The 57,671-nt window shown below is 58.9% G+C and carries 53 protein-coding genes (2 of these 53 only partly in view); 19 read left to right on the top strand and 34 right to left on the bottom strand.

Annotation, left to right across the window (positions count from 1 at the left end):
* From BW43_RS01000 to pdeM, 12 genes are all read left to right on the top strand, one after another.
* A protein-coding gene (locus tag BW43_RS01000) for an LEA type 2 family protein (protein WP_032891606.1) crosses the window boundary here: on the top strand, positions 1-155 show its final stretch. The gene continues 328 nt to the left of window position 1, outside the view; the window shows 155 of its 483 coding nt (coding positions 329-483); its start codon lies beyond the left edge, outside the window; it ends in the stop codon at positions 153-155.
* Complete coding sequence (locus BW43_RS28670) at positions 152-370, top strand: SEC-C metal-binding domain-containing protein (RefSeq protein ID WP_032891608.1); 219 nt, start codon at positions 152-154, stop codon at positions 368-370. Before BW43_RS01000 ends, BW43_RS28670 begins: the two co-directional genes overlap by 4 nt.
* Positions 371-550: 180 nt before the next feature.
* Entirely contained in the window at positions 551-2,992 is a 2,442-nt protein-coding gene (locus BW43_RS00990) for a penicillin acylase family protein (protein WP_032891610.1), read from the top strand.
* A gap of 201 nt (positions 2,993-3,193) precedes the next feature.
* Positions 3,194-4,198, top strand: a complete 1,005-nt coding sequence (locus BW43_RS00985) for a ligase-associated DNA damage response exonuclease (protein WP_032891612.1) — start codon at positions 3,194-3,196, stop codon at positions 4,196-4,198.
* Positions 4,195-5,829 (top strand): ATP-dependent DNA ligase, encoded by a 1,635-nt coding sequence (locus BW43_RS00980; protein WP_032891614.1) that lies wholly within the window; start codon positions 4,195-4,197, stop codon positions 5,827-5,829. Before BW43_RS00985 ends, BW43_RS00980 begins: the two co-directional genes overlap by 4 nt.
* Positions 5,830-6,058: 229 nt before the next feature.
* Positions 6,059-6,838 (top strand): transporter substrate-binding domain-containing protein, encoded by a 780-nt coding sequence (locus BW43_RS00975; protein WP_032891615.1) that lies wholly within the window; start codon positions 6,059-6,061, stop codon positions 6,836-6,838.
* Positions 6,839-6,895: 57 nt separating this feature from the next.
* Positions 6,896-7,624, top strand: a complete 729-nt coding sequence (locus tag BW43_RS00970) for an ABC transporter permease (protein WP_032891617.1) — start codon at positions 6,896-6,898, stop codon at positions 7,622-7,624.
* Positions 7,621-8,331, top strand: coding sequence for an ABC transporter permease (locus tag BW43_RS00965; protein WP_032891620.1), 711 nt, complete (start codon positions 7,621-7,623; stop codon positions 8,329-8,331). Before BW43_RS00970 ends, BW43_RS00965 begins: the two co-directional genes overlap by 4 nt.
* 9 nt (positions 8,332-8,340) lie before the next feature.
* Positions 8,341-9,459, top strand: coding sequence for a succinylglutamate desuccinylase/aspartoacylase family protein (locus BW43_RS00960; RefSeq protein ID WP_032891623.1), 1,119 nt, complete (start codon positions 8,341-8,343; stop codon positions 9,457-9,459).
* 13 nt (positions 9,460-9,472) lie between these two features.
* Positions 9,473-10,237 carry an ABC transporter ATP-binding protein gene (locus BW43_RS00955; protein ID WP_032891624.1) on the top strand — a complete coding sequence of 255 codons (765 nt, stop codon included), beginning with the start codon at positions 9,473-9,475 and terminating at the stop codon, positions 10,235-10,237.
* A 58-nt stretch (positions 10,238-10,295) separates the two neighbouring features.
* Positions 10,296-12,770: a ligase-associated DNA damage response DEXH box helicase gene (locus BW43_RS00950; protein WP_032891625.1), complete on the top strand. Its 2,475-nt coding sequence runs from the start codon at positions 10,296-10,298 to the stop codon at positions 12,768-12,770.
* Positions 12,767-13,420 carry a ligase-associated DNA damage response endonuclease PdeM gene (gene pdeM, locus BW43_RS00945; RefSeq protein ID WP_032891627.1) on the top strand — a complete coding sequence of 218 codons (654 nt, stop codon included), beginning with the start codon at positions 12,767-12,769 and terminating at the stop codon, positions 13,418-13,420. Before BW43_RS00950 ends, pdeM begins: the two co-directional genes overlap by 4 nt.
* Positions 13,421-13,443: 23 nt before the next feature.
* On the opposite strand, the gene BW43_RS00940 is transcribed toward pdeM, so the two are convergent.
* A complete protein-coding gene (locus BW43_RS00940) occupies positions 13,444-13,641 on the bottom strand; it encodes a hypothetical protein (protein ID WP_010212420.1) in 198 nt (65 codons plus the stop codon).
* 107 nt (positions 13,642-13,748) lie between these two features.
* Entirely contained in the window at positions 13,749-14,315 is a 567-nt protein-coding gene (gene dcd, locus BW43_RS00935; RefSeq protein WP_003172320.1) for a dCTP deaminase, read from the bottom strand.
* Between the two features lie 388 nt (positions 14,316-14,703).
* Here dcd and BW43_RS00930 point away from each other — a divergent pair, with 388 nt between their 5' ends.
* Positions 14,704-14,913: a cold-shock protein gene (locus BW43_RS00930; protein WP_002554837.1), complete on the top strand. Its 210-nt coding sequence runs from the start codon at positions 14,704-14,706 to the stop codon at positions 14,911-14,913.
* Positions 14,914-15,124: 211 nt separating this feature from the next.
* Here the strand turns inward: BW43_RS00930 and rpoS are convergent, their stop codons facing one another.
* The 8 genes from rpoS to BW43_RS00890 all read right to left on the bottom strand — a co-directional run bounded on the left by rpoS (position 15,125) and on the right by BW43_RS00890 (position 22,242).
* Positions 15,125-16,129: an RNA polymerase sigma factor RpoS gene (gene rpoS, locus BW43_RS00925; RefSeq protein WP_032891629.1), complete on the bottom strand. Its 1,005-nt coding sequence runs from the start codon at positions 16,127-16,129 to the stop codon at positions 15,125-15,127.
* Between the two features lie 105 nt (positions 16,130-16,234).
* Positions 16,235-17,071: a peptidoglycan DD-metalloendopeptidase family protein gene (locus BW43_RS00920; RefSeq protein ID WP_032891630.1), complete on the bottom strand. Its 837-nt coding sequence runs from the start codon at positions 17,069-17,071 to the stop codon at positions 16,235-16,237.
* A gap of 207 nt (positions 17,072-17,278) precedes the next feature.
* Positions 17,279-17,914 (bottom strand): protein-L-isoaspartate(D-aspartate) O-methyltransferase, encoded by a 636-nt coding sequence (locus tag BW43_RS00915; protein WP_169899534.1) that lies wholly within the window; start codon positions 17,912-17,914, stop codon positions 17,279-17,281.
* 41 nt (positions 17,915-17,955) lie between these two features.
* Positions 17,956-18,705 (bottom strand): 5'/3'-nucleotidase SurE, encoded by a 750-nt coding sequence (gene surE, locus BW43_RS00910; protein ID WP_032891631.1) that lies wholly within the window; start codon positions 18,703-18,705, stop codon positions 17,956-17,958.
* Positions 18,693-19,751, bottom strand: coding sequence for a tRNA pseudouridine(13) synthase TruD (truD, locus tag BW43_RS00905; protein WP_032891632.1), 1,059 nt, complete (start codon positions 19,749-19,751; stop codon positions 18,693-18,695). The genes surE and truD overlap by 13 nt, the downstream gene beginning before the upstream one ends.
* A complete protein-coding gene (gene ispF / locus BW43_RS00900) occupies positions 19,748-20,221 on the bottom strand; it encodes a 2-C-methyl-D-erythritol 2,4-cyclodiphosphate synthase (protein ID WP_032891633.1) in 474 nt (157 codons plus the stop codon). Before ispF ends, truD begins: the two co-directional genes overlap by 4 nt.
* A 54-nt stretch (positions 20,222-20,275) precedes the next feature.
* Complete coding sequence (gene fghA / locus BW43_RS00895) at positions 20,276-21,121, bottom strand: S-formylglutathione hydrolase (protein ID WP_032891634.1); 846 nt, start codon at positions 21,119-21,121, stop codon at positions 20,276-20,278.
* Positions 21,122-21,129: 8 nt separating this feature from the next.
* The gene (locus BW43_RS00890; RefSeq protein WP_032891635.1) at positions 21,130-22,242 is read right to left on the bottom strand and encodes an S-(hydroxymethyl)glutathione dehydrogenase/class III alcohol dehydrogenase; all 1,113 of its coding nucleotides are present in this window, start codon (positions 22,240-22,242) and stop codon (positions 21,130-21,132) included.
* 110 nt (positions 22,243-22,352) lie between these two features.
* Between BW43_RS00890 and BW43_RS00885 the strand changes: the two genes are divergently transcribed.
* Complete coding sequence (locus tag BW43_RS00885) at positions 22,353-23,279, top strand: LysR substrate-binding domain-containing protein (protein ID WP_032891636.1); 927 nt, start codon at positions 22,353-22,355, stop codon at positions 23,277-23,279.
* Positions 23,280-23,417: 138 nt separating this feature from the next.
* Complete coding sequence (locus tag BW43_RS00880; protein ID WP_032891637.1) at positions 23,418-23,873, top strand: hypothetical protein; 456 nt, start codon at positions 23,418-23,420, stop codon at positions 23,871-23,873.
* A gap of 138 nt (positions 23,874-24,011) precedes the next feature.
* On the opposite strand, the gene ispD is transcribed toward BW43_RS00880, so the two are convergent.
* From ispD to rpsB, 23 genes are all read right to left on the bottom strand, one after another.
* Complete coding sequence (gene ispD / locus BW43_RS00875) at positions 24,012-24,719, bottom strand: 2-C-methyl-D-erythritol 4-phosphate cytidylyltransferase (protein WP_032891639.1); 708 nt, start codon at positions 24,717-24,719, stop codon at positions 24,012-24,014.
* Positions 24,716-24,994, bottom strand: a complete 279-nt coding sequence (ftsB, locus tag BW43_RS00870; RefSeq protein ID WP_003231201.1) for a cell division protein FtsB — start codon at positions 24,992-24,994, stop codon at positions 24,716-24,718. Before ftsB ends, ispD begins: the two co-directional genes overlap by 4 nt.
* 171 nt (positions 24,995-25,165) lie before the next feature.
* On the bottom strand, positions 25,166-26,455 hold the full coding sequence (eno, locus tag BW43_RS00865) for a phosphopyruvate hydratase (RefSeq protein WP_032891640.1): 1,290 nt from the start codon (positions 26,453-26,455) through the stop codon (positions 25,166-25,168).
* Between the two features lie 157 nt (positions 26,456-26,612).
* Positions 26,613-27,458, bottom strand: coding sequence for a 3-deoxy-8-phosphooctulonate synthase (gene kdsA / locus BW43_RS00860; protein WP_010563535.1), 846 nt, complete (start codon positions 27,456-27,458; stop codon positions 26,613-26,615).
* A gap of 5 nt (positions 27,459-27,463) precedes the next feature.
* Positions 27,464-29,095 carry a CTP synthase gene (locus BW43_RS00855; RefSeq protein ID WP_032891641.1) on the bottom strand — a complete coding sequence of 544 codons (1,632 nt, stop codon included), beginning with the start codon at positions 29,093-29,095 and terminating at the stop codon, positions 27,464-27,466.
* Between the two features lie 273 nt (positions 29,096-29,368).
* The gene (gene tilS, locus BW43_RS00850; protein WP_032891642.1) at positions 29,369-30,679 is read right to left on the bottom strand and encodes a tRNA lysidine(34) synthetase TilS; all 1,311 of its coding nucleotides are present in this window, start codon (positions 30,677-30,679) and stop codon (positions 29,369-29,371) included.
* Between the two features lie 161 nt (positions 30,680-30,840).
* Positions 30,841-31,788, bottom strand: coding sequence for an acetyl-CoA carboxylase carboxyltransferase subunit alpha (locus BW43_RS00845; RefSeq protein WP_003172288.1), 948 nt, complete (start codon positions 31,786-31,788; stop codon positions 30,841-30,843).
* Positions 31,789-31,916: 128 nt separating this feature from the next.
* The gene (dnaE, locus tag BW43_RS00840) at positions 31,917-35,438 is read right to left on the bottom strand and encodes a DNA polymerase III subunit alpha (RefSeq protein WP_032891643.1); all 3,522 of its coding nucleotides are present in this window, start codon (positions 35,436-35,438) and stop codon (positions 31,917-31,919) included.
* A 75-nt stretch (positions 35,439-35,513) separates the two neighbouring features.
* Positions 35,514-36,146 (bottom strand): ribonuclease HII, encoded by a 633-nt coding sequence (gene rnhB / locus BW43_RS00835; RefSeq protein WP_032891644.1) that lies wholly within the window; start codon positions 36,144-36,146, stop codon positions 35,514-35,516.
* Positions 36,143-37,282: a lipid-A-disaccharide synthase gene (gene lpxB, locus BW43_RS00830; protein WP_032891645.1), complete on the bottom strand. Its 1,140-nt coding sequence runs from the start codon at positions 37,280-37,282 to the stop codon at positions 36,143-36,145. Before lpxB ends, rnhB begins: the two co-directional genes overlap by 4 nt.
* A 2-nt stretch (positions 37,283-37,284) precedes the next feature.
* Positions 37,285-38,061 carry an acyl-ACP--UDP-N-acetylglucosamine O-acyltransferase gene (lpxA, locus tag BW43_RS00825; protein ID WP_032891646.1) on the bottom strand — a complete coding sequence of 259 codons (777 nt, stop codon included), beginning with the start codon at positions 38,059-38,061 and terminating at the stop codon, positions 37,285-37,287.
* Positions 38,058-38,498 (bottom strand): 3-hydroxyacyl-ACP dehydratase FabZ, encoded by a 441-nt coding sequence (fabZ, locus tag BW43_RS00820; RefSeq protein ID WP_003172281.1) that lies wholly within the window; start codon positions 38,496-38,498, stop codon positions 38,058-38,060. The genes lpxA and fabZ overlap by 4 nt, the downstream gene beginning before the upstream one ends.
* 110 nt (positions 38,499-38,608) lie before the next feature.
* The gene (gene lpxD, locus BW43_RS00815; RefSeq protein WP_032891647.1) at positions 38,609-39,664 is read right to left on the bottom strand and encodes a UDP-3-O-(3-hydroxymyristoyl)glucosamine N-acyltransferase; all 1,056 of its coding nucleotides are present in this window, start codon (positions 39,662-39,664) and stop codon (positions 38,609-38,611) included.
* A 3-nt stretch (positions 39,665-39,667) separates the two neighbouring features.
* Positions 39,668-40,171: an OmpH family outer membrane protein gene (locus BW43_RS00810; protein WP_003172279.1), complete on the bottom strand. Its 504-nt coding sequence runs from the start codon at positions 40,169-40,171 to the stop codon at positions 39,668-39,670.
* Positions 40,172-40,216: 45 nt separating this feature from the next.
* Positions 40,217-42,604, bottom strand: coding sequence for an outer membrane protein assembly factor BamA (gene bamA, locus BW43_RS00805; RefSeq protein ID WP_032891648.1), 2,388 nt, complete (start codon positions 42,602-42,604; stop codon positions 40,217-40,219).
* A 74-nt stretch (positions 42,605-42,678) separates the two neighbouring features.
* Positions 42,679-44,031, bottom strand: coding sequence for a sigma E protease regulator RseP (gene rseP, locus BW43_RS00800; protein ID WP_032891649.1), 1,353 nt, complete (start codon positions 44,029-44,031; stop codon positions 42,679-42,681).
* Between the two features lie 53 nt (positions 44,032-44,084).
* Positions 44,085-45,275: a 1-deoxy-D-xylulose-5-phosphate reductoisomerase gene (gene ispC, locus BW43_RS00795; protein ID WP_032891650.1), complete on the bottom strand. Its 1,191-nt coding sequence runs from the start codon at positions 45,273-45,275 to the stop codon at positions 44,085-44,087.
* On the bottom strand, positions 45,272-46,081 hold the full coding sequence (locus tag BW43_RS00790; protein WP_032891652.1) for a phosphatidate cytidylyltransferase: 810 nt from the start codon (positions 46,079-46,081) through the stop codon (positions 45,272-45,274). Before BW43_RS00790 ends, ispC begins: the two co-directional genes overlap by 4 nt.
* Positions 46,082-46,837 carry a polyprenyl diphosphate synthase gene (uppS, locus tag BW43_RS00785; RefSeq protein ID WP_032891653.1) on the bottom strand — a complete coding sequence of 252 codons (756 nt, stop codon included), beginning with the start codon at positions 46,835-46,837 and terminating at the stop codon, positions 46,082-46,084. It abuts the gene before it with no gap.
* 16 nt (positions 46,838-46,853) lie between these two features.
* On the bottom strand, positions 46,854-47,411 hold the full coding sequence (gene frr / locus BW43_RS00780) for a ribosome recycling factor (RefSeq protein WP_016974404.1): 558 nt from the start codon (positions 47,409-47,411) through the stop codon (positions 46,854-46,856).
* A complete protein-coding gene (pyrH, locus tag BW43_RS00775) occupies positions 47,408-48,151 on the bottom strand; it encodes a UMP kinase (RefSeq protein WP_003189161.1) in 744 nt (247 codons plus the stop codon). The genes frr and pyrH overlap by 4 nt, the downstream gene beginning before the upstream one ends.
* A gap of 211 nt (positions 48,152-48,362) precedes the next feature.
* The gene (gene tsf, locus BW43_RS00770) at positions 48,363-49,226 is read right to left on the bottom strand and encodes a translation elongation factor Ts (protein ID WP_032891654.1); all 864 of its coding nucleotides are present in this window, start codon (positions 49,224-49,226) and stop codon (positions 48,363-48,365) included.
* Between the two features lie 192 nt (positions 49,227-49,418).
* Positions 49,419-50,156: a 30S ribosomal protein S2 gene (gene rpsB, locus BW43_RS00765; protein WP_003189158.1), complete on the bottom strand. Its 738-nt coding sequence runs from the start codon at positions 50,154-50,156 to the stop codon at positions 49,419-49,421.
* Between the two features lie 387 nt (positions 50,157-50,543).
* Between rpsB and map the strand changes: the two genes are divergently transcribed.
* From map to dapC, 3 genes are all read left to right on the top strand, one after another.
* Positions 50,544-51,326 (top strand): type I methionyl aminopeptidase, encoded by a 783-nt coding sequence (map, locus tag BW43_RS00760; protein ID WP_032891656.1) that lies wholly within the window; start codon positions 50,544-50,546, stop codon positions 51,324-51,326.
* 64 nt (positions 51,327-51,390) lie between these two features.
* Positions 51,391-54,093: a [protein-PII] uridylyltransferase gene (locus tag BW43_RS00755; protein ID WP_032891658.1), complete on the top strand. Its 2,703-nt coding sequence runs from the start codon at positions 51,391-51,393 to the stop codon at positions 54,091-54,093.
* Positions 54,094-54,247: 154 nt separating this feature from the next.
* On the top strand, positions 54,248-55,447 hold the full coding sequence (gene dapC, locus BW43_RS00750) for a succinyldiaminopimelate transaminase (RefSeq protein WP_032891660.1): 1,200 nt from the start codon (positions 54,248-54,250) through the stop codon (positions 55,445-55,447).
* Positions 55,448-55,456: 9 nt separating this feature from the next.
* Here the strand turns inward: dapC and BW43_RS00745 are convergent, their stop codons facing one another.
* Positions 55,457-57,100, bottom strand: coding sequence for a Na+/H+ antiporter (locus BW43_RS00745; RefSeq protein WP_032891662.1), 1,644 nt, complete (start codon positions 57,098-57,100; stop codon positions 55,457-55,459).
* Positions 57,101-57,325: 225 nt separating this feature from the next.
* On the opposite strand from BW43_RS00745, the gene BW43_RS0127875 reads away from it, so the two are divergent.
* Positions 57,326-57,671 carry the 5' portion of an ArsC family reductase gene (locus BW43_RS0127875; RefSeq protein ID WP_032891665.1) on the top strand. It continues 17 nt past the right edge of the window, so only the first 346 of its 363 coding nucleotides appear in the window; the start codon lies at positions 57,326-57,328; its stop codon lies off the right edge, out of view.

Genomic DNA, 57,671 nt, shown 5'->3' on the forward strand with positions numbered 1-57,671 from the left:
GCAGTGTCGTGCAGTTGTTGAAAAAACCCGACCAACCCGTGCCCTATCGCTTGGAAGGCGAGCTCAAAACCGGATTATTCATCGGTTATGACGTGCAGGTGGCCCACAATGGCGTGATAATCCCCGGCGATTTTATTCCGGAGCGACATCAATGACTCAGCAACCCCATGTCCATGGTCCTGACTGCAACCACGATCACGATCACGATCACCATGATCACGACCACGGCCACGATCACGGCCATGTCCACGGCCCGAACTGCGGCCACGCTCATCAAGAGCCAGTGCGCAACGCGTTGAAGGACGTTGGCCGCAACGATCCTTGCCCATGCGGCAGCGAGAAAAAATTCAAGAAGTGCCACGGGGCGTAAGCTCGATACTGTAATAGGCGCCCGGCGACGGTTCGGGCATATGAATGGGCACGGAAGGCCAATCCGCCCAAGTCCTCTTGGGCCGTTCATGAAAATAAGGCTGAGCTCCTGCTTGCGTCGGTTCGCCGCGCTCACTAACGTAGCGCCTTTACTGACGCTACCCCCCGCAGGAGCTTTGCCATGGCCTCGCCAGCCCTCTCACATTTTCTCCCCCGGTTCGGCGTTGCCGCGGCAGTGGCCAGTGCATTAAGCCTGGCCGGTTGCCAGCTCCAGAGCACCCAGGACACCTTGCCGCCCGTTGCGGGCGTACAGCCGATCAAAGGCCTGGCACAAAACGTGTCCGTGCGCCGCAATGCCCAAGGCATGCCGCTGATCGAAAGCAACACATTCCACGACGCACTGTTCAGCCTTGGGTATGTGCACGCCAGTGACCGCATCACCCAGATGGTCACCCTGCGCCTGCTGGCCCAAGGCCGTCTGGCAGAAATGTCCGGCCCAGAGGTGTTGGATGTCGACCGCTTCATGCGTGCGGTCAACCTGAAAAAAAGCGCCGGCGAGCTGTACAACGCCTCATCGCCGCGCCTCAAGCGCTTCTTCGAAGTGTATGCCCGTGGCGTCAACGCCTACCTGTTCCGCTACCGCGACAAGCTGCCGCCGGACCTGGCCCAGACCGGCTACAAGCCCGAATACTGGAAGCCGGAAGATTCGGCGCTGTTGTTCTGCCTGCTGAATTTCAGCGAGTCGGCCAACCTGCAAGAAGAGCTCGCCTCTTTGGTGCTCGCGCAAAAAGTCGGCGTCGACAAACTCGCCTGGCTTACCCCAAGCGCACCGGACGAGCCAATCCCACTGGCCGAAGCCGAGAAGCTCAAGGGTGTGAACTTCAGCCAGATCACCGGCCTGGCGGGGCTGGACACCGTCAGCCAGCAACTGGGCAGCCTCAATGCCCTGGCCGTGACCACGTCGAGCAACTGGGCCATCGGCCCGCAGCGCAGCCGCAGTGGCAAGAGCCTGCTGGCCAACGACCTCGCCGCCCAACCGCAAGCACCGTCGCCATGGAGCTACGTGCAGATTCGCGCCCCGAAATACCAGGCCGTCGGCGCCTCGATTGCCGGCTTGCCAACGCTGCTCTCCGGGTTCAACGGCAAAGTCGCGTGGAGCATGAGCACGGTCAAGGGCGATACCCAGGACCTGTTCCTGGAAAAGGTCAAACGCCAAGGCAACGCGCTGTACTACGAGAACAACGGCAAATGGCTGCCGGCCGGCGTGCGTAATGAAACCTTCTTTGTCAAAGGCCAGCGCTCGACTCGCGAAGTTGTCTACGAAACCCGTCACGGCGCCCTGCTCAACAGCAGCCAGGCGCTCACCAGCGGTCTGGGCCTGGCGTTGCAAACAGCCGACTTTAAAGACGACAAGAGCCTGGATGCGTTCTTCGACCTGTCCCGCGCGCAAAACGTCGCCAAAGCCTCGGATGCGACCCGCGAGATTCGCGCCATTGCCTTAAACATGGTGTTCGCCGACGCCACCAATATCGGCTGGCAGGTCACCGGCCGTTTCCCCAACCGCCGCGAAGGCGAAGGTCTGCTGCCGTCGCCAGGCTGGGATACGCGTTTTGACTGGGACGGCTACGCCGACGCGATGCTGCATCCTTATGACCAGGACCCGGGCCAAGGCTGGATCGGCACCGCCAACCAGCGCACCGCGCCGCGTGGCTATGGCATGCAGTTGTCCAACTCCTGGGACGCCCCGGAGCGCAGCGAGCGCCTGGCGCAATTGGCCAATGCCGGCAAGCACGACAGTCGTAGCGTGATCGCCATGCAATACGACCAGACCACCACGTTCGCCGCCAAGCTCAAGACCATGTTCCAGGCTCCGGGCATGGCCCAGCCGCTGAAACAGGCGATTGATGGGTTGCCTGCAGCCGAACAGGCCAAAGCGCGTGAAGCGCTGAATCGCCTGATGGCCTTCGACGGTCGCCTCGTCGCGACATCCGCCGACGCGGCTCTCTATGAGTTATTCCTGCAGGAAAGCACCAAGCAGATCTTCCTCGACGAACTCGGCCCGGAAAACAGCGCCAGTTGGAAAGCGTTTGTCAGCAACGCCAACCTCTCCTACGCCGCCCAGGCCGACCACTTGCTGAGCCGCGAAGACAGCCCGTTCTGGGACGACGTGCGCACACCGCAGAAAGAAGACAAACCGGCGATCCTGGCCCGCAGCCTCGCGGCCGCGATCACCGCGGGCGACATCCAGCTGGGCGCCGATCACAAGGCCTGGCAGTGGGGCAAGCTGCACAGCACCACCTGGAAGAACACTGCTGGCCAAGTCATTCGCGGCCCGTTGGCGTCCGGCGGTGACCACAACACCTTGAACCCGGCGCCGTATAGCTGGGGCCAGGATTTCAACACCACCCAAGTCCCGGCGCTGCGCATGATCGTCGACTTCGGCCAGGTGGAACCGATGATGGGCCAGGGCGGCATCGGCCAATCCGGCAATCCCGCCAGCCCGAGCTACGCCAATGGCATCGACCCGTCGCTCAAGGCGCAATACCTGAGCTTCCCGATGCAGCCGCAGAACTTTGAGAAGGTCTATGGGAAAGCTCGGTTGACCCTGACTCCAGGCAAATAAACCGGCTTTCTCCTGAAGAACCCGGGTCAAAATGTGGGAGGGTGCTTGCTCCCGATAGCAGTGGGTCAGCCAATACAAATTTGACTGATCCACCGCCATCGGGAGCAAGCACCCTCCCACATTTGGCTCTCTGCATTTAGATAGAACTTCTCCAGGTTCATTCTCCTCCTACTGATAAGCCCATCGCCCACGGCACACCCCATGGACCTTGTCATCGCCCGCCCTGAAGGTCTCTACTGCCCCGCCGGTGATTTCTACATCGACCCTTGGCGCCCGGTAGAACGCTCCGTCATCACCCACGCCCACGGCGACCACGCCCGCACCGGCAACCAGCATTACCTGGCCGCCGCGCCCGGCGAAGGCATCCTGCGCTCGCGCCTGGGGCAGGACATCAACCTGCAAACCCTGGCCTACGGCGAGAAACTGCAGCATCACGGCGTGACGTTGAGTTTCCATCCGGCCGGGCATGTGCTCGGCTCAGCCCAGGTGCGCCTGGAATACCAAGGTGAAGTCTGGGTGGCGTCTGGCGATTACAAAGTCGAGCCTGATGGCACCTGCGCGCCCTTCGAACCGGTGCGTTGCCACACCTTTATCACCGAATCCACCTTTGGCCTGCCGATCTACCGGTGGCAGCCCCAGGCGCAGATTTTTGCCGGGATCAACGACTGGTGGCAGGCCAATATCGCCGCCGGCAAGGCCAGCGTGTTGTACTGCTACTCCTTCGGCAAAGCCCAGCGCATCCTGCATGGCATCGACGCCAGCATCGGCCCGATCCTCAGCCACGGCGCAGTCGAACCGCTGAACCGGGTGTACCGCGAGGCCGGCGTCTACATTCCCGAGACGCTCTACGCCGGTGACTTCACCAAGACCGACCCGCTGCTGCGCCAAGCCCTGATCATTGCCCCGCCCTCCGCCGGCGGCAGCAGTTGGATCAAGCGTTTCGGCGACTACAGCGACGCATTCGCCAGCGGCTGGATGCGCCTGCGCGGCACACGGCGGCGGCGCGGTGTGGACCGAGGTTTTGTGCTCTCGGACCACGCCGACTGGCCCGGTTTGTTGTGGGCCATCGAACAAACCGGCGCGGAACGGGTGATGGTGACCCACGGCTCAGTCGGCGTATTGGTGCGCCACTTGCGGGAAAAAGGCTTGGATGCCCAGGGTTTCACCACCGAGTACGGTGACGACGAAGAAGAGGTCAGCGCATGAAGGCCTTCGCCGAGCTGTACGCCAACCTCGACGCCACCACCTCCAGCAACGCCAAGCTCGCGGCCCTGCAAGCCTACTTCCTGAAGGCGCCGCCTGAGGATGCGGCATGGGCAGTGTATTTCCTGTCCGGCGGACGCCCGCGACAACTGGTGCCGACGCGCCTGCTGCGGGACATGGCCACCGAAGCGTCCGGCATCGAGCCTTGGCTGTTCGAAGAGAGCTATCAGTCGGTGGGAGACCTGGCCGAAACGATTTCCCTGCTGCTGCCGGAATCAACCTACACCTCAGAAGACGGCCTCGCCGTGTGGCTGGAAGAAAAACTCCTGCCCTTGCGCGGCCTCTCACCTCAGGACCTGGCAGAGCGCCTGCCAGCGTTATGGGCACAGCTGGATCAACCGAGCCTGATGGTGTGCATCAAATTGATCACCGGCAGCTTTCGTGTGGGCGTCTCCAAATTGCTGGTCACCCGCGCCCTTGCCGCCATGGCCGGGCTGGACAGCAAACGCGTGGCCCAGCGGCTGGTGGGCTACACCGATCTGTCCAACCGCCCTACACCCCAGGGCTACCTCAAACTGATCGCCGCAGAATCGTCCGACGAACATGCGCAACGCGGCGGTCAGCCGTATCCGTTTTTTCTTGCTCACGGGTTGTCGCAGCCGGTAGAGCAATTCGATGCATTGCTTGGCTCCCCAGCCGACTGGCAGGTGGAGTGGAAGTGGGACGGCATTCGAGCGCAACTGGTCAAGCGCGAGGGGCGCCTGTGGGTCTGGTCCAGGGGTGAAGAATTGGTGACTGACCGTTTTCCCGAACTTCACAGCCTGGTAAGTGGCCTGCCCGATGGCACGGTGATCGACGGCGAAATCGTGGTGTGGAAAGAATCAGTGCAACCCTTCGCTCTGTTGCAGCAGCGTATCGGTCGCAAGACCCTGAGCAAAAAAGTCCTTGAGGATGCGCCGGTGGCGGTGCTGGCCTACGACCTGCTGGAACATGCGGGCGACGACTGGCGCAACCACACCCAGGCCGAGCGCCGCGCACAGTTGGAACAGGTGATTGCTGTGTGCAACCAACCGGTATTGCAGCCCTCACCGCTGCTGACGGGTGCAACTTGGCAGGACCTTGCGCAGCAACGCGAAGCCTCCCGCAGCCTCGGCGTCGAGGGCATGATGCTCAAGAATCGCCAAGGCCTGTATGGCGTCGGCCGCACCAAGGACATGGGCCTGTGGTGGAAGTGGAAAGTCGACCCGTTCAGCGTCGACGCCGTGTTGATCTACGCCCAGCGCGGCCATGGCCGGCGCGCCAGCCTCTACAGCGACTACACCTTTGCCGTGTGGGACGGCCCGCCCGGCAGCGAGCGCAGCCTGGTGCCGTTTGCCAAGGCCTATTCCGGACTGACCGACGAGGAGATGCGCAAGGTCGACGCGATTGTGCGCAAGACTACGGTGGAGAAGTTCGGCCCGGTCAGCAGCGTCACGCCAAGTATGGTGTTCGAGCTGGGGTTTGAGGGGATCGCCCTGTCCAAGCGGCATAAAAGCGGGATTGCGGTGCGCTTTCCGCGGATGTTGCGGTGGCGCCAGGACAAGGCGGTAGAGGAAGCCGACAGCCTCGCCACTCTGCAAGATCTCCTGGCCTGACGTAACGCCCGCTCCCAGGTTTTAATTTCCGTATGACTCGTAATGGTGCACTCATTTTCCGATGCCCACTTTCGGGCATCTCCTACACTCAAGATTCCCTCTGCCCACCTTTTAAAACGATCATTCGGAACTATGGTGCAGAAATTGCTACTTGTGTTCCGTCTGACACCGTTCAGTAACAGTCCTAAACGCGCCACAAGCGCTTATCTTGGTTTCCAGGGATTACATAATGAAAAAAGCATTGCTGACCCTTTCTGCACTGGCTCTGTGCATGGCCGCCGGTACCGCGCTGGCCAAGGAATACAAGGAATTGCGTTTTGGTGTCGATCCGTCCTACGCGCCCTTCGAATCCAAAGCTGCTGACGGCAGCCTTGTGGGCTTCGATATCGATCTGGGCAATGCCATCTGTGCCGAGCTGAAGGTCAAGTGCAAGTGGGTCGAAAGCGACTTCGACGGCATGATCCCAGGCCTGAAGGCCAACAAGTTCGACGGCGTGATCTCGTCCATGACGGTGACCCCGGTGCGTGAAAAGGCCATCGACTTCTCCAACGAGCTGTTCTCCGGCCCAACCTCGCTGGTGTTCAAGAAAGGCGCTGGCTTCTCGACACCTGAGTCGCTCAAAGGCAAGTCCGTGGGCTACGAGCAAGGCACCATCCAGGAAGCCTATGCCAAGGCTGTGCTGGACAAGGCCGGTGTGACCACCAAGGCCTACGCCAACCAGGACCAGGTTTATGCTGACCTGACTTCCGGCCGTCTCGACGCTTCCGTACAGGACATGCTGCAAGCCGAACTCGGTTTCCTGAAGTCGCCAGCCGGTGCCGGCTACGAAGTCAGCGCGGCTATTGACGACCCATTGCTGCCGTCGAAAACCGCAATCGGTATCAAAAAAGGTAACACTGAACTCAAGGCGCTTTTGGATAAAGGTATCAAAGCGTTACACGATGATGGCACCTACGCCACTATCCAGAAGAAACACTTTGGCGATCTGAACCTGTACAGCGGCAAATAATGCCCGGGGCGCCCCTCCAGTGGAGGGGCGCTTTTTTATCGCCATAGGTCCTGATTTATGTTCGAAGATCTGTTGCAAACCCTCGGGCTGAGCGCGTTCAGCTTGAAGGGTTTCGGCCCGCTGTTGCTGCAAGGCACCTGGATGACCCTCAAGTTGTCGGTGTTGTCCCTGGCCGTCAGCGTGTTGCTGGGCCTGCTCGGCGCCAGCGCCAAACTCTCCAGCCTGCCCTTCCTGCGCATTCCCGCCCAGCTCTACACCACGTTGATCCGTGGCGTACCCGACTTGGTGCTGATGCTGCTGATTTTTTACAGCCTGCAAACCTGGCTGACCGGCCTGACCGACTTTATGGAATGGGAATACATCGAGATCGACCCATTCAGCGCCGGGGTGATCACCCTGGGCTTTATCTACGGTGCCTACTTCACCGAGACCTTTCGCGGCGCGATCCTCGCCGTGCCCCGTGGCCAGTTGGAAGCCGCCACTGCCTATGGGCTCAAGCGCGGGCAACGCTTTCGCTACGTGACCTTCCCGCAGATGATGCGCTTCGCCCTGCCGGGCATCGGCAATAACTGGATGGTGATGCTCAAGGCCACCGCACTGGTATCGATCATCGGCTTGGCGGACTTGGTCAAGGCGGCCCAGGACGCGGGCAAAAGCACTTATCAGTTGTTTTATTTCCTGGTGCTGGCCGCGCTGATCTACCTGGTGATCACCAGCGTCTCCAACTTTGTCTTGCGCCGTCTTGAACGTCGCTACTCCGCAGGCTCCCGGGAGGCGGTGCGATGATCGAACTCTTGCAGGAATACTGGCGCCCGTTCCTTTACAGCGACGGCCAACACATTACTGGCCTGGCCATGACCATGTGGTTGCTCAGCGCCGCACTGGTGATCGGCTTTCTGGTGTCGATCCCGCTGTCCATCGCCCGCGTGTCGCGCAACCCGCTGGTACGCTGGCCAGTGCAGTTCTACACCTACCTGTTTCGTGGCACACCGCTCTATATCCAGTTGCTGATCTGCTACACCGGCATCTACAGCATCGCCGCCGTGCGCGAACAACCGGTACTGGATGCGTTCTTTCGCGATGCAATGAACTGCACGATCTTGGCCTTCGCCCTTAACACCTGCGCCTACACCACGGAGATTTTCGCCGGGTCCATCCGCAGCATGGCCCACGGCGAAGTCGAGGCGGCCAAGGCCTACGGGCTCAGCGGCTGGAAGCTGTACGCCTATGTGATCATGCCGTCCGCACTGCGCCGTTCGCTGCCGTACTACAGCAACGAAGTGATCCTGATGCTGCATTCGACCACCGTGGCGTTTACCGCGACGATTCCGGACATCCTCAAAGTGGCACGAGATGCCAACTCGGCGACCTTCATGACCTTTCAATCGTTCGGCATTGCCGCGCTGATCTACCTCGCCGTGACCTTTGCCCTGGTCGGCCTGTTTCGGCTGGCGGAACGTCGCTGGCTGGCCTTTCTCGGGCCGAGCCATTAAGGAGCCTTCATGCGTCATCAGCTACATGAACTGATTGCGCCGGTGCCAGGCACGGCGCGGCAAATCCACAGTTTCCACTTCGGCCCGCAGCAGGCCGCAGGCAAGGTTTACATCCAGTCGTCGCTGCATGCCGATGAGCTGCCCGGCATGCTGGTGGCCTGGCACTTGAAGATGCGCCTCGCCGAATTGGCGGCGGCTGGGCGGCTGTTGAGCGAGATCGTGTTGGTGCCCATCGCCAACCCGGTGGGCCTGGAACAGGTGTTGATGGATATCCCCCTGGGCCGCTACGAGTTGGAGAGCGGGCAGAACTTCAATCGCCTGTTTGTCGACCTCAGTGATGAGGTGGGCAACCAGGTCGAGGCGCTGCTCGGAGATGATCCGCAACACAATGTCGAACTGATTCGCGCCGCATTGAGCACCGCCTTGGCCGGGCAAACCGCCGCAACCCAGTTGCAGTCTCAACGACTGGTACTGCAGCGCCTGGCCTGCGACGCCGACATGGTGCTGGACCTGCATTGCGACTTCGAAGCCGTTGCGCACCTGTACACCACACCAGAGGCCTGGCCGCGGGTGGAGCCGTTGGCGCGCTATATAGGCTCGGAAGCCAACTTGCTGGCCACCGACTCCGGCGGGCAGTCTTTCGATGAGTGCTTCACCCTGGTCTGGTGGCAGTTGCAGCAACGTTTTGCCGGGCGCTTTCCGATTCCCATGGGCAGCTTTTCGGTAACCGTCGAACTGCGCGGCCAGGGCGACGTCAACCACGGCCTGGCCAGCCTCGATTGCCAGGCGATCATCGATTACCTGATTCACTTCGGCGCAATTGCCGGCGACCCGGCACCGCTGCCCGACCTGCCCTACCCGGCCACGCCCCTGGCAGGCGTCGAACCCGTGGCGACGCCGGTGGGCGGCCTGTTGGTGTTCAGCGCCCTGCCCGGTGAATACCTGGAAGCCGGGCAACTGATCGCTGAGATCATCGACCCCATTACCGACCGCGTAACGCCCGTGCACTGCCACAACGCAGGCCTGCTTTACGCCCGTTCGCTACGCCGCATGGCCACTGCGGGGATGGTCATCGGCCATGTCGCAGGCTCAGAGGCCTACCGCAGCGGCTATCTACTTTCGCCTTGAGGATGCACGCCCCATGTACAAATTGACCGTTGAAGGCCTGCATAAAAGCTATGGCGACAATGAGGTGCTCAGAGGTGTCTCGCTCAAGGCCAAGACCGGAGATGTGATCAGCCTGATCGGCGCCAGCGGCTCGGGCAAAAGCACCTTTTTGCGCTGCATCAATTTCCTGGAAACCCCCAACGACGGCGCCATGACCCTCGACGGCAAACAGATCCGCATGGTCAACGACCGCCACGGCATGCGCGTGGCCGACGACGCCGAATTGCAGCGCCTGCGCACGCGGCTGGCGATGGTCTTCCAGCACTTCAACCTGTGGAGCCATATGAGCGTGCTGGAAAACATCACCATGGCCCCGCGCCGGGTATTGGGTTGCAGCAAGAAAGACGCCGAGGACCGTGCTCGCCGCTATCTGGACAAGGTCGGCCTGCCGGCACGGGTGGCCGACCAGTACCCGGCGTTTCTCTCCGGTGGTCAGCAGCAACGCGTGGCCATCGCCCGCGCGTTGGCCATGGAGCCGGAAGTGATGCTGTTCGACGAACCCACCTCAGCCCTGGACCCGGAACTGGTGGGTGAAGTGTTGAAGGTGATCCAGGGGCTGGCTGAGGAAGGCCGCACCATGATCATGGTCACCCATGAGATGAGCTTTGCGCGCAAGGTGTCGAACCAAGTGCTGTTCCTGCACAAGGGCATGGTCGAAGAGCAAGGCGCGCCTGAGGATGTGTTGGGCAACCCGAAGAGCGAGCGCTTGCAGCAGTTCCTGAGTGGCAATCTGAAGTAAACCTTTGCGGTGCCGGGAGGGTCTGTGGGAATAGACCCTCCAGAGCGTCAGGCACCGCATGGCAAAACCCCACGACTTCGCCAAGACATGGTTCGCCGCCAAGGGCTGGAAGCCGTTCGACTTCCAGAAAGCGGTTTGGACGGCGGTCAAAGATGGCCAGTCCGGGCTGCTGCACGCCAGCACCGGCGCCGGTAAAACCTATGCGCTGTGGTTTGCTGCCCTCAATCGCTTCGCCAACATCCGCCCGCCTGCTACGGGCAAACGCAAACCGCCTGCCGAGCCCCTCACCGTCCTGTGGATCACGCCGATGCGTGCGCTGGCCGCCGACACGGCTCGCGCCCTTGAAGCGCCGCTGGCGACCTTGCAGATTCCCTGGAGTGTCGGCCTGCGCACGGGCGATACCAGCAGCAGCGAGCGCGCCCGGCAAACCCGCCGCCAACCCACCGCACTGATCACCACCCCGGAAAGCCTGACGCTGATGCTCGCCCGCGCCGACAGCGAGTCGAGCCTGGCGCACCTGCGCATGGTGGTGGTGGATGAATGGCATGAGCTGATCGGTAACAAGCGCGGCGTGCAGTTGCAATTGGCGTTGGCGAGGCTGCGGCGCTGGCATCCGGATCTGATGGTGTGGGGCATTTCGGCGACCCTGGGTAATCAGGCCCACGCGCTTGAGGTTTTGGTCCCACAAGGCGGTGCAATCAATGTGCAGGGGCAAACGGCCAAATCCCTAAAAGTCGACACCTTGTTGCCGCTGGTTACCGAGCGTTTTCCCTGGGCCGGGCATATCGGTTTGAAGATGTTGCCGCAGGTGGTCGCCGAGGTGGAGGCCAGCAGCAGTTGCCTGGTGTTTACCAACACGCGGGCGCAGTCGGAAATCTGGTACCAGGCCTTACTGGAGGCGCGGCCCGATTGGGCTGGATTGATTGCCCTGCACCACGGCTCGCTGTCCAGGGAAACCCGCGATTGGGTAGAGCGCGCCTTAAAAGACGGCCAGCTTAAAGCGGTGGTGTGCACTTCCAGCCTGGACCTTGGGGTGGATTTTTTACCGGTGGAGCGGGTACTGCAGATCGGTTCGGCCAAAGGCATCGCCCGCCTGATGCAACGCGCCGGGCGCTCCGGCCACGCGCCGGGGCGACCGTCGAGGGTGACGCTGGTGCCGACCCACAGCCTGGAGCTGGTTGAGGCTGCGGCAGCCCAGGATGCAATTGCAGCGCGGCGCATCGAAGCACGCGAATCGCCCTACAAACCGTTGGATGTACTCGTACAACATTTGGTGAGCATGGCCCTGGGCGGTGGCTTTACACCGGATGCCTTGCTGGCGGAAGTGCGCGGCGCCTGGGCGTATCGCGACCTTACGGATGCGGACTGGGCCTGGGCGCTGGGATTTGTGCGCCATGGCGGCTTGTCGCTCACCGCTTATCCGGATTACCGCCGTGTGGAGCCCGACGAGCATGGCATCTGGCGCGTCCCCGACGCTCGGTTGGCGCGGCGCCATCGCATGAGCGTAGGCACCATTGTCAGCGACGCGAGTATCCAGCTGAAGTTCTGGAGCAAAGGCGGCGGCGGCAAGAATCTGGGCAGTGTTGAGGAAGGTTTTATCGCACGGTTAAAGCCCGGCGATGGTTTTCTGTTCGCCGGACGTCTGCTGGAGCTGGTGCGGGTAGAAAACATGACCGCTTACGTACGCCGCAGTACCGCAAAAAAGGCAGCCGTACCGCGCTGGAATGGCGGGCGCATGCCGCTTTCCAATGAACTGGCCCAGGCCGTGGTGGAGCGCTTTGACGCTGCGGCCCATGGGCATTTCGAAGGCCCCGAGATGCGGGCGGTGCAACCGTTGTTGCAGACGCAGTTGCGCTGGTCCGGCCTGCCGACACGGGAACACTTGTTGGCCGAAGTGCTGAAGTCCCGGGAGGGGTGGCATCTGTTTTTATACCCGTTTGCCGGGCGTCAGGTGCATTTGGGGTTGGCGAGTTTGCTCGCCTGGCGGGTCAGCCAAGGGCAGGCGGTGACCTTCTCGATTGCCGTCAATGACTATGGTCTGGAGCTACTGAGCGCCACGCCGTTGGATTGGACAGTGTTGCTGAACGAGACCCTGCTTAGTCCGGCGAATTTGCTGACGGATGTAGCCGCCAGCCTGAATGCCGGGGAACTGGCGCTGCGGCGCTTTCGTGAAATCGCCCGTATCGCCGGGCTGGTGTTTGCCGGTTACCCCGGTGCGCCGAAAAGTACGCGGCAGGTGCAGGCCTCCAGTGGATTGTTCTTTGAAGTGTTCAAGCAATATGACCCGCAAAACCTGTTGCTGGCCCAAGCAGGGGAAGAAGTCCTGCGTGACGAGTTGGATATTCGCCGACTCGAAGAGACCTTGCTTCGGTTATCGGCGCTGAAAATGGATGTGTATGTGATCGAACGTCCAACGCCCCTGGCGTTCCCGCTGCTGGTGGAGCGGATGCGCGAAAGCATGAGTTCGGAAAAACTTTCAGAGCGCATTGCGCGGATGGTCAAGGACTTGGAAAAAGTTGCGGAGAAACGATGACGCATTACTCGGTGACGCTTGGGGGCGAAGAGCTGTGGTTGCTGGCGGAGAAAGCGGTTTACTGGCCTGCGCGCCAGTGCCTGTTGATTGCCGATGCGCACTTTGGCAAGGCATCGGCCTATCGAAGCCTGGGGCAACCGGTGCCACAAGGCACGACCTCCGACAATCTGCAACGATTGGACCGCGTGTTAAACGCCCTGCCGTGCGCGCAGGTGATCTTTCTCGGCGACTTTCTGCATGGTCCAGGCTCCCACGCCAGCGGCACGCTGAGCGCACTGAGGAGCTGGCGAGCGCGCCATAGCGACCTGGCGATGACCTTAATCCGCGGCAATCACGATAAACGCGCGGGTGACCCGCCTGCCGACTTGAGGATCGAAGTGGTTCCTGAGCCCCTGTTGATGGGCCCTTTCGCCCTGCAACACGAACCGGACGCCCATGCCACCCACCTTGTGTTGGCGGGGCATGTGCACCCGGTGTATCGCTTGCGCGGCAAGGGCCGGCAAAGCCTACGCCTACCGTGCTTCCTGCTGAGCTCGAGCGTCAGCCTGTTGCCGGCGTTTGGCGCGTTTACGGGCGGATATACCGTGGAGCAAGACAATGATCACCAAATCTTTGTGATTGGCGACCATCAGGTCTGGCCAGTTGGCTGAAACACCGACTGGCCTGGCTGGTATCAAGCGACAGGTGCGGGTGGCGGCTCGTCCGGAAGAGTCGGCTCGCCGGGTTCGGTGGGCTGCGGGTAATCCGGCTCGGGTTGGCCAGGGATGCCGCCCGCGTAAGCGGGATCGGCCATCAGGGACCAGGCCAGAACACCAATCTGGTTGGGTTCAAGCCGGGCAAGTTCTGCGCTGATTCGCGGGTCGATCTTCATAAGGTACTCCTCAAGCGTGGCCCGACGCGTTTTGCACGCGCCGAGGCAGTACACCCAATAGAGTCACTTTCTTCGGACTAATTCCCTTTACGCGTAGGACCTTTCGATCAAGCGCGTGGCAAGGTGACGCCGCGCTGGCCTTGGTACTTGCCTGCGCGGTCTTTGTAGGACACTTCACAGGCCTCATCAGACTGAAGGAACAGCATCTGCGCTACGCCTTCGTTGGCGTAGATCTTGGCCGGCAGCGTGGTGGTGTTGGAGAACTCCAGGGTCACGTGACCTTCCCACTCAGGCTCAAGCGGCGTCACGTTGACGATAATGCCGCAACGCGCGTAGGTGCTTTTACCCAGGCAGATGGTCAGTACGTCACGCGGAATACGGAAGAACTCCACGGTGCGCGCCAGGGCGAAGGAGTTTGGCGGAATGATGCACACGTCGCTCTTGACGTCGACGAAACTCTTTTCGTCGAAGTTCTTCGGATCGACGATTGCCGAGTTGATGTTGGTGAACACCTTGAACTCATCGGCGCAACGTACATCGTAGCCGTAGCTGGAAACGCCGTACGAAATCACTCGGTCATCGCCTTCACCACGAATCTGGCGCTCGACGAACGGTTCGATCATGCCGTGCTCTTGCGCCATGCGGCGAATCCACTTGTCCGATTTGATGCTCATGGCGGGTGTCCTGAATAGCGAGGTGGAAAAATTCTGTGTGGCATCTTACCGGGGCCGGCGTTGGGGTTCAAAGGCCGTGGGGCTTTTCTTGATCAATACCCCGCCGCTTATAAGGCGCAACCAACGGGGCCGGGGCCGAACTGCCGGATCAGGGGTCTGTAAATACCACCGCCAGTCACGAAAATAGAGAAACCTTCGGAAATACCATTGGCACGTTCCGGAAAAAGGGTTAAGGTGGCGCCACTGTGCTGCTTGTGTCACTGAGAATCTCTACACGATATGTTGAATTTCGATCCAACCATCTCCAAGAATTTTTCCTGCTCTTTGCACTCAGTCTCGGCCAGGGCTTTTCCTGAGTCGCAGTTAACTTTGTCCAAGGAGATACACCATGTCTAATCGCCAAACTGGTACCGTTAAGTGGTTCAACGATGAAAAAGGCTTCGGCTTCATCACTCCACAATCCGGTGACGACCTGTTCGTTCACTTCAAAGCTATCCAATCCGACGGCTTCAAAAGCCTGAAAGAAGGCCAACAGGTTTCTTTCATCGCTACCCGCGGTCAGAAAGGCATGCAAGCTGAAGAAGTTCAAGTTATCTAACTTGTACTGACTTAGTCGAAAAGACCCCGCCCTTAAAAGCGGGGTTTTTTTATGCCTGGGATTTGGTATTCGCACCAACTTTATGCCCGGCACAAAAAATGTGGGAGGGGGCTTGCCCCCGATAGCGGTGTGTCAGTCAATGCAAGTATCGACTGCTACGCCGCCATCGGGGGCAAGCCCCCTCCCACATTCAAGCATTCAAGCCGTGTCGTTATTGAAACAACGACTCACTCGACAAGCCATTCTTCTCCAGGATCTCGCGCAAGCGCTTAAGCCCTTCCACCTGGATCTGCCGCACCCGCTCACGGGTCAGGCCGATCTCCAGGCCTACGTCCTCCAGGGTGCTGCTCTCATGGCCGCGCAGGCCGAAGCGGCGAATTACCACCTCACGCTGCTTGTCCGTGAGCTCCGACAACCACTGGTCAATACTTTGGGACAGATCATCGTCCTGCAACAGCTCGCAGGGATCTGTAGGCCGATCATCCGTCAGGGTGTCCAACAGGGTTTTATCCGAATCCGGACCCAGCGAGACATCGACCGAAGACACACGCTCGTTAAGGCCCAGCATGCGCTTGACCTCCCCTACCGGTTTTTCCAGCAGGTTGGCGATTTCTTCGGGCGAGGGTTCATGATCGAGTTTTTGAGTGAGCTCACGCGCTGCCCGCAGGTAGACGTTGAGCTCCTTAACCACATGGATCGGCAACCGGATCGTGCGGGTTTGATTCATGATCGCCCGTTCGATGGTCTGGCGGATCCACCAGGTAGCATAGGTTGAAAAGCGGAAGCCCCGCTCTGGGTCAAACTTCTCCACCGCGCGGATCAAGCCCAGATTGCCCTCCTCGATGAGGTCCAACAAGGACAACCCACGATTGACGTAGCGTCGGGCGATTTTCACCACCAGGCGCAGGTTGCTTTCAATCATGCGCTTGCGCCCAGCCGGATCCCCCTTTTGCGACAACCGCGCAAAATGGACTTCTTCTTCGGGGGTAAGCAGGGGGGAAAAGCCGATTTCATTGAGATACAGCTGGGTCGCGTCGAGCGCCCGTGTGTAATCAATGTATTTATGCTGCTTTAAAGCGGTAGAGTTCTTGGATTTGGTACGAACTGAAGGTGTTGCAGGTCCCTCATTCGACATCGATTCCATAGCGATACCGGTCTCCATAAGGAGAACCTCATCGTCGATGTCAAACTCCGGCGCTTCTTTACTGAGAGCCATTGTTATAGTCCTTTGGTGAGTTCGACCTCAAGCTCAAGCGACGCCTTTATCCTTGGCAACGCTGGAGCCTGTTCCTTCTACGTGAGGGAACAGGCTGGCAACACATCAACGACGGGGTAAGAATTGCAGCGGATCTACAGGCTTCCCTTGACGGCGAATCTCAAAGTGCAGTTTCACCCGGTCTGTACCCGTTGAACCCATTTCGGCAATTGTCTGTCCGACTTTGACCTGCTGCCCCTCCCGAACCAACAGCCTGCGGTTATGACCGTAAGCACTGACGTAGGTATCGCTGTGTTTGATGATGACCAGCTCGCCGTAGCCCCGTAAACCACTCCCGGCGTACACCACCGTCCCATCAGACGCAGCTAAAACAGGCTGTCCCAAATCACCGGCGATATCAATGCCTTTATTCAAACTACCGTTTGAAGAGAATTTTCCAATTAATACTCCGTTTGAGGGCCATCCCCAGCCCGTCGGAGCAGGCCCGGCAGGCGGCAACGGCGCGGCTGTTGGCTTGCCTGAGGCCGCCGGGACAGCAGTGCCGGCAGGGCGTGTAATGATGGTGGTTTTGCTAGAAGACGACGGCGAAGATCCTGTGTTTGTCACAACCGTCGTAGGCGTGGAACCGGTGCGACCGTCAAAGCGAATCGTCTGACCCGGATGTATGGTGTAAGGCACAGGAATATTGTTACGAGCTGCTAGTGCCTTGTAATCCCACCCGTAACGGAAGGCGATTGAGAACATCGTGTCGCCTTTGCGCACCACATATTGCCCGGTGGTTACCGTGGGCTTTTGCGGTGCCGCACTATTACGGTCAACGACCCGTGCGCCGCTGCTTGGCGAGCTGGAACAGCCGACCAACAAGGAACCGAAGACAAGGCCAAGCACCAGTCGTTGAAAACTTGTTTTACCCATACGCTGCGCAAGACCTGTGAGACTCACCCGCCGCTCCCTTTGTGGTGGCTGAACATGAATGCCTGTATCAGGCTTGAAATATGTCGCAAGTATAACTGGGCACTGAAGTTTTACCGGCACGCGACTGAAACGAATCATTCAGCGTGTTGAATCACCGCACCTATCATGTTGACTTGATAGACCCCGCCGTAAGACAAATCCCCGTCCGCAGAATTCAGTAGCGTCGAAAATTCGTCAGGCCAGCGGTCCGTTGAGCAACGGAACAAAACGCACGGCGCCCAATACATGCCGGGAAAAACCGTCGTCCTCACGGACAATAAGCATCAATTGTTGCACTTCGCCGGAACCGACCGGGATGACCAGGCGCCCGCCTGGCGCCAATTGGTCGAGCAACGCTTGCGGAACATCGGTGGCCACGGCGGTGACGATAATGCCGTTGTACGGCGCCAGCGCCGGCCAGCCTTCCCAGCCATCGCCCCAGCGAAATACCACGTTGCGCAAGTTCAGCTCCACCAGGCGCTCCTTGGCACGGTCTTGCAGCACCTTGATGCGCTCCACCGAGAACACGCGCTCCACCAACTGCGACAGCACGGCGGTCTGGTAGCCGGAACCGGTGCCGATCTCCAGCACCTTGTCCAGCGGGCCCGCCGCCAGCAGCAGCTCGCTCATGCGCGCCACCATGTAGGGCTGGGAGATGGTCTGGTTATGTCCAATCGGCAACGCCGTATCTTCATAAGCGCGATGGGCCAGGGCTTCATCGACAAACAAATGACGAGGGGTGCGGCGGATCACTTCCAACACCTGAGCGTTGGACAACCCCTCTTCATAAAGGCGCTGGATCAAACGCTCACGGGTGCGCTGGGAGGTCATACCGATGCCACGACGCAGCAGGTCGTCTTGTTCACGAGCCATCAGCGCAATCCCTCCAGCCAGACTTCAAGACCACTGAAGGCATCGCTGAAGGTGCGGTCGAATTGCAACGGAGTAATCGACACATAACCCTGCATCACCGCGTGAAAGTCCGTGCCCTCGCCACCGTCTTCGGCATCGCCAGCTGCCGCTATCCAATAGCCTTCCTTGCCACGCGGGTCGACCACCTTCAACGGGGCCGCCGCACGGGCACGGTGGCCAAGACGTGTCAGCTTGATGCCGCGAATGTGATCGAGGGGCAAATTGGGAATATTGACGTTGAGCACCGTGCGCGGCGGCAGGTCCAGGGAGGCATGAGCCTCCACCAACTTGCGTGCGAAATAGGCGGCGGTGGGCAAATTGTCCAGTTGCCGCGAGGCAAACGAAAAAGCGAACGAGGTACGACCCAGAAAGCGCCCTTCAAGCGCTGCCGCCACGGTGCCGGAATACAGCACATCATCGCCCAGGTTGGCGCCGAGGTTGATGCCCGACACCACCAGGTCCGGCTCTTGATCCAACAGGCTGTTGATCGCCAGGTGCACGCAGTCGGTGGGCGTGCCGTTGACACTGATAAAGCCATTAGCCAGAACCTGCGGGTGCAGGGGACGGTCGAGCGTCAGCGAACTGCTGGCGCCGCTCTTGTCCTGGTCGGGGGCAACCACCACGCACTCGGCGTAATCTTCCAGCGCAGCATAGAGCGCAGCAAGACCGGGTGCGGTGGCACCGTCATCATTTGATATCAGAATACGCATGGGCTGTCCGTCTGCCCCACCGGCACCAGATCAACGAGCTCGCGCACCAAGACAGTGGCGAAGCATCCGGCCGGTAGGACGAATTCCAATTGCAGAATGTCAGGCCCGGGATAATGCCACGTCAACCCGCCAATGGGCAGTCGCAGAATGCGACGTTCCTGGCTCATGCCGGCATTCACCAGCCAATCACGCAGGTCGGCTTCACCGGCGGCAACCGCCTGCTCCAACTCAAACGTGGCACCCGTCGCCGGAGAATCACCCTCGCCCCACTGCGGGCCGGTGGGGTGCAGATCCAGGATCGCCAGGCGCGGGTCGCTGCACTCAGCCTCACCCGCCGGAAAAAAACTGCGGCTGTCAGTAAACGCCAGCAGATCACCCACTTGCGCACGCTGCCAGGAACCGTCGGCGACGCGCGCCGCCAGTACTTTGTTGAAGAGGAAACTACGCGCCGTAGACAACAACCGCGAACGCACATTGCGCTGCTCCGGCAGGGCCTTGCGCGCAGCCCATCCACGGGCGTCGACAACGTTGCCACCGTCGTGGCCGAAACGCTGGGTGCCGAAATAGTTGGGAATGCCGTGCTGGGCAATCAGTTGCAGGCGCGCGTCGATGGCGGCGGTATCACCCACCAGTTGGGTCAGGCGCAAGGTGAATCCATTGGCCGCGTGCGCGCCGCGCTGCAGCTTGCGCTTGTGACGGGCAGTCTTGAGGATCTTGAGCGTGTCGTTTTCAGCAGTGCTCATGTCCGGGTCGGCCTTGCCCGGCAGTTGCACGCTGAACCACTGCCGGGTCAGCGCCTGACGGTCCTTGAGACCGGCATAGCTGACGGTGCGCAACGGCACACCGGCGGCCTTGGCGATACGGCGCGCAGCTTCCTCGGTGTTGAGGCCACGTTTTTCCACCCACAGCCAAAGGTGCTCGCCCTCGCCGGTCAGCGGGATATCCAGCACTTCGTCCACCTGAAAATCTTCGGCAGTGGCCTTCAGGACGGCGCTGCCCAAAGCTTCGCCGTAGGCACGCGGGCCCAGCAGTTCCAGATCATTCATGCGCGCAGCAACAAGGCGACGGAGTGCACCGCAATGCCCTCTTCACGACCGGTAAACCCGAGCTTTTCGGTGGTGGTGGCTTTCACGTTCACTTGATCCAATTCAATTTGCAGGTCTGCGGCAATCAGTGCACGCATTGATTCGATATGGGGCGCCATCTTCGGCGCCTGGGCCACGATAGTGTTGTCGACGTTACCGACCTTCCAGCCCTTGGCGTGGATCAGGCTGACCACGTGGCGAAGCAATACACGGCTGTCAGCGCCCTTGAAGGTGGGGTCGGTGTCCGGAAAATGCTTGCCGATATCACCCAACGCCGCCGCGCCGAGCAAGGCATCGCTCAAGGCATGCAAGACAACGTCGCCGTCGGAATGAGCCAGCAACCCATGGTGGTGTGCTATGCGCACGCCGCCCAGGGTGATGAAATCGCCTTCAGCGAAACGGTGCACATCGTAGCCGTGGCCAATACGCATAAAAAAACGCCCCGATTTAATTCAGGGCGTGATTCTACCTACTTTTGCCTCACATTAACCGAGCAAAGCGCGGCCATGGTGTCGCAAATGGTCTTCGATGAAGCTGGCGATGAAGAAGTAGCTGTGGTCATAGCCGGGTTGCAGGCGCAGTTCCAGCGGATGCTTGGCCGCCTTGGCCGCTTGCTGCAAGGCCTCAGGCTTGAGCTGCACCGCGAGGAAATCATCGCGATCGCCCTGATCAACCAGCAAGGGCAGCTTTTCCGAGGCTTCGCTGATCAATACGCAGGCATCCCATTCACGCCACTTAGAGCGCTCTTCACCCAGGTAACGGGAGAAGGCTTTCTGGCCCCACGGGCAATCCATCGGGTTATTGATAGGCGAAAACGCCGACACCGACAGATAACGTCCGGGGTTGCGCAACGCACACACCAGTGCGCCGTGTCCGCCCATGGAGTGGCCGCTGATACCACGCTTGTCCGAAGCGGGGAAATGCGCTTCAACCAAAGCCGGCAATTCCTGCACCACATAGTCATGCATCCGATAATGCTTGGCCCATGGTTCCTGGGTGGCATTCAGGTAAAAGCCAGCGCCCAGGCCAAAGTCCCAGGCGTTATCCGGATCACCCGGGACACCGGGACCGCGAGGGCTGGTATCCGGCGCCACGATGATCAGCCCCAGCTCGGCGGCCATGCGTTGCGCGCCAGCCTTCTGCATGAAGTTCTCATCGGTGCAGGTCAACCCGGAGAGCCAATACAACACCGGCAACTTGCCGCCCTGCTCCGCTTGCGGCGGCAGGTAAACGGCGAAGGTCATGTCGCAATCGAGCACATCGGAATGATGCTTGTAGCGTTTATGCCAGCCGCCGAAGCTCTTCTGGCAGGACAGGTTTTCCAGACTCATGGGCGACCTCAGAAGTGGATGACGGTACGAATGCTCTTGCCTTCATGCATCAGGTCAAACGCTTTGTTGATGTCTTCCAGGCCCATGGTATGGGTAATGAACGTGTCCAGCGGGATTTCGCCGGTCTGGGCCATTTCCACGTAGCTTGGCAACTCGCTACGACCGCGTACGCCGCCGAATGCCGAACCGCGCCAGACGCGACCGGTCACCAACTGGAATGGGCGCGTAGCGATTTCCTGGCCCGCACCGGCCACACCGATGATCACCGACTCGCCCCAACCTTTGTGGCAGCACTCAAGGGCAGCACGCATCAGTTGCACGTTGCCGATGCACTCGAAGGAAAAATCCACACCGCCGTCAGTCAAATCAACAATCACGTCCTGGATCGGGCGATCGTATTCTTTCGGGTTGATGCAGTCGGTGGCGCCCAATTGCTTGGCGATTTCGAACTTGGCCGGGTTGATGTCGATGGCAATGATGCGACCGGCCTTGGCTTTCACCGCGCCAATAATGGCCGACAGACCAATACCACCGAGACCGAAGATGGCCACGGTGTCGCCCGGCTTGACCTTGGCAGTGTTGATCACCGCGCCAATACCGGTGGTAACGCCACAGCCCAGCAAGCAGACTTTTTCCAGCGGCGCTTCTTTAGGAATCTTGGCCACGGAAATTTCCGGCAGCACGGTGTACTCGGAGAAGGTCGAGGTACCCATGTAGTGGAAAATCGGCTGACCCTTGTAGGAAAAACGCGTGGTGCCATCTGGCATCAGGCCTTTGCCTTGAGTGGCTCGAATGGCTTGGCACAGGTTGGTCTTGCCCGACAGGCAGAATTTGCACTTGCCACATTCCGGGGTGTACAGCGGGATGACATGGTCGCCGACGGCAACTGAAGTCACACCCTCGCCAATCGCTTCAACCACCGCACCGCCCTCGTGGCCGAGAATCGACGGAAAGATGCCTTCCGGGTCAGCACCCGACAGGGTGTAAGCGTCGGTGTGGCATACGCCGGAGGCCACAACGCGCAGCAGGACTTCGCCAGCTTTGGGCATGGCGACATCCACTTCAACAATCTCAAGGGGTTTCTTGGCTTCGAAGGCGACAGCGGCGCGGGACTTAATCATCCGGTATTTCTCCAGGGCGTTAAAAATTGAGAGGGAGAGTGTAAAACATGGCTCACTGATTAATAATCCAGCCAAAAGCAAAACATTATTGCTGTACAGGGACAATCATGATGTCGGAGAACCGCTGGGAAGGCATCGACGAGTTCGTCGCCGTGGCTGAATGCAGTCAATTTACAGCTGCCGCCGAGCGCCTGGGGGTGTCGTCGTCCCATATCAGTCGCCAAGTCGCACGCTTGGAGGAACGGCTGCAGACACGGTTGCTTTATCGCAGTACACGCAAAGTGACCCTGACCGAAGCCGGGCAAACCTTCCTCCAGCATTGCCAACGCTTGCAGGACGGCCGCGAAGAAGCATTGCGAGCGGTGGGCGACTTGACCAGCGAGCCAAAAGGCATGTTGCGCATGACGTGCGCCGTGGCTTATGGCGAGCGATTTATCGTGCCTTTGGTGACGCGGTTCATGGGGCTTTACCCGCAGTTGCGGGTGGATATCGAACTGAGCAACCGCCAGCTCGATCTGGTACACGAAGGCCTGGACCTGGCAATTCGCTTGGGGCGCCTCTCAGACTCAAGAATGGTTGCCAGCCGTCTCGCGCCGCGGCGCATGTATTTGTGTGCATCGCCGTCCTATCTCGAACGCTATGGGCGCCCCCATAGCTTGTCGGAATTGAGTCGGCATAACTGCCTGATTGGCAGCTCGGATATCTGGCAACTGGCTCAGGACGGCCGGGAGTTTTCCCAGCGGGTGCAGGGAAACTGGCGTTGCAACAGTGGACAAGCGGTGCTGGATGCTGCATTGCAGGGCGTGGGATTGTGCCAACTGCCGGATTATTACGTGCTGGAACATTTGCGCAATGGTGCACTGGTGTCGCTGCTGGAAGCGCATCAGCCGCCGAATACAGCGGTGTGGGCGCTGTATCCGCAGCAACGGCATTTGTCGCCAAAGGTGCGCAGTTTGGTGGATTACCTAAAAGAAGGCCTATCAAACAGGACAGAATACAAAGCCTCTGACGCCCTGCTCTCCCACGACTTCATATGATGACCAGCGCTACTGTCAACTCTGACAGTAGTGGGCAAAGATGAATGGTGGTTCCCTACGGTTTCACTGCTGGCGCTGCATCATCAATTTTACGGCGCTGCCCAGTGAGGCCTATCAAGATGACGCAGGGAAACTGCCATGAAAAATGTAAACACCGCAGATATCGAAAAGCAGCTTGAACAGAACATAGCTGCATATAAAAAGCACAACGTCGATTCAGAGGGTTCAGCCGACTTAAGGATCGAAAGTACTGAACGCTATGCGACCAAAGACGCACATTTTTATCAATTCGACAATCATGAAGTGATTCAGATAGGAGTGCCCGCAACAGACCCTGAAGCCCCCGGTCATCCGGTAATCATCGATATTCTTTCTTTTAGCCCACCCTTTGAATCGGGAAGGTTCGATCTCATCACCGGATTCCCCATCCGGCTAAACGTTCACCATCCTTTGCTACGCGACGCCAAAATGAAGCATGGGCACTTGGTACTGACAGTAGAAGATAGACAACTAAATGGCCAACTCAGCTGCGAGTTCACCCATGAACACCTTGAACTTAAAATGAACACGGCATTCGAAATCACAAAACCATAGGAAGACGACGTATCAATAATCGGTGCTACACGCGACCGGTGCCCATGACAGCGGTATGGGCACTTTCAGGTCAAACATACCGAAGATGAAGACGCCGCCGAGAGCAGCGTTTGCCTGGCACAGCCTCTCAGCCAACAATCACTGCCGATTTGCCCAGCGTAACCGTAACCACTCCAGATCCTCGGGCCGGGTCACCTTGATATTGTCCGAACGCCCCTCAATTAACCGCGGCGCCTGACCGGACCATTCCATTGCCGAGGCCTCATCGGTGATGACCGCATCCGCTACCAGGCTATCGGCCAAGGCACGATGCAACGCACCGAGTCGGAACATCTGCGGCGTGTACGCTTGCCAGATCAGGCTGCGGTCGACGGTTTCATCGACACGACCGTGTTTGTCGGCGCGCTTTAGGGTATCGCGGGCCGGGACGGCCAGTAGGCCACCGACAGCATCATCGGCCAGTTCGCTTAACAGTTTGTCGAGATCATCGCGGCTTAAATTGGGCCTGGCGGCGTCGTGCACCAGCACCCAGTCGTCATCGCTCGCGCCCAGGGCATTGAGGTGCAACAGAGCGTTTAGCACCGAACCCGAGCGCTCCGAACCGCCGTCCGCACGCTGTATACGTGGATCAATGGCGCATGCCAGGTTGGGCCAATAAGGGTCATCCATGGCAAGGCTGACCACCAACCCCTTGAGATTGGGGTGGTCGAGAAAACAGTAGAGGCTGTGTTCAAGAATAGTGCGCCCGCCCAGTTGCAAATATTGCTTGGGACGGTCCGCAGCCATACGGGCACCGACGCCCGCGGCGGGAATTACGGCCCAGAAGGCCGGCAAACTGTTGCTCATTGGGCCAACTGGTAGAGGGTTTCGCCCTCCTTGACCATGCCCAGTTCGTGACGAGCCCGCTCTTCAACGGTCTCCGTGCCTTTTTTCAACTCAAGCACTTCAGCGTCCAGGACGCGGTTGCGCTCCAGCAGGATCTCATTTTCGGCGTGCTGTGCAGCAATTTGCTCAGTCAGGTCTTTTACCTGCGCGAAGCTGCCATTACCCACCCACAGGCGGTACTGCAGGCCAGCCAGCAACAAGAGCAAGACGAGGAACAACCAATTGGGACTGCGCATCGAATATCGGGTATCCAGTGAAAAAAGACAGCCATGCATAACTTTTGAAGCAACTGATAGCACGAAGCCTGGAAGAACCAGGCTTGTGCTTGATAGCCATCAGATTAGCGCCGAAATGTTCACTATCGTGAACTTTCCGACGCAATCCGCCGACTTTTTACCATTTACAGATTAGCCGCGAAACTCGCCGCGACCGTTGTACTTGGCTTTGCCAGCCAGTTGCTCTTCGATACGCAGCAATTGGTTGTACTTGGAAACGCGATCGGAACGGCACAGCGAACCGGTCTTGATCTGGCCCGCCGAAGTGCCCACAGCCAGGTCGGCGATGGTCGAATCTTCGGTTTCGCCGGAGCGGTGGGAGATCACGGCGGTGTAGCCCGCAGCCTTGGCCATCTGAATGGCTTCCAGGGTTTCGGTCAAGGTGCCGATCTGGTTGAACTTGATCAGGATCGAGTTGGCGATCTTTTTATCGATGCCTTCTTTCAGGATCTTGGTGTTGGTCACGAACAGATCGTCGCCCACCAATTGGACTTTCTCGCCGATCTTGTCGGTGAGGATTTTCCAGCCGTCCCAATCGGACTCATCCAGGCCGTCTTCGATCGAGATGATCGGATAGCGCTGGGTCAGGCCTTTCAGGTACTCAGCAAAACCTTCGGAGTTGAACACTTGGCCTTCGCCGGACAAATTGTATTTGCCGTCTTCGTAGAACTCGCTGGCCGCGCAGTCCAGGGCCAGGGTCACGTCAGTGCCCAGCTTGTAGCCAGCGTTGGCCACGGCTTCGGAGATCACTTTCAGCGCATCTTCGTTGGATGCCAGGTTTGGAGCGAAGCCACCTTCGTCGCCTACAGCAGTGCTCAGGCCACGGGCCTTCAGAACAGCTTTCAGGTGATGGAAAATCTCGGTACCCATGCGCAAGCCTTCGGAGAAGGTCTTGGCGCCAACCGGCTGCACCATGAATTCCTGGATGTCGACGTTGTTATCAGCGTGCTCGCCACCGTTGATGATGTTCATCATCGGCACCGGCATCGAGTAAACACCCGGAGTGCCGTTCAGGTTGGCGATGTGAGCATACAGCGGCAAGTCCTGGTCCTGGGCAGCAGCCTTGGCAGCGGCCAGGGAGACGGCGAGGATAGCGTTAGCGCCCAGGCTACCTTTGTTTTCGGTGCCGTCGAGCTTGATCATCGCGTGGTCCAGAGCTTTCTGGTCCAGCGGATCCTTGCCCAGCAACAGGTCACGGATCGGGCCGTTAATGTTGGCTACAGCCTTGAGTACACCCTTGCCCAGGTAACGGCTCTTGTCGCCATCACGCAGTTCCAGCGCTTCGCGCGAACCGGTAGAAGCACCGGACGGCGCGCAGGCGCTACCGATGATGCCGTTATCGAGAAGCACGTCGGCTTCGACGGTGGGGTTGCCACGGGAGTCGAGAACTTCACGACCTTTGATGTCGACGATTTTTGCCATTGTTGTAAACACTCCAAAGTTGACGAAAACGACGCAGCTGAAGGGAAACTTTTGACCGACCGCAAGGGTGGAACAACGGGGCAGGCTTGCAGGCGACAAGGCTCAGGCCCGAGGGCCTGAACAGAAAACGTGGGAAAGTCTACCGGAGAAACGACGCTTACGCGGTCTCTACTGTCGGAAAACTCTTGACCAGTTCGTCCAACTGCTTGAGCTGGGCCAGGAATGGCTCCAGCTTGTCCAGGCGCAGGGCGCATGGACCGTCGCATTTGGCATTATCCGGGTCCGGGTGGGCCTCCAGGAAAAGGCCAGCCAGGGACTGGCTGATGCCAGCCTTGGCCAGGTCCAGCACCTGGGCACGGCGCCCGCCTGCGGAATCGGCGCGACCACCGGGCATTTGCAGCGCGTGGGTCACGTCGAAGAACACGGGGTATTCGAACTGCTTCATGATGCCGAAACCGAGCATGTCCACCACGAGATTGTTGTAGCCGAAGCTCGAACCACGCTCGCAGAGGATCAACTGGTCGTTACCCGCTTCCACACACTTGTTAAGGATGTGCTTCATCTCCTGAGGTGCGAGGAACTGGGCTTTCTTGATATTGATCACTGCGCCGGTCTTAGCCATCGCGACGACCAGATCGGTCTGGCGCGACAGGAAGGCCGGCAACTGGATGATGTCGCACACCTCGGCGACCACGGCAGCCTGTTCAGGCTCGTGGACGTCGGTGATGATCGGCACGCCGAAGGCTTGTTTGATGTCCTGGAAGATCCGCATGCCTTCTTCAAGGCCTGGGCCGCGGTAAGACGTTACGGACGAGCGATTGGCCTTGTCGAAGCTGGCCTTGAACACGTAAGGGATACCCAATTTCTGGGTAACCTTGACGTACTCTTCACAGACCTGCATCGCCATGTCGCGGCTTTCCAGCACGTTCATGCCGCCGAACAGCACCATGGGCTTGTCGTTGGCAATCTCGATGTCGCCTACGCGAATGATCTTCTGGGCCATCAGGTTTACGCCTTCTTCTGATGTTGCGTCAGTGCAGCTTTGACAAAACCGCTGAACAACGGGTGACCGTCGCGTGGAGTCGAGGTGAACTCTGGGTGGAACTGGCAAGCGACGAACCATGGATGATCCGGTGCTTCGACCACCTCAACCAGCGCGCCATCACCGGAGCGACCGGAGATTTTCAGGCCGGCTTCTTTGATTTGCGGCAGCAGGTTGTTGTTCACTTCGTAACGGTGACGGTGACGCTCGACGATCACGTCCTTGCCATAGCAATCGTGAACCAGCGAGCCCGGCTCCAGCAGGCAATCCTGCGCGCCAAGGCGCATGGTGCCGCCCAGGTCGGAGCTTTCGGTACGGGTTTCAACAGCGCCGGTGGCGTCTTCCCACTCGGTAATCAGGCCCACGACCGGGTGACCGCTCTTGCTGTCAAACTCGGTGGAGTTGGCGTCTTTCCAGCCAAGCACGTTGCGGGCGAACTCGATAACCGCCACTTGCATGCCCAAGCAGATACCCAGGTACGGCACCTTGTTCTCACGAGCGTACTGTACGGCGGTGATCTTGCCTTCCACGCCACGCAGGCCGAAACCGCCTGGAACGAGGATTGCGTCAACACCTTCGAGCAGCGCGGTGCCCTGGTTCTCGATGTCTTCGGAGTCGATGTAGCGCAGATTGACCTTGGTACGGTTGCTGATACCCGCGTGGCTCATCGCTTCGATCAGCGACTTGTACGCGTCCAGCAGCTCCATGTACTTGCCGACCATGGCGATGGTGACTTCGTGCTCAGGGTTGAGCTTGGCGTCAACCACAGCTTCCCACTCGGACAGGTCCGCACCGTTGCATTGCAGGCCGAAACGCTCGACCACAAAATCGTCCAGGCCTTGCGAGTGCAGGATGCCCGGGATCTTGTAGATGGTGTCGGCGTCTTCCAGGGCGATCACCGCACGTTCTTCAACGTTGGTGAACTGCGCGATCTTGCGACGCGAGGAAATGTCGATCGGGTGATCGGAGCGGCACACCAGCACGTCCGGCTGCAGGCCGATGGAACGCAGTTCCTTGACCGAGTGCTGCGTAGGTTTGGTTTTGGTTTCGCCAGCGGTGGCGATGTACGGCACCAACGTGAGGTGCATCAGCATCGCGCGCTTGGCGCCGACTTCGAAACGCAACTGGCGGATAGCTTCGAGGAATGGCTGGGATTCGATGTCACCCACGGTGCCACCGATCTCGACCATCGCCACGTCGGCATCGCCTGCACCCTTGATGATGCGGCGCTTGATTTCATCGGTAATGTGCGGAATCACCTGGATGGTTGCACCCAGGTAGTCACCACGGCGCTCTTTGCGCAGAACGTGCTCGTAGACACGGCCGGTGGTGAAGTTGTTGTTCTGGGTCATGGTCGTGCGGATGAACCGCTCGTAGTGGCCCAGGTCCAGGTCGGTCTCGGCGCCGTCGTGTGTGACGAACACTTCACCATGCTGGAACGGGCTCATGGTGCCCGGGTCGACGTTGATGTACGGGTCCAGCTTGAGCATGGTGACTTTAAGCCCCCGCGCCTCCAGGATGGCCGCCAATGAAGCGGAGGCAATGCCTTTCCCCAATGAAGAAACAACACCGCCCGTGACGAATATGTAGCGCGTCATGAAAAACCCTAGAAGTCTGCGTTAAAGCGGTCCGAGCCGCCGGGGAAAGCGAAGAGAGGCCGAAGCCCCCGATCACCAGCATTAATCACAGTGCACCTTTCAAAAAAACCGCCGCGTTGTGACAGACCAGCAGTGAAACACCGGTGCGTTGATCGCTACACATTTTTTGGAATCGCCCAGCAAAGACGGCTTGGTAATCGGCAACTGCTGCGATTCAGGCGAATCCACAGAAGTTGTATCAAGAAGGGAGCGTAGTCTACCGGAAAGGCTCTATCAGCTCAAACCTTGATCGCAGCTCTGTGGCATCCAATGTAATTTCCAGCCATCACTCGGTGAGGCCCAGAGTCCAGTGAGGTTGGGCACGCCGAGCAATTGCTCGCCCTGATACAGCAGCGGCAATCTGCCACGGACGAAGCCCGGCACTCCATGCTCATTGAGCAGGCGCTTCAGGTCACGCCGGCCTCGGCCTGGCACTTCAAGCATTTCACCGCCCTGGCGATAACGGACCTCCAGCGGGACTTCGGGCACCTTGCCGATAATTTCCAGCAGGCCATTGCCGGGTAACTCTAGTGGGTTTTGCGGGCGAGGCCAGCTCACCGACGCGCGGGAAAATTCCGACCAGGCGCGAGACAACCACCAGATGCGTTCGCCACAACGGTGCAATTCTCCATCGGCCAGGCGCCACAAGGGCTGTGCGTCGCCCTTGGCATCGCGTAGGGAATACCAGCCAGCCCAGTGGTCGGTGTCGGGCAACCGGGTCAGCGGCGCCAGCCAATGGCGTAGGACGTTGCGCTGACGAGCATCGGAAAGTTCGCGCAGTGGGCCGAGGGCCAATGACGGCAAAGGCAGCCAAGGAAACCGTGAAGGTTGATCCGCGGCTTGTAGGTCCATGCAGGCTAAATCACCCAGCAACGCCTGGGCTTCACCGAGGTGTTCAGCAGTGCGGGCCAGGCTGGAGACGGCTTGGGGCCAACGCTCCGCCAGCGTCGGGATCACGCGGTGACGCAGGTAATTACGGGAGAACTGCATGTCGGCGTTGGAAGGGTCTTCGATCCACTTGAGTTGATGTTCATCGGCGTAGGCCACCAGCTCGGCGCGCGAGACATCCAGCAACGGCCGCACCAAATGGCCGCCCGCCAATGGACGGTGCACAGGCATTGCCGCCGCCCCCCGCACGCCGGCCCCGCGCAACAGGCGAAACAGCAGGGTTTCAGCCTGATCGTCGCGATGCTGGCCCGTGAGCAACACCTCCCCTGCCCCGATCACCTCGGTAAACGCCCTGTAACGTGCATCACGCGCTGCACGCTCAAGGCTGGCGCCGGGCTGTACCTGCACACGCATTACGCGCAGGGGCACGCCCAGCCTGTCGCAAATGGACTGGCAATGGCTCGGCCAGGTGTCGGCGGCGGATTGCAGGCCATGGTGGACATGGACAGCGCTTAGAGGCGGAAGGGCTTCGGCGCTGGCCAGGAGATGCAGCAGGACAGTGGAATCAAGACCACCAGAGAAGGCGATATGCCAAGCCGGGGCTTTGCGCCAAGGGGCTAGGGCGTGCAGGAGTTTGGCGGATAAAGTCGGTTTCATCACAGGTTACCGCCGCAAATCTGGAATACCCAAGCCAAGCATACACAAAGCAAATGTGGGAGGTGGCTTGCCCCCGATAGCGGAGCATCAGCCAGTGAATACAGTGACTGACACTCAGCAATCGGGGGCAAGCCCCCTCCCACATTAGTACCGCTGCGGCCTTAGAGGCCGTAGCTCATCAGGCGTTCGTAACGACGGGCCAGCAGCGCTTCGTTGTCCAGTTTTTTGAGCATCGCAAGCTGCGAACCCAACTCGGCACGGATAGTCGCGGCGGCAGCAGCCGGGTCGCGGTGGGCGCCGCCCAATGGCTCGGCGATCACTTTGTCCACGATACCAAGGCCCTTGAGGCGATCAGCAGTGATGCCCATGGCTTCGGCAGCGTCCGGTGCCTTTTCTGCAGTCTTCCACAGGATCGAGGCGCAACCTTCTGGCGAGATCACCGCGTAGGTCGAATATTGCAGCATGTTCAGTTGGTCGCAGACGCCAATGGCCAATGCACCGCCGGAACCGCCTTCACCAATCACCGTGGCGATGATCGGGGTTTTCAGGCGAGACATGACGCGCAGGTTCCAGGCAATCGCTTCGCTCTGGTTGCGTTCTTCAGCGTCGATACCTGGGTATGCACCCGGCGTGTCGATGAAGGTCAGGATGGGCATCTTGAAGCGCTCAGCCATTTCCATCAAACGGCAAGCCTTACGATAGCCTTCCGGACGCGGCATGCCGAAGTTGCGGCGGACTTTCTCGCGCACTTCACGGCCTTTCTGGTGACCAATCACCATTACAGGCTGGTCGTCCAGGCGAGCGATACCGCCCACGATGGCCGCGTCGTCGGAGAAGTGGCGATCGCCATGCAACTCGTCGAACTCGGTGAAAATGTGCTGAATGTAGTCCAGGGTGTACGGACGGCGCGGGTGGCGGGCCAGGCGCGCGATCTGCCAGCTGGTCAGCTTGCCGAAGATGTCTTCGGTGAGCGTGCTGCTCTTGTCTTGCAGGCGAGCGATCTCATCGCCGATATTCAGCGAATTGTCATTGCCGACCAGGCGCAGTTCTTCGATCTTGGCTTGCAGGTCAGCGATCGGCTGTTCGAAATCAAGAAAATTCGGGTTCATAAGCGTCCGTCTTGGGTCGACGGCCAGGGAGTGCCTGGCCAGCCGGTTGTCTGTTCGCGCCCTACCTTAAGGGAGAGGCGCGTTCAGGTCGAGATTAAATGTTCAGCCGAGGTCAGACGTTCTGACCGTCAGCGGTATTGGAGGAAGACGTTGTCTCGACCGAACTGGTCACGCAAAGCTTGAATCAAGCCATCAGCCGGATCAATTCGCCAGGTCTCGCCGAACTGCAACATCGCCTTGGCGTCGTCGCCGGTGTACTCCATGGTCACCGGGCATGCGCCACGGTGACGCTTGAGCAAGTCACCCAGCCAGCGTAGCTGATCGCCCTTGAGCGCCTCGGTCTTGACCTTCAAGCGCAGGCTTTCAGCCAGGTTGGTGCGCGCATCTTCCATGCTCATCACCCGCTTGATACGCAGGCGCAGGCCACCGGAGAAGTCATCGTTGCTGACCTCCCCTTCCACAACCACCATGGCATCGGTCTGCAGCAGCGACTGCGCCGAATGGAAGGCATCGGCAAACAGCGAAGCTTCGATACGGCCCGAGCGGTCATCGAGAGTGATGAAACCCATCTTGTCGCCCTTCTTATTTTTCATCACCCGCAGGGCGATAATCATGCCGGCGACGGTTTGGGTGTCCCGCGCCGGTTTCAGGTCGATGATGCGCTGACGGGCGAAACGGCGGATCTCGCCTTCGTATTCGTCAATCGGGTGACCGGTGAGGTACAGGCCCAAGGTGTCTTTTTCACCCTTGAGGCGCTCCTTGAGAGTCAACTCTTTGGCCTTGCGGTGATTGCCGTACACGTCCGCGTCTTCTTCGACGAACAACCCGCCAAACAGGTCGGCGTGGCCGCTGTCATGGGTACGGGCGGTCTGCTCGGCAGCTTTGATCGCTTCTTCCATGGCAGTGAGCAGCACCGCGCGGTTGCGGTCGATATTTGCCTGGTAGGCCTTCGGTTCATCGTGAAAGTAAGGGCCGAGACGGTCCAGCGCACCGCTGCGGATCAAGCCATCAAGGGTTCGCTTGTTGATGCGCTTGAGGTCAACCCGCGCGCAGAAGTCGAACAGATCCTTGAACGGCCCGTCCTGACGCGCTTCGGTAATCGCCTCCACTGGGCCTTCGCCCACGCCTTTGATCGCGCCCAGGCCATAGATGATGCGGCCTTCGTCATTCACCGTGAACTTGAACTCCGAGGCGTTCACGTCAGGCGCGTCGAGGCGCAGCTTCATGGTGCGCACTTCCTCGATCAAGGTCACAACCTTGTCGGTGTTGTGCATGTCCGCAGAAAGTACCGCAGCCATGAACGGCGCCGGGTAGTGGGCTTTCAGCCAGGCGGTCTGGTAAGACACCAGGCCGTAGGCGGCGGAGTGAGATTTGTTGAAACCATAACCGGCGAATTTTTCCACCAGGTCAAAAATGTTACCGGCCAGATCGGCGTCGATATTGTTGGTGGCGCAACCCTCAATGAAACCGCCGCGCTGCTTGGCCATTTCCTCGGGTTTCTTTTTACCCATGGCTCGACGCAGCATGTCCGCACCGCCGAGGGTGTAGCCCGCCATTACCTGAGCGATCTGCATCACCTGTTCCTGGTACAGAATGATGCCGTAAGTTGGCGCCAGCACAGGCTTGAGGCCTTCGTACTGGTAGTCGGAGTGCGGGTAGGCCAGTTCGGCGCGGCCGTGCTTACGGTTGATGAAGTCGTCAACCATGCCAGACTGCAGCGGGCCCGGACGGAACAGGGCCACCAGTGCGATCAAGTCTTCCAGGCAGTCGGGCTTGAGCTTTTTGATCAGCTCTTTCATGCCCCGCGACTCAAGCTGGAACACAGCTGTTGTTTCAGCTTTTTGCAGCAATTGGTAAGTCGGCTTGTCATCCAACGGGATGAACGCAATATCCAGCGGCTCTTCGTCGACCTTGGCGCGCTCGCGGTTGATGGTCTTGAGCGCCCAGTCGATGATCGTCAGGGTCCGCAGGCCGAGGAAGTCGAACTTCACCAGGCCGGCCGCCTCAACGTCGTCCTTGTCGAACTGGGTAACCAGGCCGCCGCCTTCTTCATCGCAATAGATCGGCGAAAAGTCAGTGAGTTTGGTCGGCGCGATCACTACGCCACCGGCGTGTTTACCGACGTTACGCACGATACCTTCGAGCTTGCGCGCCATGTCCCAGATCTCGGCGGCTTCCTCATCGATCTTGATGAAGTCACGCAGGATTTCTTCCTGCTCGTAGGCCTTTTCCAGGGTCATGCCGACTTCGAACGGGATCATCTTCGACAGCCGGTCGGCCAGGCCGTAGGACTTGCCCTGCACCCGGGCCACGTCGCGGATTACCGCCTTGGCCGCCATGGAACCGAAAGTGATGATCTGGCTTACCGCGTTGCGGCCGTATTTCTCGGCCACGTATTCGATCACGCGGTCGCGACCGTCCATGCAGAAGTCGACGTCGAAGTCGGGCATGGAAACCCGTTCCGGGTTCAGGAACCGTTCGAACAGCAAGTCATATTCAAGAGGGTCGAGGTCGGTAATCTTCTGCACATACGCCACCAGCGAGCCGGCACCCGACCCACGGCCAGGGCCTACGGGCACGCCGTTGCTTTTAGCCCACTGGATGAAGTCCATTACGATCAGGAAGTAACCGGGGAACCCCATCTGGATGATGATATCCAGCTCGAAATTCAGCCGGTCGACATACACCTGGCGCTTGGCTTCGTAATCTTCAGTGGTGTCCTTGGGCAACAGCACGGAAAGCCGTTCTTCCAGGCCATCGAACGACACCTTGCGGAAATATTCATCGATGGTCATGCCATCGGGAATCGGGAAGTTGGGCAGGAAGTGCGTACCCAGCTTCACTTCAATGTTGCAACGCTTAGCGATCTCGACAGAGTTTTCCAGGGCCTCAGGCAAGTCGCTGAACAACTCGGCCATCTCTTCGGCGCTTTTGAGGTATTGCTCTTCGCTGTAATTTTTCGAGCGACGCGGGTCATCCAGGGCCCGGCCTTCACCGATGCACACACGGGTTTCGTGGGCTTCGAAATCTTCTTTCTTGATAAAGCGCACGTCGTTGGTGGCGACCAGTGGCGCGCCCAGCTTTTCGGCCAGGGCAACGGCGGCGTGCAGATGTTCTTCATCATTGGGGCGATTGGTGCGCTGCACTTCAAGGTAGAAACGGTCGGGGAAGACCTGCATCCACTCCTTCGCCAGCACTTCGGCTTCCTGGGGATTACCCCCCAGCAGTGCGAGACCAATCTCCCCCTCTTTAGCGGCCGACAGCATGATCAGGCCTTCGCTGGCCTCCGCAACCCATTCACGCTCGATAATGATCGAACCGTTGCGTTGACCATCGATGAAGCCACGGGAGATCAGTTCAGTGAGGTTGCGATAACCCACGCCGTTCATCGCCAAAAGGCTGATGCGGCTCAGCGCGTTATCCGGATCTTTGTTGGACAGCCACAGGTCGGCGCCGCAGATGGGCTTGATGCCGGCACCCATGGCGTTCTTGTAGAACTTGACCAGGGAACACATGTTGTTCTGATCGGTAACCGCCACCGCGGGCATGTTCATGCCCACCAGGGTTTTGACCAGAGGCTTGATCCGTACCAGGCCGTCGACCAGGGAGTACTCAGTGTGCAGGCGTAGGTGAACGAATGAAGCCGGCATAGTGATCCTGTCTTATACGTGGAAACAACAAGGCCCGGATTGTACCGGGCCTTGGCAAAAACATCAGCCTCGCGACTACACCTCGCTGAGACTCTCCCGCGCTTCGTAAGCCAGGCGCACCGGGGCAAACGAGCGGCGGTGGATAGGCGTGGGGCCGAGGCGGGCCAGGGCTTCCAGATGAACGGGCGTCGGATAGCCTTTGTGACCACCGATGCCGTAGCCGGGATAGATCAACTCGAACGCGGCCATTTCCCGGTCACGACTGACCTTGGCCAGGATCGATGCCGCTGCGATGGCCGGAACCTTGCTGTCACCTTTGACCACTGCCTCGGCCGGCATCGCCAATTTAGGGCAACGGTTACCGTCGATCATCGCCAGTTTGGGTGTGATGTGCAGGCCTTCAACAGCACGCTGCATGGCAAGCATGGTGGCGTGGAGAATGTTCAGCTCGTCGATTTCTTCGACTTCGGCCCGGGCGATATGCCAGCTCAGGGCTTTTTCACAAATCTCGTCGTAGAGCTTTTCGCGACGAGCTTCGGTGAGCTTCTTCGAATCGTTGAGGCCAAGGATCGGACGGTTCGGATCAAGAATCACAGCTGCGGTGACCACCGCACCGCAGAGGGGACCGCGCCCTACTTCATCAACACCGGCCACCAGTTCATGGGCCTGTGCAACCAGGCTGAAATCCAGGCCCATCTGCGTACTCATAACGTTTCCTGTTTGTGGCCGATCAAACTCAACACGGCGTCAGCTGCCTGGTTCGACGCATCACGGCGCAGGGTGCGATGAATCTCATCAAACCCTCGGGTCTGCTCTTCGCCGCCATCGATCAGGGGCAGCAGTGTCTGCGCCAAGGCCTCCGGTGTCGCATCGTCCTGCAGCAACTCCGGCACCAACAAGCGCTGGGCCAGCAAATTGGGCAAAGAGATATAGGGGCTTTTGACCATGCGTTTCAGAATCCAGAACGTCAGCGGTGCCAGGCGATACGCCACAACCATCGGACGCTTGTACAACAAGGCTTCCAGGGTTGCCGTGCCTGAAGCAATCAGCACCGCATCGCAGGCCGCCAATGCCAGGTGCGATTGACCATCAAGCAATGTCAACGGCAGGTTACGACCTTCCAGCAGCGTTTCGATCTGTGCGCGACGCTGTGGGCTTGCACAGGGCAGTACGAAACGCACACCTGGCTTCAAGGCTTGCAGGCGCTCGGCGGCATCGAAGAACACGCTGGCCAGCCGACCGACTTCTCCCCCCCTGCTGCCCGGCATCAACGCGACGAGCGGGCCATCGGGCAAGCCCAACTGCCCACGGGCCGCCACGCGATCGGCCTGCAAAGGGATGTCGTCCGCGAGCGTATGCCCAACGAACCGTACCGGCACGCCCTTTTCTTCGTAGAACCTGGCCTCGAACGGCAACAGGGTGAGCATCAGGTCACAGCCTTCACGGATCTTCAGCACACGCTTTTGTCGCCACGCCCACACGGAGGGGCTGACGTAGTGCACGGTTTTGATCCCGGCCTGACGCAGCTTGAGTTCGATATTGAGGGTGAAGTCCGGTGCATCGATTCCGATAAAGACGTCGGGTTTTTCTTCGATCAGGGTCTGAATCAGCAGCTTGCGGCGCGCCAACAGTTCACGCAGGCGACCCAGCACTTCCACCAACCCCATAACCGACAGGCGCTCCATGGGGAAATAGGAAGTGAGGCCTTCAGCCTGCATCAATGGGCCACCAACACCGATGAATTCAACCGCCGGATGCTGGGCCTTGAGGGCCCGCATAAGACCTGCGCCCAGGATATCGCCGGAAGCTTCTCCGGCCACCAGCGCAATTCGCAGATTAGCCATGATCAGCGAGTGATGCCGCGAGTCGACGCCTGGATCGAATCACGGAACACCGCGACTTCCGGGAACAACGCTGCCGGCTCGGTCAGTTGGGTCAACGCCTGATCTACTGTCAGCCCCTGGCGATAAACGACCTTATAGGCACGACGCAGTGCGTGAATGGCCTCTTCGCTGAAACCACGACGGCGCATGCCTTCGAAGTTCATGCTGCGAGCTTCAGCGGGGTTGCCGAACACCGTGACGAACGCCGGGACGTCCTTGCCGATGGCGGTGCCCATGCCGGAGAAGCTGTGGGCCCCAATGTGGCAGTACTGATGGACGAGCGTGAAGCCTGACAGGATTGCCCAATCGTCCACGTGCACGTGGCCAGCCAACGCCGTGTTGTTGACCAGGATGCAGTGGTTGCCGATCACGCTGTCATGCCCGATATGGGCATAGGCCATAACCAGATTGTGATCACCCAGTGTGGTCTCGGCACGATCCTGCACGGTGCCACGGTGAATGGTCACGCCTTCACGGATGATGTTGTGATCACCGATTACCAAGCGTGTTTCTTCACCCTTGTACTTCATGTCCGGGGTGTCTTCGCCTACCGAGGAAAACTGGTAGATGCGGTTGTGTTTGCCAATGCGGGTCGGACCTTTGAGGATCACGTGCGGCCCGATGACAGTCCCCTCGCCGATTTCCACACCTGCGCCGATGATCGACCAGGGGCCGACCTCAACGTCGGCGGCCAGTACGGCCGACGGATCGATGATTGCGCGAGGGTCAATCAAACTCATAGTTTGCGTTCCGCGCAGATGATCTCGGCAGAGCACACTGGCTTGCCGTCTACCGAGGCCTGGCATTCGAACTTCCAGATCTGGCGCTTGCAGCTGATGAATTTGGCTTCCAGGATCAACTGGTCACCCGGAGTAACCGGGTTGCGAAAGCGCAGCTTGTCGGAGCCCACGAAATAGTAAAGCGTGCCGTCGGCAGGCTTAAGGTCAAGCATTTTGAAACCAAGGATACCGGCAGCCTGGGCCATCGCTTCGATGATCAACACGCCCGGCATGATGGGATGCGCGGGAAAGTGACCGTTGAAGAACGGTTCGTTGATGCTGACATTCTTGTAGGCACGAATGCGCTTTTCCTCAACATTGAGGTCCACTACGCGGTCCACCAGCAGGAACGGGTAACGGTGAGGCAGGTATTCGCGAATCTCGTTGATGTCCATCATTTCGGGGGGAAGCCTGTAATAAAGATTGGGGGCGGGCGACTAAACGCACGCCCCGCTAGCAAATCAAGGAGGCAGTCTAGCGGCTGTGCACACTTGATATGGAAATGGTATCAGCCTTCAGATGAAGCATTACCGCCAGGGGTCACGTCCCCAACACGCTTTTCCAGCTGTTTGAGACGTCGAGCCATGTCGTCGAGCTGCCTCAAACGTGCTGCACTCTTGCGCCATTCAGCCGCTGGCTGCATGGCGGTACCGGATGAATAGGCCCCAGGCTCGGTAATCGAGTGAGTGACCATGGTCATTCCGGTGATAAAAACGTTGTCGCAAATATCAATATGCCCCACCAGACCGACGCCACCGGCGAGCATGCAATGCTTGCCGATTTTGGTGCTGCCGGAAATCCCCACGCATGCGGCCATGGCGGTGTGATCACCAATCTGTACGTTGTGAGCAATCTGGATCTGGTTGTCGAGCTTCACACCGTTGCCGATCACGGTATCGGCCAAGGCCCCGCGATCGACAGCTGTATTAACACCAATTTCCACGTCGTCGCCGATCAAAACGCCGCCGACCTGGGCAATCTTGTTCCAGATACCTTTGGAGTTGGCAAAGCCAAAGCCTTCCCCTCCGATCACCGCACCTGACTGGATAACCACCCGCTCACCGATACGCACATCGTGGTAAAGGGTCACGCGAGGCGCCAGCCAACCATTGGCACCGATTTCACAACGCGCACCAATAAAGCAATGCGCACCAACAGTTACACCGGCCGCAATGCGCGCACCACTCTCGATCACCGCAAAAGCGCCAATGCTCGCCGCAGGATCAACGCGGGCATCATCGGCGATCACCGCCGACGGGTGAATGCCGCTGGCTGCTTTGGGTTTTGGATCAAATAGGTGCGAAACCTGCGCATAGGCCAGATACGGGTCAGCTACCACCAGCGCATCCCCGGCAAACCCTTCGGCGTCAGCTGCCTTGAGCAATACGGCTGCGGCTTGGCTATCGACGAGGTATTTACGGTATTGAGGGTTTGCGAGGAAGCTCAACTGAGATGGGCCAGCCTCCTGCAAGGTGGCTAGCCCAGTAATTTCCTTCTCCTGGGAGCCACGCAAGGTGGCCCCCAGGAACTCGGCCAACTCGCCGAGCTTGATAGTCGCGGTCATGGCTTACTTCAGCTGGTTCATGCGCTCGATCACCTGGCGGGTGATGTCGTATTGAGGTTTGACGTCAATTACTGCGCCACGCTCGAACACCAAGTCAAAGGCACCTTTCTTGATGACTTCTTCCACAGCGCTGTCGAGTTTCGGCTTGAGCTGCTTGAGCATTTCACGGTCGGCAACAGCCTTGGCTTCGTTCAGCTCCTTGGATTGGAACTGATAGTCACGGGCCTTTTGCTTGAACTCAAGCTCCAGACGCTCGCGCTCGCCTTGCTGCATTTTGTCCCCACCCGCTACCAGACGATCCTGGATGCCCTTGGCGCTGCTTTCCAGCGTCTTAAGCTTGGTCAGTTGCGGACCGAATTTCTTCTCGGCATCCACGGCGTATTTTTTGGCCGCATCGGATTCCAGCAATGCCATCTGATAGTTCAGAACAGCGATTTTCATTTCGGCGAAGGCCGGGGTGGTCACCAGCACGGTGGCCAGCAGAACCAATTGAGTCAACTTACGCACGATGTACTCCTACAGAATCCGTTGTCGTTATCTTGGGTCAGACGCTTAGAACGTCTGGCCGAGGGAGAATTGGAAAATCTGGGTTTCAGCGTTATCCGGTTTCTTGATCGGCATGGCCAGAGCAAAGCTCAACGGACCAAGCGCAGTCACCCAGGTAACACCTACACCCACGGAGCTCGCCAGGTTGGACAGGCTCACGTCGTTGCACTGAGTGTTGGATTTAACACCGCTCGGGTTTCTAATCTGCTCGCACTTGGAGTCGAACACGTTACCCACGTCCCAGAACACGGACGTACGCAGCGAACGCTGATCCTTGACGAATGGCAGCGGGAACAAAATCTCCGCGCCGCCCTGGATCAACACGTTACCACCGAACGGCAGTGGGTCGTTGTCGGAGTCAGCCACAGTGCCTTGGTTACCGGTTACGCCAGCACCTCGGCTCGGAGTACCACGAGGACCCAAGGTGCTGTCTTTGAAGCCACGTACGGAGTTGAAGCCACCCGCATAGTAGTTCTCATAGAACGGCAAACCATTGGTCGAACCATAACCGTCGCCATACCCCAGCTCAGTGTGCAGGCGCATGGTGTAGTTGTCGCTCAGCGGCTGGAACAACTGACCACGGTAGTCGAGCTTGAAGAACGACAGGTCGCTGCCTGGCGTAGTGGTTTCCAGAGTCAGGCTCTGGGAATGGCCACGGGTTGCCAGTACGCCTTTGTTCAGGGTCGACTCGGACCAGCCAGCAGACGCCTTGAAGTTCAGGAACTTGTCACCTTCACGACGAGTGAAGTCGAAGATTTCGTCCACGGTGTAGACACCGGTCTTGATCTCATCCTGCTGCGCAGTCAGGCCGAAGGTCAAACGCGAGGTTTCGCTGATCGGATAACCGACGTTGACACCCGCACCCAGGCTGTCGATTGCATAGCTTGCAACGTCAACATCGAGGTCTTTGTAGTCGGTGGTGCGGTAGAAGGCGTTGTAGCCCAAGCTCACACCGTCAGCAGTCCAGTAGGGGTCGGTATAACCAAAGTTATATCGGCTCTGGTATTCGCTTCGAGTCAGGCCGATAGACACACGGTTACCGGTACCGAGGAAGTTGTTCTGGGTGATGGAACCACCGAGGATCAGACCTGCGCTTTGTGCAAAGCCGACGCTGGCAGTGATAGAACCCGATGCTTGCTCTTCTACTGCGTAGTTAACGTCAACCTGGTCATCCACGCCCGGTACAGCCGGGGTTTCAACGTTGACTTCCTTGAAGAAACCCAGGCGCTCAAGACGGGTCTTGGATTGGTCGATCAAGTACGTCGACGCCCAGCCACCTTCCATCTGACGCATTTCACGGCGCAGCACTTCATCCGCAGACTTGGTGTTGCCACGGAAATTGATACGGTTCACGTAGGCACGCTTACCTGGGTCGACCACAAAGGTAATGTCCACTGTGTGATCATCATCGTGCGGGGTCGGTACGCCGTTGACGTTGGCGAAGGTATAGCCTTCGTTACCCAGACGACGGGTGATCAGTTCGGACGTGGTGGTCATCAGCTTACGCGAGAACACCTGGTCTTTCTGCACCAGCAGCAGGGACTTGACCTGGTCTTCAGGCACTTTCAAGTCGCCGCTCAGCTTGACGTCACGAACCTTGTACTTCTCGCCTTCGTTGACGTTAACGGTGATATAGACGTGCTTCTTGTCCGGGGTGATGGACACCTGGGTCGACGCGATATCCATATTGATATAGCCACGGTCCAGGTAGTACGAACGCAGACGCTCCAGGTCACCGGAGAGTTTTTCACGGGCGTACTTGTCGTCGTTCTTGAAGAACGACAGCCAGTTGGTGGTCTTGAGCTCGAAGAGGTCGATCAGGTCGTCATCAGCAAACTTGGTGTTACCCACCACGTTGATGTGCTGAATGGCCGCCACGGTGCCTTCGTTGATGTTGACCTTGAGGCCGACACGGTTACGAGGCTGTGGGACCACTTCCGTCTCCACGGTCGCCGAGTAGCGGCCCTGGGCAACGTACTGACGCTGCAGTTCGTTACGCACACCTTCAAGAGTGGCGCGCTGGAATATCTCGCCCTCGGCCAGGCCGGACTGCTTGAGGCCCTTCATCAGGTCTTCAGTAGAGATCGCCTTGTTACCTTCGATCTCGATACTGGCGACAGAAGGTCGCTCGACGACGGTGATGACCAAGACGTTACCTTCGCGCCCCAGTTGGATGTCTTGAAAGAAACCGGTTTTGAACAGCGCACGAGTGGATTCCACCAGGCGACGATCATCAGCCTGTTCACCGACGTTCAACGGTAATGCACCAAAGACGCTACCCGCGGAAACCCGCTGGAGGCCGTTGACGCGAATATCGGAGATGGTGAAGGACTCGGCGTGAACTTCGGCGATCATCAATACGGTGAGAACCGCAGTTAGCAGCAGACGTTTCATGAAGTCCTTTCTTATTCCAACTGGCAATAAACAAACTGCCGCAAAATGCGGCAGATTCGCAATTCAGCGAAGCGTTACAGTCGACCCAGATCGTTGACCAAGGCTAATAACATCACCCCGACAACCAAACTGATACCGATCTGTATCCCCCAACCCTGCACTCGATCTGACAAGGGGCGACCACGCACCCACTCGACCAGATAAAACAACAGATGCCCCCCATCCAGTACAGGAATGGGCAGCAAATTCAGAACACCCAGGCTAATACTCAGATAAGCCAGGAAATTCAGGAAATCCGCGACACCCGACTGGGCAGAAGCGCCCGCCACTTTAGCAATGGTTATCGGTCCACTCAAGTTTTTTACCGAGAGCTCGCCGAACAACATTTTCTTGAGGGATTCCAGGGTCAGTACGCTCATGGTCCAGGTGCGTTTTGCACCCTCGCCAATCGCCGCCAACGGCCCGAAGCTGACCTCACGCACCATTGATGGCGGCCACTCCGGACTCTTGACGCCAGCACCCAGGTACCCCCCGGCAGCCTTGGCTTCGCCACGCACCGCCAGAGTAACGGGGACGTCGATTTGAGCACCGTCGCGCTCAATTTTCAGCACAATTTTGGTATCAGGGCGTACACGAACCAGATCGACCACTTGCTGCCATTCACCCAGCGCCTGGCCATCGAGGGCCAACAGACGATCGCCGGTTTTCAGACCTGCAGCCTGGGCTGGCCCCTTCGGATCCAGCTCGGCAAGGACCGGCGGCAGTGCCGGACGCCACGGACGAATACCCAAGGACTTGATCGGGTCAGGCTCATCAGCGCCTTTGAGCCAATGATCCAAGGCCAACGACCGCGGGATTTCGGCACTGGAGTCCTGCTCACGCACCACAACATTAACAGTGCCGCTTTCACCCAAGCGACGCACCAACTGCAAATTGACCGCCCCCCAACCCGTGGTCGGTTCGCCATCAATAGACACAATTTCCTGGCCAGCGACCAGGCCAGCCTTGGCAGCGATACTGTCCGCCTCAACGGCACCGATAACTGGACGCACCTGCTGGCTGCCCAGCATGGCCAACACCCAGAAGAACAGCATCGCCAGCAGGAAGTTGGCGATCGGACCAGCGGCAACGATAGCGATACGCTGACGAACGGTCTTGCAATTAAAGGATTGGTCCAACTGATCAGCCGGCACTTCGCCTTCGCGCTCATCGAGCATCTTGACGTAGCCACCCAACGGGATGGCCGCAATCACAAACTCGGTGCCACGACGGTCGTGCCAGCGAACCAGCGGCATGCCGAAACCGACGGAAAAACGCAGTACCTTGACGCCGCAACGACGCGCCACCCAGAAGTGGCCGAATTCGTGGAAGGTGACCAGCACACCCAGAGCAACCAGGGTGCCGACAATCATGTAAAGCGCACTCATCTAATTTCTCCGCAATCCAATCCAGTACCCGAAGGCTCAAGCGCGCCCACAGACTAACGCGTGTTGCGGCTCAACCATTGCTCGGCCAAGGTCCGCGCCTTGGTATCTGCCTCAAATACCGCCCCGAGGTCATTTACAGCCACCACAGGCTCAAGACTCAAAACGTCCTCGATAATACTCGCGATCTGCGGAAAGCGGATGCGCCGTTCGAGAAACGCCGCCACGGCCACCTCATTGGCCGCATTGAGCATCGCTGGCGCACTGTTACCCGCCTCCGCCGCCTGCCGCGCCAAGCGCAGACAAGGAAAGCGCTGTTCGTCCGGCGCTTCAAAATCCAGGCGAGCAACTGCAAACAGGTCGAGTGGCGCCACGCCGGAATCAATCCGCTCCGGCCACGCCAGGGCATTAGCGATCGGCGTACGCATATCGGGATTGCCCAATTGGGCCAAGACTGAACCATCCACGTAGTCGACCAAGGAATGAATCACGCTTTGCGGGTGAATAACCACCTCGACCTGATCCGGCCGCGCATCGAACAACCAGCAGGCCTCGATCAATTCCAGGCCCTTGTTCATCATGCTTGCCGAATCCACGGAGATTTTGCGGCCCATGGACCAGTTCGGATGGGCGCATGCTTGATCCGGAGACACATGCTCCAGCTCTATCAACGGAGTTTGCCGGAAAGGCCCACCGGAAGCGGTCAGCAGAATCCGACGAACGCCTACCTGACTCAAGCCACGAGCATAGTCTCCGGGCATGCACTGAAAGATTGCGTTGTGCTCACTGTCCAAGGGCAACAGCACCGCACCGCTTTTACGCACCGCCTGCATAAAGAGCGCGCCAGACATCACCAGCGCTTCTTTATTGGCCAGCAGGATTTTTTTGCCCGCGTCGACGGCAGCCAAGGTTGGGCGCAAGCCGGCGGCACCGACAATAGCGGCGACTACAGTGTCCACCTCGGCATCGGCCGAGACCTGACACAATCCCGACTCGCCTACCAGCACCTGTGTGGCAAGTCCGGCAGCCCGCAGGTCATCCTGCAGGCCCTGCGCTGCCGCTGCTTCAGGCACCACAGCAAAGCGAGGCGCATGACGCACACACAGCGCCAGCAGCTCGCTCAGACGAGTGAATCCCGTCAGGGCAAACACTTGATAGCGATCAGGGTGACGAGCGATCACATCGAGGGTGCTCAACCCTACCGAGCCGGTTGCGCCCAACACGGTTACTTGCTGCAGACGGCTCACGAAGCAGTCATCCACAACAGCACGGCAAAGATCGGAATAGCAGCGGTAAGGCTATCAATACGGTCCAGCACCCCACCGTGCCCTGGCAGCAGATTACTGCTGTCCTTGACCCCGGCCTGGCGCTTAAACATGCTTTCAGTGAGGTCGCCCACGACCGAGATGAACACGACGATAGCCGTACCCAGAAGAGCCAGGAAGATGTCCGTTACTGACCAATCCCGCACCACACCGACCACCAAAGTGATCAGCAGGGTCAATGCCAGGCCGCCGTAAACCCCTTCCCAACTCTTGCCCGGACTGACTGCCGGTGCCAGCTTGCGCTTACCGAATGCCCGTCCCGAGAAGTAGGCGCCGATATCTGCGCCCCACACCAGCACCATCACCGCCATGATCAGCCAATTGCCCATCGGCGAGTTCTTGATCTCCACTAACCCTTGCCAGGCTGGCAACAGAATCAATAAGCCAATCACCAACTTGCTGGCAACACTGGACCAATGACCACTGCTGCGCGGAAACGTCAACACCAGATAGGTCGCAAGCGCCCACCACAGCACCGCAGCACCCAGCACCCAAGGCACGATGATGCTCGACAGGGTGTGCATCAGAAACAGTAACACCGCTACGACAGCGGCATACACCAAGCGCGGCAATTGCGCGTTGAAACCTGCCAATCGTGCCCATTCCCAGGCGCCCAAGGTTACGACCAGCCCGATAAATAGGGCAAAACCGGACCCATCGAGCAGGAAAAACCCACATAAGGCGATCGGCAACAGGATGAGCGCTGTGATGATTCGTTGTTTAAGCATTTAAACCCGGGCTCCAGCTTCGACCTGCTCACTCGTTTTACCGAAGCGACGCTGGCGGGAAGCGAAATCGGCCAGCGCAGTACGCATGGCATCGTGTTTGAAGTCCGGCCAGAACAGGTCGGAGAAGTACAGCTCGGTGTAGGCCAACTGCCACAGCAGGAAATTGCTGATGCGATGTTCACCGCCGGTACGGATGCACAAGTCAGGCAATGGCAGGTCACCGGTCACCAGGCAGGTTTGCAACAGCTCAGGCGTGATGTCGTCCGGTCGAAGATGACCGGCTTGCACTTCGCGAGCCAGCCGCTGTGCAGCCTGGGCGATATCCCACTGGCCGCCGTAATTGGCTGCGATCTGTAGCACAAAACGGTTGGCGCCAGCCGTGATGGCCTCCGCCTCGCGCATGGCCGCCTGCAGCTCCGGGTGGAATCGCGAGCGATCACCGATGATGCGCAGACTGATATTGTTGTCATTAAGGCGCTTCGCCTCACGACGCAACGCCTTGAAGAACAGATCCATCAAGGCGCTGACTTCTTCGGCGGGCCGCTGCCAGTTCTCACTGGAGAAGGCGAACAAGGTCAACACCTCGACCTTGGCCTCGGCACACACCTCAATCACAGCCCGCACCGCATCGACACCCGCTTTATGCCCGGCGACACCCGGCATAAAGCGTTTCTTCGCCCAGCGATTATTCCCATCCATGATGATCGCGACATGGCGCGGCACCAAAGAGGGTACAGTCTGCTTGGTCTTTTCCATGAAGGCGTCCTGACCCTTATACGGCCATCAGGTCCTTTTCTTTTTCTTCCGTGGCCTTGGTGATCTGGGCCTCGGCATCTTTGGTCAGCTTGTCGATATCAGCGACGGCACGACGCTCTTCGTCTTCGCTGATCTCCTTGTCCTTAACCAGTTTCTTCAGGTCACCCAGGGCATCACGACGGATGTTGCGCACAGCAACGCGTGCATCTTCAGCCGCGCTACGTGCCTGCTTGGTGAAGCCCTTGCGGGTTTCTTCGGTCAAGGCAGGCATGGAGATCAGCAGCAGTTCGCCAAGGTTGGTCGGATTGAGGTTCAAGCCGGCGCTCTGAATCGCCTTGTCGACCGCAGCGAGCATGTTGCGCTCGAAAGCCACGACTTGCAGGGTGCGCGAATCTTTAACGGTAACGTTTGCCACGCCGCTCAGCGGAGTGTCAGCGCCGTAGTAAGGCACCATCACGCTGCCCAGAATACTCGGGTGCGCCTTGCCAGTACGAATCTGGCCGAATGCATGGCTCAAAGATTCCAGGGATTTCTGCATACGCGCTTGGGCGTCTTTCTTGATTTCATTGATCATTGTTGGCCTTCCTCGATCAGAGTCCCTTCCGCGCCGCCGTGTACGATATTCAGCAGGGCGCCGGGCTTGTTCATATTAAATACGCGCAGCGGCATCTTGTGGTCGCGGCACAGGCAAATAGCCGTCAGATCCATGACACCCAGCTTGCGATCCAGCACTTCATCGTAGGTCAGATGATCGAACTTCTCGGCATGCGGGTCTTTGAATGGGTCTGCGGTGTACACACCGTCTACCTTGGTTGCCTTCAAAACCACGTCAGCGTCGATTTCGATGGCACGCAGGCACGCCGCCGAATCAGTGGTAAAGAATGGGTTACCGGTACCAGCGGCGAAGATCACCACTTCTTTTGAGTTCAAATGGCGCATGGCTTTGCGACGATCATAGTGATCGGTCACACCCACCATGGAAATAGCCGACATCACGATAGCCGAGATATTGGCACGCTCCAGGGCATCACGCATCGCCAGGGCGTTCATCACAGTGGCCAGCATGCCCATGTGGTCGCCAGTGACCCGATCCATACCGGCCGCACTCAGCGCCGCGCCACGAAACAGGTTACCGCCGCCGATCACCAAGCCGACTTGCACGCCGATACCAACCAGTTGGCCGACTTCCAGCGCCATGCGGTCGAGCACCTTGGGATCGATCCCGAACTCTTCCGAGCCCATCAGGGCCTCGCCGCTGAGCTTGAGTAGAATGCGTTTATAGCGAGCCTGATAACCACTGCCCTGCTGAGCCATTGCGAATCTCTCCTGCGGCGTATTTTTTAAAAATTCTTGGCGAGCCGTTTACGGCTTGCGTTCACTCTAGCTGGACGCTCTCACAGCGCCATCGGAACACGGCTTTGTAAGCCAGTTCCGAGGGTAAGCCAAATTAATTCGGCCTGCCCATTTGAAAAGAGGCTGCGCGCGTGAGCGGGCAGCCTCTTTCGGGCGACAGTTGAAAACTGTCTTATTGCTTGGCGGCAGCCAGCTGGGCAGCAACTTCTTCAGCGAAGTTGTCGACCGGCTTCTCGATACCGTCGCCTACTTTGAAGTAAGTGAAGGAAACGATTTCAGCACCGGCTTTCTTAGCCAGTTCGCCAACCTTGATTTCAGGGTTCTTAACGAACGCCTGCTCAACCAGGCTTGCTTCGGCCAGGAACTTGCTGATACGGCCTTTGACCATATTTTCAACAATGTTTTCTGGCTTGCCTTTGATTTTTTCTTCGTTCAGCTGCAGGAACACAGCTTTTTCGCGCTCGATTGCTTCGGCAGAAACTTCCGAAGGCAGCAGGAACTCTGGGTTGCTGGCCGCTACGTGCATAGCGATGTCTTTAGCCAGCTCAACGTTGCCGCCCTTCAGGACAACTGCAACACCGATCTTGTTGCCGTGCAGGTAACCACCAACAACGTCACCTTCAACGCGTACCAGGCGACGGATGTTGACGTTTTCGCCAACTTTGCCGACCAGTACCAGGCGTGCAGCTTCTTGTGCTTCGATCAGCGGAGCGACGTCAGTCAGTTTGTCGTCGAACGCTTTATCAACGCTGGCAGCAACAAATGCCTTGAAGTCGTCTTGCAGAGCCAGGAAGTCGGTCTGCGAGTTCACTTCCAGCAGAACAGCAGATTTGCCGTCTTCTTTCAGAGCGATAGCGCCTTCAGCAGCCACGTTGCCTGCTTTCTTGGCAGCCTTGATTGCGCCGGAAGCACGCATGTCATCAATTGCTTTTTCGATGTCGCCGTCAGCCTTTTCCAGGGCTTTCTTGCAATCCATCATGCCTTCGCCGGTACGCTCACGCAGTTCTTTAACCAACGCTGCAGTAATTGCTGCCATTTTCAAATTCCTCTTGGATAGGTTTTCAACCATTCCACCCGATCGAACGGGGGATCAATTCTTCCCGAACCACCCTTGTAGGCCGCTGCACGTTACAGATGATGTAGCTGCGCTGCGCACAAATGGTTTTCGAGGGGGCAAAAAGGGGGCCAAGCCCCCTTTTTGCTTACTGAGTCAACGCCAGGGCGTCAATTACTCAGCTGCGGCTACCGGAGCTTCTTCAACGAACTGCTCGGTACCACCAGCAACGTGGTTGCGACCACGGATTACAGCGTCAGCCATCGAACCCATGTACAGCTGGATAGCGCGGATTGCGTCATCGTTGCCTGGGATGATGTAGTCAACGCCTTCCGGGCTGCTGTTGGTATCGACTACGCCGATAACAGGGATGCCCAGCTTGTTGGCTTCGGTGATCGCGATGCGCTCGTGATCAACGTCGATAACGAACAGTGCGTCAGGCAGACCGCCCATGTCCTTGATACCACCCAGGGAACGATCGAGCTTTTCCAGGTCACGGGAGCGCATCAGCGCTTCTTTCTTGGTCAGCTTGGCGAAAGTACCGTCTTCGGCTTGCACTTCAAGGTCACGCAGACGTTTGATGGAAGCACGGATGGTTTTGAAGTTGGTCAGCATGCCGCCCAACCAGCGGTGATCGACGTACGGCGAACCGCAACGTGCTGCTTCTTCAGCAACGATCTTGCCCGCGGAACGCTTGGTGCCGACGAACAGAATCTTGTTTTTGCCCTGGGCCAGACGCTCTACGAAAGTCAGAGCTTCGTTGAACATTGGCAGGGTTTTTTCAAGGTTGATGATGTGGATCTTGTTACGCGCGCCGAAAATGTATTTACCCATTTTCGGGTTCCAGTAACGGGTCTGGTGACCGAAGTGCACACCGGCCTTCAGCATATCGCGCATATTGACTTGGGACATGATAGTTCCTTAATAAGTCGGGTTTGGCCTCCACGTATCCCAATGACCAACCAGCGGCATCAAGGCCTCCGGCACCCAGGTCATCGTGTCGACACGTGTGTGGATTTAAGCTCTTCGGGGCATCCCCGGAAAGCGGCGCATTTTATACCACACGAAGGGCGAAAACGAAACCCGCAATCACATTCGGCGTGCGCGGCTTATGCGCAACCCTTTGAATAGAGCGGATATAGCCCCACCTTATAGAGAGAAGCGATCGTCAGGGGCTCATGATTTGCCGCCCGCGTCTGTTAGAATCGCGTTTTTTGGGGCTTTTGCGAATTCTGTAACCTTTTGTCGCGCGCCCGTAAACCGTATTGATTTCAGCGCTTCGCGCTAGAGAGAGCCTGTATGACCGTTAGTTTGAAAACCGCCGAAGACATTGCCGGCATGCGCATTGCCGGCAAACTGGCTGCCGACGTGCTGGAAATGATTGCCGAGCACGTCAAGCCGGGCGTCACCACGGACACCCTCAACCAGATCTGCCATGACTATATCGTCAATGTGCAAGGTGCCATTCCTGCGCCGTTGAATTACAAGGGCTTCCCCAAGTCAATCTGCACGTCGATCAACCATGTGGTCTGCCACGGTATTCCGTGCGACAAACCCCTGAAGGACGGCGACACCCTGAACATCGACGTCACCGTGATCAAGGATCGCTACTTCGGCGATACCAGCCGCATGTTCCACGTCGGCACCGTGCCGGTCTGGGCCGAACGCCTGTCCCAAGTCACCCAGGAATGCATGTACAAGGCGATCGAAATCGTCAAACCCGGCTGCCGCCTGGGCGATATCGGTGAAGTGATCCAGAAGCACGCTGAAAAGAACGGCTTCTCGGTGGTACGTGATTTCTGCGGCCACGGCATCGGCACCGTGTTCCATGAAGAGCCACAGATCCTGCACTACGGCCGCGCCGGCACCGGCATGGAGCTCAAGGCAGGCATGACCTTTACCATCGAGCCGATGATCAACCAGGGCAAAGCCGACACCAAGGTGCTGGGCGACGGCTGGACCGCCATTACCAAGGACCGCAAGCTTTCGGCCCAGTGGGAACACACCCTGCTGGTCACCGAAACCGGCTACGAGATCTTCACCCTGCGCGCTGACGATACGATCCCACGCGTTTCGGCCTGAAGGTTGCCCAGGTTTTCCCAAAGCGTGTTGTGACTGACTGATAGATAGAAAGGAAAGCCGATCGATGCCCCAGGTGGATCCCGAACTCTTCGACCGTGGCCAGTTCCAGGCCGAACTGGCCCTGAAGGCAAGCCCCATCGCCGCCTTCAAGAAGGCGATCCGCCAGGCCCGTGAAGTACTCGACGAGCGCTTTCGTAGCGGCCGCGACATCCGCCGGCTGATCGAGGACCGTGCCTGGTTCGTCGACAACATCCTTCAAAAGGCCTGGGAACAGTTCAACTGGAGCGAAGACGCCGACATCGCCCTGGTGGCCGTTGGCGGCTACGGCCGTGGCGAACTCCACCCCTACTCCGATATTGATCTGCTGATCCTGCTGGACAGTGCCGATCACGAGATCTTTCGCGATTCCATCGAGCGCTTTCTGACACTGCTGTGGGACATTGGCCTGGAAGTCGGCCAGAGCGTGCGCTCGGTGGACGAGTGCGCCCAAGAGGCCCGTGCCGACCTAACCGTCATTACCAACCTGATGGAAAGCCGCACCATCGCCGGCCCAGAGCGCTTGCGCCAGCGGATGCTGGAAGTCACCAGCACCGCGCATATGTGGCCGAGCAAGGACTTCTTCCTGGCCAAACGCGCCGAGCAGAAAGCCCGGCACCACAAGTACAACGACACCGAATACAACCTGGAGCCCAACGTCAAAGGCTCGCCCGGCGGGTTGCGCGACATCCAGACGATTTTGTGGGTCGCCCGTCGCCAGTACGGCACGCTTAACCTGCGCGCCCTGGCCGGCGAAGGTTTTTTGGTAGAGAGCGAAAACGCCCTGCTAGCCTCGTCCCAGGAATTCATTTGGAAAGTGCGCTACGCCCTGCACATGCTCGCCGGGCGCTCCGAAGATCGCCTGCTGTTCGATCATCAGCGCTCCATCGCCACGCTGCTGGGCTTTGAGGGCGAGGACGCGAAGACCAGCATCGAAAGCTTCATGCAGCAGTACTACCGGGTGGTGATGAGCATCGCCCAACTCAGCGACCTGATCATCCAGCACTTCGAAGAAGTGATCCTGGCCCCCGAGGATGAGGCGCCGCCGCAGCCGATCAATGCGCGCTTCCAACTGCACGACGGCTATATTGAGGCGCGCAACGACAACGTGTTCCGCCGCACCCCATTCGCCATGCTGGAAATCTTCGTATTGATGGCCCAGCAGCCGGAAATCAAAGGCGTGCGCGCGGATACTATCCGCCTGCTGCGGGAAAACCGTCACTTGATCGACGATGATTTTCGCAACGACATCCGCAACACCAGCCTGTTTATCGAGCTGTTCAAGTGCAAGATTGGTATCCACCGCAACCTGCGCCGCATGAACCGCTACGGCATCCTGGGGCGCTACCTTCCGGAGTTCGGCTTTATCGTCGGGCAGATGCAGCACGACCTGTTCCACATTTATACAGTGGATGCGCACACCCTTAATCTGATCAAGCACCTGCGTAAGTTGCAGTACACCCAGGTGTCAGAGAAATTCCCGCTGGCCAGTAAGCTTATGGCCAAGCTGCCCAAGCCGGAGCTGATCTACCTGGCCGGCCTGTACCACGACATCGGCAAGGGCCGGCATGGCGACCATTCGGAAGTCGGCGCGGTCGACGCCGCAGCCTTCTGTCAGCGCCACCAGTTGCCGCAATGGGATAGCCGCCTGATCGTCTGGCTGGTGCAGAACCACCTCGTGATGTCGACCACCGCACAGCGCAAGGACTTGTCCGACCCGCAGGTGATCCACGATTTCGCGCAAGCTATCGGCGATGAAACCCGCCTCGACTACCTCTACGTGTTGACCGTTTCCGACATCAACGCCACCAACCCGACACTGTGGAACTCGTGGCGCGCCAGTCTGTTGCGCCAACTGTACACAGAGACCAAGCGCGCCCTGCGCCGTGGTCTGGAAAACCCGGTGGACCGCGAAGAGCAGATCCGCCGCACCCAAAGCGCGGCCCTGGATATCCTGGTGCGCGGCGGCAACGATCCGGATGACGTCGAGCAACTGTGGTCGCAACTGGGTGACGATTACTTCTTGCGCCACACCGCCGGCGATGTGGCCTGGCACACTGACGCGATCCTGCAGCAGCCCGCCGATGGCGGCCCGCTGGTGCTGATCAAGGAAACCACCCAGCGCGAATTCGAAGGCGGCACGCAGATCTTCATCTACGCGCCCGACCAGCACGACTTCTTTGCCGTGACGGTAGCGGCCATGGACCAGCTCAATCTGAACATCCACGATGCCCGGGTGATCACTTCCAGCAGCCAGTTCACCCTCGACACCTACATCGTGCTCGATACCGAAGGCGAGTCCATCGGCGACAACCCGACGCGGGTGAAAAAGATCCGCGAAGGCCTCACCGAAGCCCTGCGTAACCCGGACGACTATCCAACGATCATCCAGCGCCGGGTGCCGCGCCAACTGAAGCACTTTGCCTTTGCGCCCCAGGTGACCATCTCCAACGATGCGCAGCGCCCAGTGACGGTGCTGGAACTCAGCGCACCGGATCGCCCAGGCCTGCTGGCGCGGATCGGCGGGATTTTCCTGGAGTTCGACCTGTCATTACAAAATGCCAAGATTGCGACCCTGGGCGAGCGCGTGGAAGACGTGTTCTTTATTACCGACGCCGACAACCAGCCGCTGTCCGACCCGGAACTGTGTCGCCGTTTGCAGGAGGCTATCGTCCAGCAGTTGAGCGTGACCCAAGAGCCCGGTGTCGAGCTGACGCGCCTGACGTTTTGAACGGGGATTATATGGGAGAGGGCTTACCCCCGAAAGCAGCGGATCAGAAACCTATTAGCTGACTGACACACCTTAATCGGGAGCAAGCCCCCTCCCACAGTTGGACCTGCAGCGCCCGACAGACCGCATTACCAATGAATTGAACGAGAGTCTCATGAACAACGCCCTGAACCAGTTGCAGCCCTACCCGTTCGAGAAATTGCGCGCCCTGCTGGGCAGCGTCACACCCAACCCGGACAAGCGCCCGATTGCCCTGTCCATTGGTGAACCCAAGCACAAATCGCCCACGTTCGTGGCCGAGGCACTGAGCAGCAACCTTGATCAGATGGCGGTGTACCCCACCACCCTGGGCATCCCGGCACTGCGCGAAGCCATTGGCGCCTGGAGTGAACGTCGCTTCAACGTGCCCAAGGGATGGCTTGACCCAGCGCGCAATATCCTGCCGGTCAACGGCACCCGCGAAGCACTGTTCGCCTTCACTCAGACCGTAGTCAACCGTGGCGACGATGCACTGGTGGTCAGCCCGAACCCCTTCTACCAGATCTACGAAGGCGCCGCGTTCCTTGCCGGTGCCAAGCCGCACTACCTGCCATGCCTGGATGAGAACGGCTTCAACCCGGACTTCGACGCCGTGACACCAGACATCTGGAAACGCTGCCAGATCCTGTTCCTGTGCTCCCCCGGCAACCCGACCGGCGCACTGATCCCGGTTGAGACCCTGAAAAAACTGATCGCCCTGGCCGACGAACATGACTTCGTCATCGCCGCCGACGAGTGCTACAGCGAGCTGTACTTTGACGAACAAACCCCGCCGCCGGGCTTGTTGAGCGCCTGTGTTGAACTGGGTCGCCAGGATTTCAAGCGCTGCGTGGTATTCCACAGCTTGTCCAAACGCTCCAACTTGCCGGGTCTGCGCTCTGGTTTCGTGGCCGGTGATGCCGAGATCCTCAAGGCCTTCCTGCTGTACCGCACCTACCACGGCTGCGCGATGCCGGTGCAAACCCAGCTGGCGAGCATTGCTGCCTGGCAGGACGAAGCGCACGTACTGGCCAACCGTGACCTGTATCGCGAGAAATTCGAAGCCGTGCTGACCATCCTCAAGCCGGTGCTGGATGTACAAAGTCCCGACGGTGGCTTCTACCTGTGGCCAAATGTGAATGGCGACGATGCCGCGTTCTGCCGCGACCTGTTCGTTGAAGAACACGTCACCGTGGTCCCAGGTTCGTACCTGTCGCGGGAAGTAGATGGCGTCAACCCTGGGGCTGGCCGCGTACGCCTGGCGCTGGTCGCACCGCTGGCCGAGTGCGTGGAAGCGGCTGAACGGATTCGGGATTTCATTCAGCGTCGTCGGTAAGCAATCGGGTCATTTCACCTGGCCCAGATTCGCCTCACTCATATCCAGCTCCCCCAACACCTCCCTCAAGACGTCATCACCAATCTGGTGATGACGGCTCAAGCTGTACAACTCCAAACGTTGCGCGCGCAGGGCCTTGAGCCGCAGTTTTCGCTCAAGCAGGTCCATGTGCCTCGCCAGCGCCTGGGCCTCGGCGGAGTCGTTGAACACCTCCAACTGATGACGATATTCCGACATCAGCCGCGCCTTGAGCTCCGTAGCCAGCGCCGCCTGTGCGGCGTCGGAGGTTTCCGACTCTACGGGCTCTTCCGCCTCCAGTGCGTGAATCGCTGCCACGGCAGTCTTTTTCCACGCCTCCCGCACTTCCTTATGACGCTTCTCATCGGGGCTCTTTTCGATACCGCGCAGCAACAGTGGCAAGGCAATGCAGGCGGCGACCAGTGAAAGCAGGATCACCCCGGCCGCGATAAAGATCAGCAAATCACGCTCAGGAAAATCTTTGCCTGGCGCCAACAGCAAAGGCACAGACATCACACCCGCCAGGGTCACCGCACCGCGCACACCGCCGACCGTCAAGAGCCAACAGGATCGGGCGGTTGGCACCAACGTCAGATCACTTTTCCCTCGCAGGCGCCGCAATAACCCCGACAGCCTCCAGATGCTCTGCACCCAGATAAAACGCAGCACCACCAGCACCAGGAAAATCGCAATCACATCCAGGCAGCGGTAAAACAGGGTCGGCCATAGCGTGGCTTCATGGCTCACCACGGCTTTGATGATGTCCGGCAGTTGCAATCCCAGCAGCAGGAAAATCAAGCCATTGAAGGCAAACTCCAGCAACGACCAGACGCTGCGGTTAAGCAGCCTTGTGCTGGTCTGGCGTGGCAGCAGGTCCAGCCAGCTTTGCATCATGCCCGCCGCCACTGCCGACAAAATCCCTGAGGCGCCCAACCGTTCAGCCAATACATAAGCGGCAAACGGCAACAGCAACATAAACACCACATGAGTCGCCGGATCGTCCCAGCCCCGCGCAATCATCCATGCACGCAGGCGGCCGACCAGCCAACTCAACGCCACACCGATCGCCAGGCCACCGACGGCCACCAACACGAAGGTCAAGCTCGCATCGGCCAGGGAGAACACGCCGGTCAGTGCCGCTGCCAAGGCAAACTTGAAGGTCACAAGGCCCGACGCATCATTCATCAAGGCTTCGCCCTGGAGCATATGCATCAATGGCGTGGGCAAACGATTCTGGGAAATAGCCGACACTGCCACCGCATCCGTCGGCGACAATACGGCCGCCAGGGCGAAGGCCACCGGTAACGGGATCGTAGGCAAAATCCAGTGAATGAAGTATCCGGCGCCGACTACCGTGAACAGCACAAGGCCCACGGCCAGCGTCAGAATCGGGCCCCGCAGACGCCACAATTCGCGTTTGGGCATGCGCCAACCGTCGGAAAACAACAAAGGAGGCAAGAACAGGAACAGGAACAGTTCAGGGTCCAGCGCCACATGCAGGCCCAGCGTTGGCCAGGCCAACAAGGCTCCGGCGGCGATCTGCACCAGCGGTAACGGCAGAGGAATGACACGTCCGACCAGACGCGAAACACTGACCAGCATCAGCAGGATAAGAACGGTGTAGGCGGTTTGCATAACGCGGGTTTCCCGGACGATCGACTTGCAACGACACACATCAGGCAACAACTGGCAGTTGAAGTGCCATATTACCCAGCTATGTTACGCGGCTATGCCACGCACTGGCTTTTGCACATAAGTCGCACAAAGCCGTGGGGCCTGCTGACGAGCGGCACCCAAACCCGCTGGTCGTGGCATAATCCCGGACCTTTCGTTTTGAGCATCCTAAAAGGGGGCAATTCCTTGACCGCTTCAAGCAAAACGTTGCACCTTTTCGGCATCAAAGCCTGCGACACCATGAAAAAAGCGCGCACCTGGCTCGATGAGCATGCTGTGAGCTATGAGTTCCACGACTACAAAACGGTCGGTATCGACCGCGAACACTTGACCCAATGGTGCAACGAGCACGGTTGGCAGGTGGTTTTGAACCGTGCGGGCACCACCTTTCGCAAACTCGAAGACGAACGCAAAGCCGATCTCGATCAGTCGAAAGCCATTGAATTGATGCTCGCGCAACCTTCGATGATCAAGCGCCCGGTGCTTGATCTCGGTGACAGAACCCTGATTGGCTTCAAGCCAGAAAGTTATT

The organism is Pseudomonas sp. RIT357 (genome assembly GCF_000632245.1).
Classification (GTDB): domain Bacteria; phylum Pseudomonadota; class Gammaproteobacteria; order Pseudomonadales; family Pseudomonadaceae; genus Aquipseudomonas; species Aquipseudomonas sivasensis.

Excerpts from the sequence above, each read along its gene's own strand:
- BW43_RS28670 (WP_032891608.1), top strand. The coding sequence starts at position 152 with ATGACTCAGCAACCCCATGTCCATGGTCCTGACTGCAACCACGATCAC.
- BW43_RS00990 (WP_032891610.1), top strand. The coding sequence starts at position 551 with ATGGCCTCGCCAGCCCTCTCACATTTTCTCCCCCGGTTCGGCGTTGCC.
- BW43_RS00985 (WP_032891612.1), top strand. The coding sequence starts at position 3,194 with ATGGACCTTGTCATCGCCCGCCCTGAAGGTCTCTACTGCCCCGCCGGT.
- BW43_RS00980 (WP_032891614.1), top strand. The coding sequence starts at position 4,195 with ATGAAGGCCTTCGCCGAGCTGTACGCCAACCTCGACGCCACCACCTCC.
- BW43_RS00975 (WP_032891615.1), top strand. The coding sequence starts at position 6,059 with ATGAAAAAAGCATTGCTGACCCTTTCTGCACTGGCTCTGTGCATGGCC.
- BW43_RS00970 (WP_032891617.1), top strand. The coding sequence starts at position 6,896 with ATGTTCGAAGATCTGTTGCAAACCCTCGGGCTGAGCGCGTTCAGCTTG.
- BW43_RS00965 (WP_032891620.1), top strand. The coding sequence starts at position 7,621 with ATGATCGAACTCTTGCAGGAATACTGGCGCCCGTTCCTTTACAGCGAC.
- BW43_RS00960 (WP_032891623.1), top strand. The coding sequence starts at position 8,341 with ATGCGTCATCAGCTACATGAACTGATTGCGCCGGTGCCAGGCACGGCG.
- BW43_RS00955 (WP_032891624.1), top strand. The coding sequence starts at position 9,473 with ATGTACAAATTGACCGTTGAAGGCCTGCATAAAAGCTATGGCGACAAT.
- BW43_RS00950 (WP_032891625.1), top strand. The coding sequence starts at position 10,296 with ATGGCAAAACCCCACGACTTCGCCAAGACATGGTTCGCCGCCAAGGGC.
- pdeM (WP_032891627.1), top strand. The coding sequence starts at position 12,767 with ATGACGCATTACTCGGTGACGCTTGGGGGCGAAGAGCTGTGGTTGCTG.
- BW43_RS00940 (WP_010212420.1), bottom strand. The coding sequence starts at position 13,641 with ATGAAGATCGACCCGCGAATCAGCGCAGAACTTGCCCGGCTTGAACCC.
- dcd (WP_003172320.1), bottom strand. The coding sequence starts at position 14,315 with ATGAGCATCAAATCGGACAAGTGGATTCGCCGCATGGCGCAAGAGCAC.
- BW43_RS00930 (WP_002554837.1), top strand. The coding sequence starts at position 14,704 with ATGTCTAATCGCCAAACTGGTACCGTTAAGTGGTTCAACGATGAAAAA.
- rpoS (WP_032891629.1), bottom strand. The coding sequence starts at position 16,129 with ATGGCTCTCAGTAAAGAAGCGCCGGAGTTTGACATCGACGATGAGGTT.
- BW43_RS00915 (WP_169899534.1), bottom strand. The coding sequence starts at position 17,914 with ATGACCTCCCAGCGCACCCGTGAGCGTTTGATCCAGCGCCTTTATGAA.
- surE (WP_032891631.1), bottom strand. The coding sequence starts at position 18,705 with ATGCGTATTCTGATATCAAATGATGACGGTGCCACCGCACCCGGTCTT.
- truD (WP_032891632.1), bottom strand. The coding sequence starts at position 19,751 with ATGAATGATCTGGAACTGCTGGGCCCGCGTGCCTACGGCGAAGCTTTG.
- ispF (WP_032891633.1), bottom strand. The coding sequence starts at position 20,221 with ATGCGTATTGGCCACGGCTACGATGTGCACCGTTTCGCTGAAGGCGAT.
- fghA (WP_032891634.1), bottom strand. The coding sequence starts at position 21,121 with ATGAGTCTGGAAAACCTGTCCTGCCAGAAGAGCTTCGGCGGCTGGCAT.
- BW43_RS00890 (WP_032891635.1), bottom strand. The coding sequence starts at position 22,242 with ATGATTAAGTCCCGCGCCGCTGTCGCCTTCGAAGCCAAGAAACCCCTT.
- BW43_RS00885 (WP_032891636.1), top strand. The coding sequence starts at position 22,353 with ATGTCGGAGAACCGCTGGGAAGGCATCGACGAGTTCGTCGCCGTGGCT.
- BW43_RS00880 (WP_032891637.1), top strand. The coding sequence starts at position 23,418 with ATGAAAAATGTAAACACCGCAGATATCGAAAAGCAGCTTGAACAGAAC.
- ispD (WP_032891639.1), bottom strand. The coding sequence starts at position 24,719 with ATGAGCAACAGTTTGCCGGCCTTCTGGGCCGTAATTCCCGCCGCGGGC.
- ftsB (WP_003231201.1), bottom strand. The coding sequence starts at position 24,994 with ATGCGCAGTCCCAATTGGTTGTTCCTCGTCTTGCTCTTGTTGCTGGCT.
- eno (WP_032891640.1), bottom strand. The coding sequence starts at position 26,455 with ATGGCAAAAATCGTCGACATCAAAGGTCGTGAAGTTCTCGACTCCCGT.
- kdsA (WP_010563535.1), bottom strand. The coding sequence starts at position 27,458 with ATGGCCCAGAAGATCATTCGCGTAGGCGACATCGAGATTGCCAACGAC.
- BW43_RS00855 (WP_032891641.1), bottom strand. The coding sequence starts at position 29,095 with ATGACGCGCTACATATTCGTCACGGGCGGTGTTGTTTCTTCATTGGGG.
- tilS (WP_032891642.1), bottom strand. The coding sequence starts at position 30,679 with ATGAAACCGACTTTATCCGCCAAACTCCTGCACGCCCTAGCCCCTTGG.
- BW43_RS00845 (WP_003172288.1), bottom strand. The coding sequence starts at position 31,788 with ATGAACCCGAATTTTCTTGATTTCGAACAGCCGATCGCTGACCTGCAA.
- dnaE (WP_032891643.1), bottom strand. The coding sequence starts at position 35,438 with ATGCCGGCTTCATTCGTTCACCTACGCCTGCACACTGAGTACTCCCTG.
- rnhB (WP_032891644.1), bottom strand. The coding sequence starts at position 36,146 with ATGAGTACGCAGATGGGCCTGGATTTCAGCCTGGTTGCACAGGCCCAT.
- lpxB (WP_032891645.1), bottom strand. The coding sequence starts at position 37,282 with ATGGCTAATCTGCGAATTGCGCTGGTGGCCGGAGAAGCTTCCGGCGAT.
- lpxA (WP_032891646.1), bottom strand. The coding sequence starts at position 38,061 with ATGAGTTTGATTGACCCTCGCGCAATCATCGATCCGTCGGCCGTACTG.
- fabZ (WP_003172281.1), bottom strand. The coding sequence starts at position 38,498 with ATGATGGACATCAACGAGATTCGCGAATACCTGCCTCACCGTTACCCG.
- lpxD (WP_032891647.1), bottom strand. The coding sequence starts at position 39,664 with ATGACCGCGACTATCAAGCTCGGCGAGTTGGCCGAGTTCCTGGGGGCC.
- bamA (WP_032891648.1), bottom strand. The coding sequence starts at position 42,604 with ATGAAACGTCTGCTGCTAACTGCGGTTCTCACCGTATTGATGATCGCC.
- rseP (WP_032891649.1), bottom strand. The coding sequence starts at position 44,031 with ATGAGTGCGCTTTACATGATTGTCGGCACCCTGGTTGCTCTGGGTGTG.
- BW43_RS00790 (WP_032891652.1), bottom strand. The coding sequence starts at position 46,081 with ATGCTTAAACAACGAATCATCACAGCGCTCATCCTGTTGCCGATCGCC.
- uppS (WP_032891653.1), bottom strand. The coding sequence starts at position 46,837 with ATGGAAAAGACCAAGCAGACTGTACCCTCTTTGGTGCCGCGCCATGTC.
- frr (WP_016974404.1), bottom strand. The coding sequence starts at position 47,411 with ATGATCAATGAAATCAAGAAAGACGCCCAAGCGCGTATGCAGAAATCC.
- pyrH (WP_003189161.1), bottom strand. The coding sequence starts at position 48,151 with ATGGCTCAGCAGGGCAGTGGTTATCAGGCTCGCTATAAACGCATTCTA.
- tsf (WP_032891654.1), bottom strand. The coding sequence starts at position 49,226 with ATGGCAGCAATTACTGCAGCGTTGGTTAAAGAACTGCGTGAGCGTACC.
- rpsB (WP_003189158.1), bottom strand. The coding sequence starts at position 50,156 with ATGTCCCAAGTCAATATGCGCGATATGCTGAAGGCCGGTGTGCACTTC.
- map (WP_032891656.1), top strand. The coding sequence starts at position 50,544 with ATGACCGTTAGTTTGAAAACCGCCGAAGACATTGCCGGCATGCGCATT.
- BW43_RS00755 (WP_032891658.1), top strand. The coding sequence starts at position 51,391 with ATGCCCCAGGTGGATCCCGAACTCTTCGACCGTGGCCAGTTCCAGGCC.
- dapC (WP_032891660.1), top strand. The coding sequence starts at position 54,248 with ATGAACAACGCCCTGAACCAGTTGCAGCCCTACCCGTTCGAGAAATTG.
- BW43_RS00745 (WP_032891662.1), bottom strand. The coding sequence starts at position 57,100 with ATGCAAACCGCCTACACCGTTCTTATCCTGCTGATGCTGGTCAGTGTT.